This window comes from Streptomyces sp. NPDC012510, assembly GCF_042955065.1.
Taxonomy (GTDB): Bacteria; Actinomycetota; Actinomycetes; order Streptomycetales; family Streptomycetaceae; genus Streptomyces.
In genome coordinates this window covers 1-57,671 of record NZ_JBIBEN010000023.1, presented here as the reverse complement: position 1 = coordinate 57,671, position 57,671 = coordinate 1, and the positions used below count along the sequence as shown (strand labels likewise).

The window sequence follows — 57,671 nt, the reverse complement described above, 5'->3', positions numbered from 1 at the left end:
GCTGAACCTCGTCCTCCACGCCGCAGCTCCTCTCGTACAACCGCCCGGTCGGCCAACTCGGGGCCCAGGAACCGGTCACGCCCGACACCACGTACAAGCGCACCACCCCCGTGTACAGCCCGTACTCGTCAGCGCATCACTCCTGGTCAAAGCTACGCAGAGTCCGCGACTGTTTACCCCATGAAGTCAGCAACTCCCCCGAACGGGCATATGCCACGGCGCCTCGCACCCGAACGCGAGTTCACCATGCGCTTCACCTCAACCCCACGCGGTGCCCGTCTCGCCCGCCGACTCGTCTCGCACCGCCTGGACGACTGGGGTCACCCCTACACCAGCCACGTCAACGAAACGCTCACCCTCATCACGGCGGAACTCGCCGCCAACGCCGTACGCCACGGGCATGTCCCCGGCCGGGACTTCCACCTTCACCTCGTCCTGGGCGAGGGCATCGTCCGGGTCGAGGTGACCGACACCCGCGCCGAGAAGGAGCCTCCGTCCAGCCCTGCGGTGACCGACTCGCTGTCCGAGTCGGGCCGGGGCCTGCTCCTCATCGCCGCCCTTTCGGACGACTGGGGCGTCGCCCCTCGCCATGCCGCCCCGGGAAAAACCGTTTGGGCGGAGCTGCGCGTGCAGCAACAGGGCCACCCGCGCACGCAACGGGTGGCCCCTGAACCGACGGACGTCGAACTACTCCTGGCTACGGCTTCGCTGCTGCGCGACGACCTCGGGTCGCAGCCGCAGGACGCCAGGCACGGAGGTCGTCGTCGGTGAGTCCGTGTTCGCCCTGCTTCTGCTGGCGGTAACCGGCGAAGAAGTCCGCCGGGGAGCCGCTGTAGTTCATGTCGAACTCGTTGTGCCACTGGGACAGCCACGGCTGGAGTTCCAGCAGGCCGGCGAGGAAGGGCGTGATCTCCTCGGTGGACAGCGCGGTGTTGGTGAAGTACGTGGGGAGGGCCTGCGCCTGCTCCCGGTGGTCCCAGCCGGCCCAGCCGTACAGCTCGGGAGTGGCGGCGTTGGTCTGCCCGCAGGAGATGAATCGCTCCTTGGGCACGTCGAGCTTGCCGCGCGCCCTCCAGTAGGAGGGGCGGAGGAAGTCGGCCGAGCTGTACTTCGGCGGCACGGGGATGGAGTCCCGGATCTTCCGCTTGGCGGGCTCGTCGGGCGCGGCGTCCTCCTTGCGCTGGAGGTCCCACACCTCTTCCCAGTCGGCGCGCTTCTTCAGCCCGGAGGGCTTATAGCGCAGGGCGGACAGGAACGGCACGTGCTCGTCGCTGATCAGCTCGGCGACGACCTTCGCGAGTTCCTTGCGGGGCGCGTAGAGCTTGGCGACGGAGACGAAGTCCTCGTCATGCGAGAGGGCGTCGGTGAGGCGAGCCAGGGTGAGGATGGCGGGCTGACCAGTCTCGTCGAATGAGGACGAGTTCGCGGGTGCGGTTGGGGCGGATGCGGATGGCGATGTTGTCGGGCTTGATGTCGCGGTGCCAGACGCCCTCGCCCTCCAGGAAGTCGTGGGAGGAGTCGCCGCTGCGCTGGGTGGCGATCTGCCAGTCGGAGATCTGCAGCTCCGGAGTCAGCCAGGCGGCCTCCTCGCCGACGGCCCGGCCCTTGCGGCCGCGCGGCCGGGGGACGACGTGCGCGGAGCGGGCGGCGAGCGCCCGGTAGTGGATGCAGCTGGCGTGCGCGGAGCGCATCGTCTCGGCGAGCTGGCGGACCGGTGCCATGCGGCCGAGGATGTCCACTTCTCGCCGTACTGGACCAGGTACTCGTCCAGCTTCAGCGTGTCCGGGTGGTAGTCGAAGATCAGCGCGGGACCGGCGGCGTGCCCGGAGGCGAAGTACTGCTTGAGCTGGACGGCGCCCTGGTGCTTGAACCGGCCCAGCACGGCGGCCTCGCGGCGGGCGGCGTTCTCGACGGACTGGCGCAGGGAGGCGTCGGAGCGGCGCTCGCTGAGGTAGATGCGGACGCGGGCGGCCTCGGGCAGGTCGCTGTGGCGGGCAAGGTAGTCGGCCCAGGTGGGCCCGGAGTCGAAGGACTTCCGCTGCAGCTCGTAGGGGCCGACCTTGTACTGCGCGTCGCTCTTGCGGATGCCGATGCTCTTGAGGGCCGCCTCGACCTCGCGCGAGCCGATCGCCGTGACGCGGCGCCGCTCGTCGCGTGGGGGTGCCTTGAGCATCTCGACCAGCTGGTGGACGGTGTAGACGCCGTTCTGGTCGTGGGCGGGCAGCCGTACGCGGAGGCTGTTGTCGGTGAAACAGACGGCCTCGGCGACCCAGACCCGCTTGTTGCCGGGCAGCGCGAGCAGGCCGGCCAGTTCCTTGGCCTTGCGGTTGACCAGGTGCAGCGGGTTGCCATGCGTACGGCGGCGGCCGCCGGGGGTGGTCTGTACCCAGGTGCCGTTCTCGGAGGTGACCGAGCCGTGCCAGTCCTTCAGCTCGATCATGCAGACGCCGCCGGGGGCGCGACGACGAGCAGGTCGACCTCGCGGACGTGTCCGGTGTTCGCGATGAAGGTGAAGTTCGACCAGGCACGCCAGGGGTCGGAGTCCGGCAGCTTCTCCCGGATCGCCTCCAGGCCACGGCGTTCATGATCGAACTCGTAAGCCAGTGCAGCCAAGGAGAGCGCCTGCTTCAGGGCACTTTCGCCATGGATCTGGATGTTCACCCTGTACAGCAAGCGGAAGTTGATCACGCCTGTCGATGCGAAGGCGTACGGCGTGGGCGGAGAGTACCTGGTCCCGTCGAGCGAAGAAGTCGCTCAGCGCGTCGGCAACGCCCCGGACAGCCGCCTCCTCTGCGCGTGGCGGGCCATCAGGGACCAACCACTGCTCGAGAGGACGGTGTTCGGTACCGGCCACGGCGATCACGTCACACAGATGACGTGCTTCCTCGGGGGTGCTGGGATTCGTGCTTTGGCGCGAAGGCTGTTCAACGCGCGCAGGAGGGAAGGACCGGTGGTCTTCTGGGTGACGATTCCGTCGGTGTGGTCGCCCTTCTTGGCGAGGACCACATCGCCGGATCGCAAGCCCTCACCGGCCTCCGGTTCATCGTCCGGGAGCGGCGCGAAGTCCCAGCCGCGTGCCAAGCCCTTGATGAGCTCTTGTGCGGATGGAGTCGAAATCTCCAAAATCGCCGACTAGGTGTGGCGAAAATCGAGCAGCCGGTTACGGCCGCTCAGGTCTACCAGGGAGGTGCGCCACGTCTCAGGCATCTCCTTGAGGCGGTCGAGTTCCTGGCTGCCCCCGAAGTCACCCGAGTTCGTCACGCTGGTCCCTGATGTTGTCGCTTCTGGGCCAACGGAGCACCGGCGTCGATGGCAGTCCCCGCTGCCACCAACGCAAAGCGCGGCCACAGACATCCGTACTGTCCTGGTGGCCGCACAATTCCGCTGATCCCCCCTGGATGCGGAATCCTACGGTCAGTTCACCAATGCGTGATGTGTTCACTACGGAACGGTTTTCTCGGTGGTCACGAAGACCTTGAGCGCCCGGCGGCCTCGACGGTCCGCCATCCACGCGGGCGTCTCTTCGGGTGCTTGCGCGGCGTTCCACCAGCCGGACGACATTCCACCGGGCCCAGACGCGACGACACGGTCCCGTTGGTCTGGGGCAACCGCATACGGCAACTGGCGCGTCCCGAGGAAGTCGCGAACGGCATGGTAAAGCCGCAGGTGGCGGCAGACGAGTCGGGCTGTACGCCGGGTAGAGTCCCACTCAAGAAGCGATCATGCTCTGACCTGCACGTTTGCGGGCATCCGGCGGCTGGTATCGCCCTCTGGGACTTCTCAGGGACTTTTAGCCGAGGTCCGTGAGCCACGCTTCGATGGCGGACAGTCCCCGCGCGCCGGCCTGCGGCATGAAGTGCGTGTACGTCCGGAGCGTGAACGCCGGGTCGGAGTGGCCCAGCCACTTCGCGAGCGAGACGATCGACTCGCCGGCTTCGAGCATCACTGAGGCGTACGTATGGCGCAAGATGTGGAAGCCGTGCTCGCGGCTCGGCTCCCACACACGCGACGGCTTGTCACCCGGCTGTCGCTCGGGCAGCGGCGGAATGACCCCCGCAGTCGCGAGCGCCGGCTTCCACGCCTTGGTGTTCCAGGTGGTGCGATTGATCGCGCCGCGCCGCCCGGTGTAGACGAGCAGAGGGACGGTCACCCTACGCCGGTCCTCGCGTGCGAGGTCGGGCTCCTCGGGATCCAGCCACGGCAGGGTCACGTCGATCGGCTCGAAGTGCTCCTGGTGCGCGAGGAGCCGCTTCGCAAGCACCTTGGGCAAGGGCGCGTCGCGCTCCTTGCCACCCTTGGGCGGGCCGAAGTACAGCTGCGACTTGTACATGAGGATCTGCCGCTCTACGTGCACGGAGTCGCCGCGGATGTCGCCGGGACTGAAGCCGAACACCTCACCCTGCCGGAGTCCACACCCGACCCCGAGGTCGAGCGCGATCTGGTAGCGGTCGGCCAGCGCCTCCCGTACCGCGTCCACACGATCCTGTTGCCAGGCCCGAGCCTTGCGTTCCGGCTTCTTCGGCGGCTTGATCGAGCTGCTGCCCTTGCACGGGTTGCGGTACAGCCGCTTGTCCTCGACCGCGGCTTGCATGATCGCTTTGAGGTACACCCAGGCGACATAGGCAGTGCTCGAAGCCACCGCCCGCTGCACATCGGCCGACCACTTGCGCAGCTCCGCGACGCCGATGTCCTTGAGCGCCAGCTCCCCGAGCTGTGGCAGCACCTGCCCCCAGATCCGGTGCCTCATGCTCTCCAGCGTCTGGGCGGGATGCACCTGGGACGGCCACCAGTGCTTCTCGACGTACTCACGGAGGCTGATCGCACCATCGCGGGCGTCGACGAAGTCCCCTCGACGCGAGTCGGTCTGGGTCTCGGCCAGCCACGCCTTGGCATCCGCGACCGTATCGAAGGACCGGTCACGGACCCCCGGTATCCCCTTGACGCGGTAGCGCGTGCACTTGCCCCACAGTGTGGTGCGCTCGCGCTTGCCCGTTTCCTTGTTCGGCCGCTTCTTGAGCCACCGGTCCTCGATGTAACCCGCCATACTCGTCTTGCCCTAACCTCGCCATGGTTCTCTCGGCGCGATCTGCGTCGCGATCAGACACACAGACGATGTCCGTGTGCATGAAATTCCGAGTACTGCTGAACTCTTCAGAACCGTTTTCCCAGGTCAATCAGCCCGGCGTCGCTCGCGCTGCCGCGGGGCCTTGTTCAGCGGGTTGAGAGCCTGGTTCGACCGCGAGTCCGCCTGCTGCTGTTCGCTGAGCCACGCATCGAGCAGGTCCCGGCGGTACATGACCCTCCCGCCGGGTCCCATCCGGAAGCTGGGCGGCCCTTGCCGGCGGTGCCGCCAGACGTAGAGAGTGTTCACCGAGATACCCATGTACTTCGCAGCGTCCTGAACGTTCAGGAAGGCAGCCTCAACGGCAGGCTTGGACTGGCTACGCATCGTGTGTCTCCGAGGTAGAGGCTGCCGAGGCAGCGGACCTTTAGTCCTCCCGCCTACCGCGTGGCGAAGCCGCGCGGATAACTGCCGGCGAGCAGGACCAGATTCCGGAGAATCCGCGATTTGGTGTGGCTGTCCTGTCGTGATAGCGCAAGGTAAACGGGCATCGTCTGCTGCGTTCAAGGCTGTGGACTGCGCCGACAGATGTACGTGCCCGGCTCGCCACGCGTCGCGCCCTCTCATCGTGGCCGCGCTAATCCTGCTGTTCCCCACGACGGGGCCTCCCAGGACGGGTCCACAGGGATGTTGCGGCCTCGCAGCACCCCCCTCCCCGTAGGCCCCGGACCTGGCGGAGACCACCCGCATCTTCAAGGCCAACGGTCTCGACCCCGTGCCGAAGAAGCCGTGCGCGCCATCCCTGAAGGTCGAGCGTGTCAAGGTGCTGGCCGATGTCGAGACCTCGGTCGCGGTCGCTCCTGCGGCCCTGGCTGCCTAGACCGCCGTCTGGGGCAGGCGGGGAGATCTCCCGGGAGTCACCCCGCCAGCGAAACAGCGCATTCTACGCAGCAGTTACCGCGAAATGCCCCTATTCCAGGCCTGGACCCCTCGAACGGGACAGCGCTCTCGACCCCGTTCGACAGGACGCGTATCACCAAAGAGAGGGCCCCGGCCGGTGGGTTCAACACCGGAGGTGAGGCCATAGCCCGACACCTGCAATGGAGGAGACAGAGCATGAAAAACTTACCAACGGCCGCCGACAACGGCGGTACCGAGGACCACACCACCCAGCCTCCCGGGAGCGCTGGCCAGGCCGCCCGGCTCCAGTCCGTCCCCGCAGCCTCGTCCGACAGTGAGCCCGCCGTGGGAGCGTCGGCTGTCCGGCGGACATTCACCTTCACCAGCGCCGTCACCGGTGAAAAGGTGACCGTGACCTGCATGCCCGGCTGCACGGTCGACCACGAGGCGGACAGCAACACGCCCGAGCACCCGCACGACATCTACTGCAACATCCCCGGCACAGCCGGCGAGCTGCCCCTCTACGGCCCGCTGTGCGACACGGGCAGCCCGGAGGACTTCCGCTTCCTCAGTTGGCAGATCCAGTCCCTCCCTTTCTCGGTTCGGCCGGCGGAGCGTCTGCCCTTCGTTGCCATTGAGGCCATCGACGACCACTACATCGAGTACCTCGACCCGGACACGCTGGAGATGGTCATCCGCCTCCTGCAGAAGCAGGTCGACTCGCTGTGCGAGGCCCACGCCCAGCTCGTCAACGTCCGCACCACGTACCTCAACCCACCGGAGGTGGCGGCATGAAGACCACGGCCATCACCGAACGCGCCATCGCCGAGGTGGAGACGTTCCGCACCAAGATGCGGGAACTCGGCTCGTGCTCCCCGGCCGTGGAGAAGTTCGCCGACGAGGTGATCGTCCACATCATGGTCTGCGGGTCCCCGAAGGCCGCCGTCGAAACAGCGATGCGCAACCTCCTCAGCGCGCCGGCGGAGGTGACGGTATGACGACGTTGACCACGCGCGCCGGCTTCGACGCCTTCCGCGACCGCATGTGCGACCACTTCGGACAGCTGCCCGACGGGCTCGGCAACCAGCGCCTCCACGTCGAACACGCCCCGCTCGGCCCGGATGAGTACTTCACTCACCGGCTCGACAGCGACGGCCACTACATCGTCTACGACCCGCGGCAGACCAGCGGGCTCATGGTGCGCCAGTTCCTCGGCATCTACGCCACCTTCACCGAGGACCCGATCCGCGAGGGCGTCCGCGACGCCTACTACGAGGCGAACGCGGCGGGCGCGCGGGCAATCTGGGGGATCGTCCTCAGCGAGATCGACCGCACCCAGGACTCCGAGGGTGTGATGGACCAGGTGCTGGAGCTGCTGCAACAGGCTCCTGCGAAGACCGAGGGAGCAACCCGCCTGTAGGCGCAGGCGGTTCAGGGCAGAACTGCGGTTCGAGTGGAGTGCCTCGTGGAAAGCCCGACGGGGAGCTGGCCCACGCGCACGGTAATGCCTACAGGATCGTCGTGCTCAGAGGTCTCCGCGCTCGAGCAGATCCTGGATGGCGTCCTCCTGACGGCGCAGCACCACTCGACCGTCACCGTCGCTGTAGGCCATGAGCAGGGCACCGGGATCCAGACCGGCCTCGGCCAGGATCCCCAGCGGGATCTCGACCGTCCCGTCCTCGCCAAGCCGGACCTCCGCAGGTTCCCTGATCATGGTTTCAGGATGCCACGCACCCCGGCCTCGTAGCCCCTAGCCGGTTCACACATGATCCGAACGGGGTCAGATTCGGGCACGAACAAACTGGATCAAGACAGATTTCATCAACTTGGCATAGTCGCTTGTGACTTCAGAGGTTTGCGCCTGATGCTGCTGAGGTTCGAAGAAGCAGAGGACCACCGGCCATGGCGGCGTGCCATGGCGGCTTCTGACTCGCGGACCTTGGAGATCCCCGTGGACGCCCTTGTCCTGCGGGCCGGTTTGGCATGTCCGCCAAGACCGGCACGCCCTTCCGAGCCGTCTGGGCTCGGCCGTCGCTCAGTGTGGTCGAGCGACCAGAACACCTTCCCGAGCAGGCCCTCCCATCCCCTCCCGCCTCTGTCGGCAGGACGTGTCGGTGCCGACCGGGAGGCAAAGTGACCACACCCCCTTTTGAGCCGAGCGTCGTGCAGCAGACCGCGCTCGTCGACCACCTCGTCAGCGCAGTGGTCAGCGACGCCACGGGCGAGGCCCAGGGCGACACCTGCCTGGGCGAACCTCCGAGTGCTCGCTACTTCATGGAGAGTCTCGGCCCTCACACAGTGGAACCGGGCGGTGCCGCGCCGCGGTACGGCCGCACCACCCCGGACAGCCTCGGGTTCGAGTTCGAGGCCGAGAACGCCAGCTCCATCACGGTCACGGCCCGGGCGTCGTTCTACTATGCGGCTCTTCCGAGCCGCGCCCAGCAACTCGAGTGGGCCGGCGAGCGCGAGGAGCCGTACAGGCTCGCGCCGTTGTTCCGGCGTCTCGGCGTGACGGTCGGGCCAGTGGAGATCGTCCTGGAGAACGAGGCCGGGCTACGTAAGACGCTGGAACGTGAGTTCCAGCACGCCTTCGACGAGGCGGTCAAGCTGACCCTCCAGGACCCGCGAATCGACCGTCGTGTCGGGAGCGACCGCAGGGAACGCCTGGTTCCTCCCGCTGCCATGGCGGACGACGAAGCCTTCGAGCGATGGCTGGCCCAGGAGGTCGGCGGGACGCCTGTCGTACCGACCCCAGCTGCTCATGTCGTCGTCACGTCAAGGCCCGTGGCGTCCGGACGGCTGCGGGTGACCGTGACGCTGCAGAATCTTGCGAAAGACCCCGTCGTGACCGTCCAAGGGCGCGGAAGCAACGCCGGCCGTACCCGTCGCGACGAGGCGAGGGACAACGCGCTGTTCCGCGCCGGGCTGGAGGTCGAGGGCGACCACCTCCTGCCCATCGTGATGGACCTCGGTGCCGACGCCTACCGCTACTCCGGTGAACTCGGTGCGTACGCGAACAACTGCGGGGTGGAGCCCCGATGGCACAAGGGCCAGCTCGTCGCGGTGCGCAGTGTGCCGGTTCCACAACACGACACCCACCGCGCCGTGGCCCGGACCGCCGAACGCTGGGGTTACGCGGTGCTCGCCTCCGACCCACTCCCGGTTCTGGACGATCTCGCCGACGAGATGGAGGCGTATCTGGAGACCCCCGCCTGGAGTACGGCGGACCTCCAGGACAGACCTGAACTGGCCTACCGCAAGGAAGCCGACCGGAAGGCCGCCGCACTGGAGATCGCCCGCTTCCGCGACGGCGTTACGTGGCTGCGACGGGACAGGCGTCTGCTGACGGCCTTCCAGCTCGCGAACGAGTCCATGGTGGAGCTCAACCGTCGCCGGAAGCGGCCGAGCCGGGGGTGGCGCCTGTTCCAGCTGGTGGCCATCGTCAGCCAGCTCGGTGCCCTGGCGTGGCGGGAACACCCACAGGACCTCTTCACCCCGGGGCTCTGGGGTGACGACGAGGACGTGGATCCGACCGAGGCGGCAACCGTCGTCTGGTACCCCACCGGAGGCGGCAAGACCGAGGCGTACCTCGGCTTGGTGCTGGTGTGCATGTTCTACGACCGGGCCCGAGGCAAGAAAGTCGGAGTCTCCGCCTGGTGCCGCTTCCCGCTCAGGCTGCTGACGCTCCAGCAGACACAACGGCAGCTCGACGTAGTCGCCGCTGCCGACACCGTCCGCGAACGGAGCGCCGATCTGCTCAGGGAGGTCGGCGGCGAGCCGGGGTGGCCCTTCTTCATCGGCTTCTACGCCGGTGGCGGCAACACGCCCAACTCGCTCACATCCGACCGGATGTTCGACCGCCTCCAGTCAAGCGAGGAGGAGCGGCACGCGTACCGGCTTGTCCACGACTGCCCGTACTGCGGCGAACGGTCGGTCCACATCCCGGCACCCGACCCGCAGCGACTCAGACTGGAACACGTGTGCGGCAATGAGCGGTGCGGCAAGGTCCTGCCGATCGTCGTCGTGGACACCGAGATCTACCGCTACCTGCCGACGGTCGTCGTCGGAACCCTGGACAAGCTAGCCAACATCGGGCTGTCGGACAGGTTCGGGGCCCTTTTCGGCGATGTCGACTGCTGGTGCCCTCCCCACGGCTTCGGCCGTGGCGGAAAGTGCCATGAACGCCACGCGCCGGGCCACCCGAAGTCCCCGCTCAAGCCCCTGGGCGCCCCTCTGTACGACCCCTCCCCCTCTCTGGAGATCATCGACGAACTCCACATGGTCAACGAGGAACTGGGAGCCTTCTCGGGGCACTACGAGGGCCTCCTGGCCGAGGTGCAGCGCACGCTGTCCTCCAAACAGCGACGTGACGGGCGGGGTGTCCGGATGAAGGTGGTCGCCACCACCGCGACCATCCGCGGCGAGGACCGCCAGAGCGAGCACCTCTTCGGTCTGAGGTCGGTGGTGGTACCGCTCCCCGGGCCCAACCTCGACGAGAGCTTCTACTGGCGGCTCGACCGGAGCCTCCCCCTCCGCCGCTTCGTCGGGGTGATGCCGACGCGCGGAACGGCGGAGATGACGCTGGTCAGGATCCTGACGTCCGCACACCGCGCGTTGTGGAAGCTCGACCGGCGACAGGACCTGCCTCCCGCTCTCGCGAGCTGGCCGGAGGAGGAGCTCCGAGCAGTCGTTGACCTGTACCGTACGAGCCTCACGTACGCCACCACGCTCGTCGACTTCGGCCGGATCCGCCGTTCACTGGACACCCAGGTCAACGAGGCCCTGCGGAGGGAGGGTTTCCCCGACCTCAGGGTGGCCGAACTGAAGGGCGAAACGCGCCTGGACGAGGTCCGCGGTGTTCTGGACGACCTGGGCAGCACCAACGGCAGCACGGGCATGGTCGTCGCAACGAGCATGGTCAGCCACGGGGTCGACGTGGACCGGCTGAACCTCATGCTGTTCAACGGGATGCCCAGGTCCATGGCGGAGTACATCCAGGCCTCGTCACGAGTCGGCCGCGCGTATCACGGCCTCGTGTTCATGCTCTTCAACCCCGTGAGGGAACGAGACCGGTCGCACTACCGGTACCACGGCAAGTTCCACGAGTACCTGGACCGGATGGTCGAACCGGTGGCCATCAACCGATGGAGCCGGTTCGCCGTGCGCAAGACCCTCCCGGGGATACTGATGGGTCATCTCCTCCAGATCGCCAACCACGACTGGTGGCAGGCGGGTAACGCCCCGGGCCATCTGCATGACCTCTCGAAGATGCAGGCTGCCATGCGTGATCCCTCGGGCGGCGGGCTCGAAGGGGCCCAACTCACCCGGCTCCTAGAGGTCCTGCACACGGTCTTCCAGTCGGAACGCCCGGAGGGGGAGGAACTTCGCGGCGATCTCGAGGACATGGTGGAGCACGCCCTTGCCAGCCTCCGTTCCGCCGGCGCCTCTGCCGGTCTCGCCGGCGGGAACAACCGCGGATACCGCGCCACCGGGGACTTCCTGGGGCTTGAGTACAGGCCGATGACCAGCCTCCGTGACGTTTCCGAGGGCATCCCGTTCCACATCGTCGCCGACGGCAGGAGGTCGTGATGGCGTTCAACCCCCGGAACGACGACATGGCCCGCGCCCGAGGCCAGGTCCTCTACCGGTACCGACCCGGCCAGACCTTCGACCACAGGGGTGGATACACGGCTCAGGTGGTGCAGTTCGGACGTGACGAGGAGTTCGACGGCCCCTCGCTCGACCGCGAGCATCTAGTCCAGGAGGCCACGCGGTTCGTACGTAGGTGGCGGGCCGCCGGACGCGCGTTCTCCGCCGGGGCCGATCGGGCACCGGAGTTTCCCGGGGACGAGGACCGACTCGCCGATCGTCACTACGAGGTCGTCGTCCCCGGCAAGGTCTTCTGCCGCATCTGGCCTCGGGTGGTGCGGTGCGCCAGCGGCGGGTGCGGCCACGTCTGGGCAGCCAGTGATCCGCGCCCCGGAACCGACGACTGGCCACCGAAGTGCCCCGCCTGCGGTAACGGTGTCGGAAACCGGCAGCTGCAGTTCGTCTTCGCGCACAAATGCGGGGAGATGTCACCCATGTACCCGCCGGGCAAGTGCCCCAGGGGACATGCCCGGTTCAGGCTCGACGACCGCGCCAGTCGGTTCCGTGACTTCCGATGGGAGTGCATGACCTGCGGCTTCCCTCTCTCCGTGCAGTGGAGCTGCAGCAACTCCTCGTGCAGTTACCCCGACAAGTTCATGAGTCCGCTGCTCCACACCGCGGGGACCGCGCACGTGGGCCAGGGCCTGACACTCGTGAACGTGACCACGACCGAGGAGGCCGCCCGGCAGAGCAACCCCCTCTACACCGCCGCGGTGCTCGGCTGGTGGCTCGGTGAGATCACCGAGGACGAGTTCCGGCGACTCACCGACGGACACACGGTCGACGTCCCCGACGAGGTCGTCGAGAGCATCCGTGTGATGGAAGAGGCCGGCCTTCACGACCAGGCACGGGCACTCCGATCACGGTTCATGCCGGTCGCGGTGGATCATCTGCGCGACCAGGTGAGCAAGGCTCTCAGCCTCGATGTCGAGAGCGACGACGCCCGCGGGCTCGCGGCCGAACTCCACACCTACCGCCGGGTCCTCAACCTGGAGCGTCTGGGCGTTCCCCGTCTCCAACGGGAAGCCCGCAACCCCGAGCGCCGAGCCCTCTACGAGCGGTACCCCGGTGTCCTCGCATCTGCCGGACTCGGCCAGGACACCTGTCTGGTGAGCGATCTCCCCATCACCTACCTCGCGATCGGCTACAGCCGGACCGGGTTCAGCCCCGAGGAAGCGGACCTGGTGCCCTACCGGGGACGCGCTGCGCGGGGCACCCCCGAGAAGACCCTCCTCTACGCCCACCCCACCGAGGCTGAGGCTCTTCTCTTCCCTGTGGACCGGGAACGGGTCAGTCGGTGGCTGGTCCGCAACGAGCTCGTGAGCCGCAGCACCCTGGAGGACGCCGGCGGTGTCACCAGATGGCTGGTGCACCAGCTCGGACCGAGCGACGGCAAGGCCCTCTCGCACGAGACCCGGCCGGAACCCGGACACCCCGACCTTCCCGTCCACGAACTGTTCGGCCTGCTTCACTCCCTGTCCCACCAGCTCCTTCGGGCCTTGGCCGTCGACAGTGGCTACAGCGAGACGAGCCTGTCCGAGTACCTCTTCCCGTACGACCTGGCCTTCGCCATCTACCCCAACGGTGGCAGCGACTTCAGCCTCGGCGCCATGCGGACGGTGCTCGAACAGAATCTGGACGCGGTCGTCAGTCGTGCTGTCGACAACGACGCGTGTCTGTACGACCCGAACTGCATGATCACGAACGAGGGCGCGGACCACGGCTGTCTCCAGCTCCCGGAGACAGCCTGCCAGTCCTGGAACCGGAACCTCTCCCGCTGGCACCTGTTCGGTTCTCCGGACGGTTCCAAAGTCGGGTACTGGGATCCGACGCTGTGAATCACCGGTGGGGAGGGGGCTGGACCGGTGCCCTCCCCACCGCCTCGCCCTAGTGGCTGGAGGCCCCAGCCAACCGACGGTCGTGGACCGTGAGGAGTCCCCGTGAAGCCCGAGCTGGATCTTCTGGACACCGTCTCCGATTCGCGTGCCCGTGTCCGTGCACACCCGGCCTGGCAGGCCGGGCCAGAACGGATCTACGACCTGCTCCGGACGGCGACCAAGCTGCGGGCAATGGAGATCACCGCAGGCATGACGTCCGACCTGCCCTGGGAAAGCGTCCTAGCCCAACTCGTCGTCTGGCACCACGAGTTCCCGTTCGGCACGGGGCCGTGCTCGGAAGCCGAAGCTGCCGAGATCACGACACTCGCCGCGGCGGCCCATCACTGGGACCTCCTCGAGACGGGTGTACACGCCGGCGCCTACCAGGTACGCCTGACCGGGGGCGGCTTCCGTGTGCGTCACCGCTGGAACGCGTCGGTCGAGGTCGCCGACGCGTTCCTCGCCGAAGCCGCGGTTCCCGCACGGCTACCGGAGCTGTCCGAGACGGAACGCCGGTGGATCTCCACGAGGCGCGTCGGCTCCAGGACGGGACCGACCCCGGAGGTGCTGCGGGCTGCCGTCGACCGCGCCGCCACGACGATCGACGCGTACCGGAAGGCGGTGCCCGAGGCGCAGGTTCCCGACTCCTTCCCCCTCGGTGAGGGGATGACCGCCGGGGACATGGTCCGCGTCCTGGCAGTGCTCATGGGCGTCGCCTCGCTTTGTGAGGAGACAGCGCACAGGTTGTCGAGGCTGGAGACAACCCTCGCTCACATGCCGGTTTCCCAGCTGATGGCCCTCCTCGCGGAGATGTGCCCGACCGTGTCGGAGGCTCATCGAGCCCTGGCGGTGGAGAGGCTCACCTACCGGGTCGGACGTTCGTGCAGGACGTCCCCGCTCGTTCGGCACGGTGACACCGTGATCATCTGTCCGCCCCTGGTGACTCCCAGAGCCGTGGACCCGATCATGCTTCGTTCTGCTGCCCACGACCCCAGGGGGTTCGGTCGTATCGGCCGTGAACAGGGGGATCGTGCGACCGCGTGGGCCGAGTGGCTGCGCGCGACCCCGGGCACCGTGGTCGCAGAACGGGTCACAACAACCAGGACTGACGGCCGGTCTGCCGGCGACCTCGACGTGGTCGTCGTGGACCCGTCCAGCCGTGTCGGCCTGTGCCTCGAGATCAAGTGGCCGATCGAGGCGCTCTCGCTGCCCGAGGCGATGAAGGTGGAAAACTGGGCCACTTCCGCCGCCCACCAACTGGACCGTCTGAGGGCAGAACTCCGGGCGGGCACGGCGACAGCCCACCTGCCGGGCGACTGGCCGCCGTTCGAGTCGATCGACTGGACCTGGTGCGTCGGCACTCCGCAACAGCTGTGCCTGCGTCCGCTCCCGACGCCGGAGATGCACTCCACGTCCCTTCGGTACGTACAGGCCCTGGAAACGCCTCCCGACCTCAGCGCCCTGGTGGGAGTACTGGTAAAGCCCGACCTGCCGGTCGAAGGCGTGCACTTCGAGGTCGCCAAGAGATCCTTCTCCGTGGGACGTCGCCAAGTGCACCTGGACGTGCTCGGGATATCCGTGGACCGTTGGCGCCCCCGATTCCGGTAGAGGTGGGTTGACGAGGTGGACGAGCACGAGTGGATGAGCGCTACCGGTGGCAGCGATCCGGGGGCTTGGCCGCAGATCCTGGTTCAGCGGGCGGAACCGGACCTCGGGCGCCTGGGGTGCGGTCTCGGGGCACTTCCACCGTTTCGTGACGGCAGCATCGTTGCACCACGAATGGACGCTTCTGCGCACCCTGCAACTATCATCGTCCCGGGGTGGGGCATCCGAGCTCACGGTGATGTGGCATGCAGGGGAAAGGGTCCCGATACGGAGACCGTGCCCGTCACGGTCCTTGGAATACCGGACGGCCGCCCATCGCAACCACTGGCCAACGGGGACATGACGCCGAACATGACTGTGAACTACGAGGACTACGAAGTCGCCGCGCCGGATCCAGCAGGCATGGTCGCTTCGCTGAGTTCGCTCGGCTACTCGCTGGAGGCAGCTGTCGCGGACCTCGTGGACAACAGCATCTCGGCCAAGGCCCGACGCATCGACGTGGAGTTCACCTGGGTCGGAGGGGACTCCTGGATCGCCGTGGTCGACGACGGTGACGGGATGACGAGCGACCAGCTCGTGACCGCCATGACGGTGGCGGCGCGAGGCCCGGGAACCGTGCGTACGAGTACCGATCTCGGCAGGTTCGGCGTCGGCCTCAAGTCCGCCTCTTTCTCACAGGCCCGGCAGCTGACCGTGGCCAGCTCCGCGGGCGGTGAATGGAGCGTCCGGACCTGGGACCTGGACGTCGTCGAGGCCTCGGGCAGGTGGCTGTTGCGCCGTGGTACGGATCCGGAGACAGCCGCCCTCGTCGAGGGACTTCGTGACAGTGCGGACAAGGGCACGATCGTGCTGTGGCGGCGCCTCAAGGGATTCCACTCCGAGGGTGTGGGCGAGGACGACGAGAAGGTGCAGCAGCAGTTCTACGACGAGGCCGAGCGCACCGAGTCCCACCTGGGGATGGTGTTCGCCCGCTTCCTCACCGGATCGGGCAGGCGGACCATCCGCGTCTCCGGAACCCCGGTCGACCCCTGGGATCCCTTCATGGTCACGCATCCGTCCGTGCAGCGTCTGCCGGTTGAGAACCTGCCGCTGGCCGAAGAGCAGGTCAGGGTGGAGGCTTTCGTTCTTCCGAGCGCACAGCGCCTGTCCGAGGACGACTACGCACGTGCAGCAGGCCCTGCCGGGTGGCTGGGGCAGCAGGGGTTCTACGTCTACCGTCGTGACCGGCTGATCCTCGCAGGAGAGTGGTTGGGGCTGGCCGGCATGCGCCGGGAGGAGAGGTACAACCTGGCGCGGATCACGATCGACATCCCAGCCGAGACGGATGCGGACTGGGGCGTCGATGTTCGCAAGGCCAGCGTTGTGCCCCCCGTCGCGCTGCGACGGCACCTGCGCCGGATCGCCGCGAAGACCCGTACCCGTGCCGCAGAGGTCCTCCGGCACCGGGGCCGGGTGTCCGCCCGGACCCATGGCGACCCGCTCCTCTACACCTGGACCGTCAAACGTGAGAACGGGCAGGTCAACTGCCGGATCAACCGGAGTCACCCACTTGTACGAGAACTGCTGCATCGCGGTGGGGACTCGGCACCGGAAGCGCGGGCGCTGATCCGCCTGCTGGAGGAGACGGTGCCCGTCACAGCACTGCGTGCCCTCCATGAGACGGACTCCGAGGACGACCCCGTTCCGTTCGGGGGAGGCTCCATGGCCCCGCCGGAAGCGGTTGAGGTGGCCGAGCAGGTGTTCAAGTCGCTCGTCGCCCAGGGGCGCTCCCCCAGCGCGGCCCGGGATCGGATCCGGGTCATGCCGCCCTTCGACCAGATGCAGGGGTTCTGGAACACCTGACCCCTGTTTTGTCAGTAGGCGCCCCTACCCTTCCTTCAAGCAACTCCAGACCCTGCGGAGGCCGTTCGTGAGCACCACCCCCGACGACACCTTCACGGTGGCCCGTCGCGTCGCCCTGGCCATGTTGCCCGTGGACCGCCAGGCGTCGCCGGAGGAAGTGACCACAGCGGTCAACGCCGTCATGGGCATGATGGCCGCCCAGGGCAAGGTCCTGGACCGCGATCAGTTCACGAAGGACCTCCAGGAGATGGTCGCCGTCTACCAGGAGACCTCGGCCGGGCTGCACGACGACACCGGACACAAGGCGTGGTTGCCGGATGCGAAGAACGACCGGAACTGGGACTTCTGGGATCGCTATCGGCTCTACCTCGAAGACGTGCGCAACATGCCCCGCCGGGTCGTGTGGCGCCTCGACGAGAGCACCGACGAGGTTTTGGGGGAGCTGGAGGATCCGCGGCGCGAAGGCTCGTGGCGCCGCTCCGGCCTCGTGATCGGCCAGGTCCAGTCCGGCAAGACCGGTCACTACATCGGTCTCGCTGCCAAGGCGGTGGACGCCGGCTACAGGCTGATCGTCATTCTCGCCGGCATCCACAACGACCTGCGCAGCCAGACCCAACTGCGTGTGGACGAGGGGCTTCTCGGATTCGACACCCAGCACCTGATGCGCTCCGACGAGGCGGGGGCCAGCCGCCGACGCATCGGTGCGGGGGCCATGTCCCACGCGAAACAGCTTCCGAGCGCGTCGCTGACCAACAGCTCCGAGAAGGGCGACTTCGACCGCAGGACCGCGGCCAAGGCCAACCTGCCCATCGGCAGTTTCCCTGTCATCCTCGTGATCAAGAAACACCGCAAGATCATCGACAACCTGCGCGAGTGGGTGACAAGCACCCATGGCCATCACGATCCCGAGACCGGCCGGGACATCGTCCGCAACGCACCGCTGTTCGTGATCGACGACGAGGCGGACAACGCGTCGATCAACACGTCCAAGGACGCCGACACCGACCCCTCGAAGATCAACGCCGCCGTTCGCAAGCTCCTGAACAGCTTCGACAAGGCCTCGTACGTCGGCTACACGGCAACTCCGTTCGCGAACATCTACATAGACCCGGACGCGAAGCACAACGAGTACGGACAGGACCTCTTCCCCGAGGGCTTCATCCGGACGCTGCGTGCCCCCTCGAACTACCTGGGCCCCGAGAGGGTCTTCGGTCTCCGGACGGACGACGTGGAGGATGACGACGTCGAGCCGTTGCCCCTCGTCCGCGAGGTGAAGGACGCCGACAGCTGGCTGCCGGGCAAGCACAAATCCGGGCACGAGCCGGCCGACGTGCTGCCCGCCTCGTTGAAGCAGGCGATCCAGTCGTTCGTCGTCTCCTGCGCTGCGCGTCGTGCCCGAGGCCAACTGACCGACCACAACTCGATGCTCGTGCACGTCACGCGGTTCACAGCTGTCCAGGGAATCGTGCGCACCCAGATCGACGACTTCCTCCGCCTCATCAAGGACAGCCTCCGCGACCGCCACGGCAGCGCCGCAAGCACACGCATGGAGGAGTTCCGGGACCTCTGGGAGAAGGACCACGTCCCCACCACCAGCTACTTCACGGCGGACGACGCAGCGCGTCTCACCTGGGAGGAGGTTGCCCCGCACGTCCTTCCCGCGCTGCGGAAGATCGAGGTGAAGGCGGTGAACGGGGCGGCCGGGGACGCTCTCGACTACTACGAACACCGCAGGACAGGGCTCTCGGTCATCGCCGTCGGTGGTGAGAAGCTCTCTCGGGGGCTGACTCTCGAAGGGCTCACGGTCAGCTACTACCTCCGTGCCTCGAAGACCTACGACACACTGCTCCAGATGGGCCGGTGGTTCGGGTACCGGCCCGGCTACGAGGACCTCTGCCGCCTGTACACCACTGCATCCCTGAAGAGGGCGTACGTGGAGATCACTGCCGCGACGGACGAACTCCGCAGGGAGGTGGAGGAGATGGCGGCCCTTCGCCTCACTCCTCGTCAGTTCGGACTGAAGGTCAAGGCTTCCTCCCTGGGGCTCGGAGTCACTGCGGCCAACAAGATGAGGAACGGCACGAAGGTCCTGCTCAGCTTCTCTGCCGAAGGCCCTGAGACCGTGCTCTTCAACCTGTCGAAGAGGGCCGTGCGGCAGAACTTCGAGACGCTGGAGGCGTTCGTCAGCAGGTTGGACGTCATCTCGAGCCCCTCGGTGGAGATGCCCGGCAACAGTGTGGTCTGGAAGGACGTTCCGCCGGAGGAGATCGTTTCGGGGTTCTTCGCGGCATACCAGCCCGACCGTGCGGCGCAGCGGGTACGACCGGCGTTCATCGCCGAGTACATCCGCAAGTGCGCTGCGGTGGGGGAACTGGGGAGGTGGACCGTGAGGCTGGTGGGCAAGAACCCTGCGGATCTCCCCGTGGACGTCTCGGGACACCTCGTGGGCATGGTCACGCGCCAGCCGCTGAACGATCCGGAGAGCGAGGGTCGGTACACGATCCGCCGGGTGCTGAGCCCGACCGACGAGAGCCGGGACCTGGACGAGAGCCAGTACGCCACCGCTCTGGCCAGGACCAAGAAGGCCGCCGAGGGAACCACCAACAGCAAGGGCGAGCCACGGGACCCGAGGGTGCCCGCCGGCCCGCAGATCCGGCACCAGAGGCGCGCCGACCAACCTCTGCTCCTGATCTACCCCATCAAGCCGCCCGCCTTCGGTGAGCTCGACCCCGATACGCCGTTGGTCGGCTTCGCGGCGAGCTTCCCCCGCTCGAGTCACCAGGAGAAAACCGAATACGTGGTCAACGACATCTGGATCAAGGAGGACATCGAGACGTACGACGAGGAGGACGACGAGTGACGATCAACGAGAGCGACTGGATCAAGCTGGAAGACGCCCCCGAGGCCGCGTCGGGGCGGTCCATGCGTCGCATCCACGCAAGGTCGCCGCATGACATCTTCCTTTCCGTCTCCCACCCCGGCCGCCGACGGATGCTGGTGTTCCAGGCGGACGCCACCGCCGCCGAGGGTGTGGTGCGTTCCCTGGGACGGCTTCCGCAGACGGCCGGCCTTGAGCTGTCGCTCACCTCCTTGTCGCGCCACCAGTACGAACTGCAGGTGGTGCTCACCGCGGACGACCTACAGGAGGTCTTCACCCCTCTCGTCACGGACATCGCCGCGACTGCGAAGGACGAACTGACCAGTCTCGAGGCACTCACCGCGGTGGTCAGCCGGTTCGGTCACTGGCAGAACCTGCTGCGCTCCGTAGGGCGCGACGGTCTCGGGGCGGAGGCGCGGCGCGGCCTGTTCGGCGAGATCCTGGTGCTCAGGAAACAGCTAGTGACCTCACTGCCACAGTCCGAGGCGGTGGCCGCCTGGACCGGCCCCACCGGCGCCAACCAGGATTTCCAGTGCCCGGATGTGGCCATCGAGGTCAAGACGACCAACGCCAGAAACGTGGGAACCGTACGCATCGCGAGCGAACGGCAGCTTGACGGCACAGGGACGTCCTCGCTCCTGCTGGCACTCGTCACACTCGACGAAAGGCGTGGAGGGCTCGGGCAGAGCCTCAACGTGCTCGTCGACCAGGTGCGGCACCATCTCGCCAACCCAGGTGCACGAGCCCGCTTCGACGGACTGCTGATCCAGGCCGGCTACCTGCCAGGCCAGCGGGACCTGTATGACGAACCACGCTACACAGCTCGTGATGTGCAGTTCTGGGAGGTGCGCGACGGCTTTCCCAGGGTCGTCGAATCCGAACTGCCCGCCGGCGTAAGCGACTGTTCCTACAGTCTGGCGCTTTCAGGGCTCGACCAGTACCGCCTCAGCGACGCCGAGGTGTGCAACCTGATCAGGGGAAAGAATGAGTGAGCTCGACCAGAGCGCGTATGCCCGCCAGCTCGTGGGCGACGTCCTGGCGACCGCGGAGGCCGAACGCACGACCACGCCGGAGGCGTTCACGGCGCGTGTGCTCGAGGAGCTCGAGGAGGCGGGCGTCGTCTCCAACACGTACACCGCCTACCACAGGTCGCACGGTCTGGAGGTGCACGGTTACGGCGCAGGGGAGGACTCCGGCAGGCTTGACCTCTTCATCACCGACTTCCGGCTGTCGCCGCTTGAGGACAGGCTCACGAAAGCGCAGGCCGAGTCCCGTTTCAAGAGGCTTCTGACCTTCCTGCGCCGCTGTCAGAACGGACTGCGTCAGCACATCGACGAGTCGTCGGACGTCTACGACATGTGCGACGCGGTCGAGAAGGCCCTCACCGACGTCACGCAGATCCGCCTCTTCCTGCTCAGCAACGGCGTCAGCACGTCGACTGCCCCGCCCCCCACCGAGTTCGAAAGCATCCCGGTCGTCCACGAGATATGGGATCTGGCCAGGCTGCACCGGCACGCGACGTCCGGCACCCTGAGCGAGCCCATAGTCGTGACGTTCGACCCGCCCCTCCCCTGCCTCTCCGCACCGAGTACTGAGGCGGACCACTCCGTGGCGCTCACCGTGTTGCCCGGGGACAGGCTCGCGGACCTCTACGCGGAGCACGGCACGCGCCTGCTCGAACTCAACGTACGTTCCTTCCTACAGACAAGGGGCGCGGTGAACAAGGGAATCCGGGAGTCGCTGCTGCATTCGCCCGGCCGGTTCCTCGCCTACAACAACGGCATCACGGCCACGGCCTCCCAGGTGGAGTTCGCCGAGGGCGCGGACGGCCAACACCTCGGGATCTCGAGGATTCACGGGCTTCAGATCGTGAACGGTGGCCAGACCACAGCCTCGCTCCACCATGCCAAGAAGCGGGACAAGGCCGACCTGTCGAACGTGTGCGTGCAGATGAAGCTGACGGTGGTCTCACCCGAGAGGTTGATGGAGATCGTCCCGAGGATCTCCGAGTACTCGAACACCCAGAATAAGGTGACCGCCGTCGACTTCAGCTCCAACCACGAGTTCCACGTCGACGTGCAACGGGTCACCCGTTCCCTCTGGGCTCCTGCCGTTGACGGCAGCGGTCATGAGACACGCTGGTTCTACGAAAAGGCCCGTGGACAGTACGCCGACGCACTGGCCGAGTTGAGCGCTGCAGGCCAGAAGCGGTTCAAGACGATCTGGCCCACGAGGCAGAAGTTCACGAAGGCGGACCTGGCGAAATACGCCCACTCCTGGGACCAGTTGCCGTTCCTGGTGAGCCGGGGAGCCCAGAAGAACTTCAACGAGTTCATGATCAACCTCCGCAGGCAGCCTGTTCACGTGGACACGGCGTACTGCCAGCGAATCATCGCGAAGGCCATCCTCTTCAGAACAGCCGACAACATCGCCCGTGATCACGACGCAGGCAGTTACAAGAGCGCCATCACGACGTACACGGTGGCACGTCTCTCCCTGGCTGTGGGAAAGCGCATCGACCTCGACGAGATCTGGCGTCGGCAGCAGGCGTCCGAGGCCCTCACCGATGCTCTTGACGACCTCTGCCCTAGGGTCATGGCCGCTGTGACCAACCCGCTCCGAGGCACACACGTCGGCGAGTGGGCCAAGCAGCCGGCCTGCTGGGAGGCCGTGTCCCGGGTCAGGTGGTCGATGCCCCGGGCTCTGGAGGCCGAACTGTTGGATCTTCCTCTGGAGGATCGCCCTGCCGACGACGCAAACGAGGTCGGCACCGCCGTGGCCCGAGAAGCCGTCACCCGGGTCCCGCCGCAGGAGTGGGCCGACATCGAGCAGTGGGCGAGGGCGACGCGTAGCCTGGAACCCTGGCAGCGTCAGCTGCTTCAGGTTGTGGGGCGGCGACTGAACGTGAACGAGTCGGTTTCGGAAACCCAGGCGGCACAGCTGTTGCACGTGCGCAGCGAGGCGGTGCGTCTGGGATTCGCCCCTGCAGGAAGCGCGAGTGTTCAGTGACCTCCCCGTCCAAGACGCCCGGGCCGTCACTAGCCCCCCTCTGCAATCCGGCCACAGATGGTGACGACGGGGAGCAGCGGGGCGGGAGCCAGCTGTCGTCCCGTGGTGTGGAAGCCGACGGAAGCTGGGTGAAGACGGAGAAGAGCGAACACCTGAAGGGTCGGCGGGTGCGTGACACGGCACCAGAGGTAGCGCTCCGCCGCGCTCTGCACCGGCTCGGCTTCCGGTTCCGCCTGCAGCGACGCGTGGCGCCTCGGTGCACCGCGGACTTCGTCCTCCCGAAGCACCACGTGGCCGTGTTCGTCGACGGGTGCTTCTGGCACGGCTGTCCGGAGCACGGGGCTCGTGAGTTCCGCGGCCCGAACGCGTCACGCTGGACCGAGAAGATCCAGACGAACCAGGCCCGCGACCGGCGCAACGACCAGGCAACCCGGGAGTCCGGCTGGGAGGTGGTCCGGGTCTGGGAGTGCGAGATCCGGAAGGACTCCGAGGCTGCGGCACAGCGGGTGGCAGAGGTCGCCCGTGCAGGAAGCGCCGCCACACGCCCGCTGCCCTCCGACTCCGTCTGACTGCACGATGTCAGAAGATCGTCGGCGTCTCTTCCTGGCGAGGACAGAGCGTGGCGAGCGGGCACTCCGCACAGAGTGTCTGCCGCTCCCGGCAAAGCTCTGAGCCGATCAGCCGGATCGCAGCCATGCGAAGCGGAGCATGCTCCCCCGCGCCCAGAAGCTTCACCAGGTTGACCCTGCCCTCACTGAGACGGTTCTCGTGATCCGTCCTGACGCCGTTCATCCGAGCCGCAACGCGGATCGTGCCCTGTCCCACCAACATGATGTCATCGCCGATCAGCAACCTGTACAGCGATTCTTCGGCGGGCTTCATGGCGAGCTTGCCTGGGATGTCGAACTGGTTGCCCGTCTTCCAGGCCGCGGGTTGGTCCACCAGCGGTTCCAGGCGGTCGATGCGAGCTCGTACGACAGCGTTGGGAGCCGCGTCGATCAGCTTCTGGAAGCCCGTCGCAGTGAGCTGCTTGGACCGCCGCACCGTCGCCATCAGGGCGGCCCGCTCCTCCGGCTTCATCCTCGTTCCGGAGATCACAGCCGCCACAGCAGCATGGAACGGCACGGGCTCCGCGCCGGGGAACTCGTACCAGTCGCTCACTTCGCGTCGCTCAAGCGCCCACTTGGTGAGTGCCTGGCGGACCTGCTGCCAGTGAGGGTTGAGCCCACCGTCCGCATGAGGCTCGGCCCCCTTGAGCGGCTTGAGGACCTCTGCCGCTGCCTTGCCCAGCATGGGCGGCACCGCGTTCCCGATCTGGCGAAACGCATCGCTTCGGGTACCCGCAAAACGGAAGCCGTCAGGGAAGGTCTGGATACGGGCTGCCTCGCGCACCGTGAGCGTACGCAGTTGCTCGGGATGGATGTACCAGTAACCGTCCTTGGCGATGTGAGCAGTGATCGTCCGGCTGAGTTCGTCCCAGGACAGCTTGTTGTACTTGTCGGTGTACTGGTCGGCCTTGTACCGCTGGAACTGCCGTTCCTCGGGCTTGAGCTTCGTGTGCAGCTCCGAGTACAGCGTGGTCGAGTCCATCACGGCGAAGATCCGGTGATCGTCTTGCCGCACCCTCCGGGTCATGTGGTCCCAGACCAGCCCCTCCGGGGCGCCCTTACGCATCTTCTTGGCGAAGGACGAGATGTCGGAGGGCTCGCTGTAGGCCATCTCGCGCTCCCCGACCCGCTGCAGCGGCTCGACCTCGAGTTCGGGGAGGTCACCGATGGCGTCTCGGAGCGTGGTCCGGCCAGGCTGAGCGGCGCGCCACTCGAACCGGTCAACGTCTTTCCTCGCCAGCAGTATGAGCCGCTTGCGGTGCTGGGGAACCCCGTAACTCCATGCGTCGACGAGCCGGACCTGGGTTGCGTAGTGAAGCTCCTCCAGCTCCTCCTCGATCGTGCGGATCACGGAGAAGTCATCGCCGAGGCCCATGTCCGGGACGTTCTCCATGAGAACGACCCTGGGCCCGATCTCCTTGACGACGTCCAGGTAGGACCGCCACAACTTCTTACGGTGGTCCTCCGGGTCCCGGTTGTGGTTGGCCACGAGATCCCGGATCTTGTTACGGCCGGCCCTGCTGAAGGGCTGGCACGGAGGCCCTCCGGCAACCAGATCGATGTCCGCCGGCTCGAGGAGCTTGAGGAGCTCCCTGCGGTTGGCCGGGTCCCCGAGGTCCATGTGAAGGCTCAGACCCGGGAAGTTCGCGCGATGGGTTTCCAGCGCTCGCTCGTCAAAGTCGACTGCAGCGGCTAGCGTCCACCCGGCCTGCTGAAGGCCGGAACTCAGCCCGCCCGCTCCCGAGAAGAGATCAACAGCAAGCCTCTTGCCCCTGCCGAAGGTTTTCAGCCACTTCCCGAAGCCTTCTGGGGTGCAGCTGTTCTCGTGCGGGTCAAGCTTTAGTTGATCGCTCCGCTCGAGAGGCACACCGTAGTGGCCACCCACAGTCCGACCTCCGTCACAACGACATAAACGAGCACCAGGACATCACACAAGGGCTGGTCAAAGCAAGATTCGGAGGTCGCTGACCTCGATGTTCTGCCTGCCCTGCATTCATCTGTCGGTGCTCGTACGAGCTGTGGAGGTGTACGGAGCCCCCTGACTTCGCGTGAACGGCCTGGTGCACTCTTCGGTCTCAAGCATAGGGGACGCGTGTGGCACGAGGAGCGGGGACTACGTAACTACTACTGACGGGTTACTGCGCATCTGGACACTACGGCCGCGAGCTGGGAAGAACGCAGCCTGTGCCCTGACCGAGGCACGCACCCTGACCGGAATACCTGCATGCCGAGATCGATTGTTCGATCAAGACCAGCAGCGAACGGGGGAGTCGTGAACGATCTGAAGCTGTTCCGCATCGCGGACGGACAGGCGTCCGAGATCCCGGGCGCGGTCGTGACTCTGGAGCGGCGGCTGCAGACGCTGATCGAACGGAACATGGAGACGATGCTCGGGATTCGGTTCCTTGCGTCGGAGTATGCGACTGGTGCGCGGCACCGCGGCCGGATCGACTCGCTCGGCTTGGACGAGGACGGCAATCCGGTGATCGTCGAGTACAAGAGGTCGACCGGCAAGGCGGTGATCACGCAGGCCCTGTCATACCTGTCGTGGCTGCGGGACCATCGGCACGAGTTCGAGAGTCTTGTGAAGGACCGGCTGGGGGACCAAGCCGTCGGCTTGGTCGACTGGAGCAACCCACGGCTGGTTTGCGTTGCTGGCGACTTCACCCTACACGATGCGCATGCCCTGGAGGAGATCGGGCGCCGCATCGATCTTGTGACCTACCGAGACTTCGGTGGCGGATTTGCTGGCTCTGCAGCTTGTCGCGTCCGCGGCCGGCTCCACGCCAACGCCTCAAGTTCCAACGACGGCCGCGAACGTCACAAGCGGTGGTGCGAGGGTCAGGTCGGTCCGTCAGATCTACGACGAATCGCCGGAGTCGTTGAAGGATCTGTACGCCGATCTCGATGCCCTGCTGATCGCCTCTGGCGAGGTGCAGAAGGAGTTCCAGCTGCACTACATCGCCTACCGTCGAATCAGGAACGTGGCCACCGTCCGGTTCCAGCCTCGCAGCCATACTCTCGTGCTCACACTCACGGTTGATCCGGACACGGTCGAGCTGAGCGACGGCTTCGTGCGCGACCTCCGGGGAATCGGCTGTCTGGGGACGGGCCCTCTGGAGGTGCGGATCCGGTCCCAGGAGGATCTCGCGAGGGCCACCAGCCTCGTCCAGCGATGCGTCGAAGGCTGCTGAACAGCGTTCGGGGATGAGGTATCAGGATCCCCGCGCCACGACGACCACACTCCAGAAGACGAACCGGCCCGCCGTTGCGGTGGCGTGACACAACATCAGGAGACCTACGCCTGAAAGAAACACCCTTCTGGCCATGAGAGACTTACACACCCCCCACTGCACTGATTGGCCGTCCGTGAACGACTCAACACGGTCGGCTCTTAGTTGGTCCAGGGAGACAGTGTTCGGTGGAAGCCTTCGGCCAGTTGAGCGAGCAGGACCGCTCCCAGGCGATCCAAGTACTGCGTCGGCGCCTCGCCCCGCGGGATCTGCGAACGGTAATCGAGGATCTCGAGAGCGGAGGGAGATCTCGCTCCAGGAAGTCGGTGGAGTGGATCATCGCGGCGGTCGAGAACGGATCCGGAAGGCTGCGGTCAAAGCTTCCCGAGGACGAGCTTGCTGAGTTCCTGGTCGACAGGTCGGGCTTCGGTCTTCTTGAGTCCCGGACGCTACGGGAACGGCTTGCACTTTCTGCGTCGGAGGACGAGCTGGAGACGCTGCACGACTACCGAGGTGCCGAACGCAGCCGTGGTGGGAGCAGAGCCAAAGCCAAGAAGATCGCGGAGCGCACGTGGAAGCCCGGTAAGAGCTGGCCTCGCCACTTCGCACGAGTCCTCGATATCCCGCCTGCCTTTGCCGGCCTGCCGGGGAGCACACGGGAGCCGGACACGCTGGAAGTCGCCCCCTTCGTGCCTCTCCGAGACCTGGAGGACTTCCAACAGGACCTCAAGGAGCAGGTGATCGAGGTACTCTCCGGGGCACCGGGCGCCAACCGTGGTGTTCTGACGCTACCCACAGGAGCCGGCAAGACCAGGACCGCGGTGGAGAGCCTCATCGAGTGGCGCCTCTCCCAGCCACGCCGTCAGACCGTTCTCTGGATCGCCCAGAGCGAGGAGCTGTGCGAGCAGGCGGTCCAGGCGTTCCGTGAGGTGTGGACCGACCTGGGGCACCGCAATGACCAGGTACGGCGCACCATGGAGATTGCCCGACTTTGGGGAAGCGCCTCGGTCCCGAGCGACCCCGACATCGTGGTGGCCAGCATCCAGAAGCTTGACGCGGTTCTTCGAGGCACCAATGACGACACACAACAGGAACTCGAGCTGCTGCGCGAGAACCTGGGTGCGGTGGTTGTGGACGAGGCGCACCGGATGCTGGCCCCCAGCTACAGCAGAGTCCTGCGGTTCCTGGGAATCGAACTCGGACAGAAAGCCCCGGTTCCCGTCATCGGGCTGACAGCCACCCCCTTTCGGAGGGTCGACACCGAGACTCGCCAGCTGGCGGAGAGGTTCCACAGCAGGCTTCTCAGCTCCCGCTCCTTGGGGGACGACATCGTGTCCGAGCTCCGTCGGAGGGATGTCCTGTCACGGCCTGAGCACAAGGTGCTCTCCTATGCCGGTTCTGGGTTCCCGATGGACGACGTCGAAAGCTACCGTGAGTACTTCGACCAGTTCGAGGACTTCCACCCTGCCTTCCTCCGTGAGATCGGTGAATCGGACGCGAGGAACCGTGCTCTGCTCAAGCAACTGCTCGAACTACCGCCGGACTGGCCGACGCTGTTCTTCGGCTGCACCGTGGAACACTCCATAGCAATGGCTGTTCTGCTGCGACGCGCCGGCCGAGCCGCGGAGGTCGTCACCTCCAATACGCGCAGTGCGACGCGGCGCGCACTCATTGAACAGTTCCGCGGCGAACGCCTGTCCGTTCTCTGCAACTACGGCGTCCTCACGACTGGTTTCGACGCTCCGGCGGTACGAGCCTTGGTAGTCGGTCGTCCCACCACCAGCCCGGTCCTGTACGAGCAGATGATCGGTCGCGGCATGCGGGGACCACGATTCGGTGGGACAGAGAGCTGCCTGGTTGTGGACCTCGAGGACAACATCCGTTTCAGCGGACAACTGGCCTACAAGCGGTACTCCAGCTACTGGTCAAGCAACCAGAGCCGCCCGTAGTCCGACAGCACACCGCCTCTGCGTCGGCTGCCCCTCAGCCCACGCAGACCGATCGGTGACACCGACCCCACCCGATCAGCGGGTCACGGGAGGTTCTCAGCGAGAAGAAGGCGGTCCAACCCCTGATTACGGTGCTCACACGAGGTCTCCGACGCCAGGAGACACGAGTAGCAGGCGACTCCCTCTGCCCCCACCGACGGCGCTTCCTGACACAACGGGTCGTTCGAACAGCTCTCGACGTCTCGTAGAGCGTGCGAAAGAACGTGCTCGAACCGGTTGACGAGGGCGACCAGCCCCCCAAGGGTGCCATCTCCTCCGGGCTGGACCGTGTAGAGGAGGAGTCCACTGCCCGTGACCCTGCCGTCCTGCACGCTGAGATAGACCCGCTCACGGATCGCTGCGGACGAGTAGCCGGAGTCCACTGAGAGCGACCTGAGGAGACGGTGGGAGAGGGTATGCCACCAGACGTGTGCGGGGTGGAGCGACGGATCACCGTGGGGATCACCCCTGAACTGATCGTTCCACTGGTTGGCCCGGCTGCCTGCAAGGATGAAAGAGTCGCCAGCAAGATCGATGAAGACGCCCTCGCCGAAGAGCTCGATGCCCGGGTACCAGGTGGTGCCGTTCCAGTCGAAAGCGGTGGACATCTTCTGGGCCTTCTGCGGGTCCAGCCGCTGGTAACCGGTCTGGACCATGACCATGCGAAGACGGCTGACAGGTGCGACGCGTAGCCTGTGTCGGCGGGCGGGTCCCTGTACGAGGCGCACATCATCCTGGCGAACCTCGAACAGCGGAGGAGAGCCGGGATGCGGGTGGGGAACTGCCGGAACGCCACAGGTCGCCGCCTGGCGAAGGCGGTCGAGTTCGTCGTCACGTAGTGACGACGAACCTGTGTTACCAGCCCCCAGTAGTTCGTCGAACGCCTTGCTGATCTCGGACCAGTTCGTCTGTTTCAGGTACTCGATCGCACCCCGGGCAAGCCCGACCTGCTCGGCCTCTTCCATAAGAGCGACCTGGTCCAGGAGACCGCGGCGATGGAGTGCACCGACTGCTCCCAAAAGGGACGGGTCGTTCAGGATGTCGTGAAGCCGGGTCGGCATATCCATGATCGTCAGTGCGCTCTGGAGCAGGTTGAGCCGTAGGTTGGCAGCTCCTCGCTGGATGATGCGCGCCTTCTGAACGCACCGCGCCGTTGTCGGCGCCGGACGCCCCCCGTGCTCCACGATGCGACCGCTACAGCGCCAGGACTTCGCGTACGCCTGGCCGAAGTTCGCGGTCGCGTGGCAACGGGGGCACTCGATGCGGACGAGCCGGAGGGCGCGGCCACCTCCGTGCCACAGGTAGTGCTTCGTGCCACAGCCTCCCCCCTCGTGTACGAGTCCGTGCCAATGGACCTCGTCCAGGTGACCGTTCTCGCATGCCTGCACGAAGCGGATCGCCTCACGCCCCGCCTTCTCCTGACGCTGCGGAGCCGACACCGATGGGCACTCCGGGCATCCGTTTTTCGTCTCGTACAGAACCTGGTGCGGTCGGTGCTGTGTGCACAGGGACCAGAACGGAAACGCGTGCGTGGGGTAGATCGTTCTGTCCGAGGGAAGTCCCAGTTCGGCGTTGGTTGGCACACGAGCGATGCGTGCATTGTCCAGCTCGAGTCGTGAGAGCCGCTTGTCGACGATCTCGAAGTCCTGGGGGTTACGGCCGATCTCGTTGAAGAGCGTGTCCACCGACTTGAGTACGACCGGCCCGGATCCTGTCTCGAGAATGCTTCCAGGGCCGAGGGTGATGACGAACTGGGAGGGGCGGACCTCCTGGTAGGGACGGCTCACGGTTCATCCCCTTCCCTTGATCGTGGTGGTGGCCTCCACCTCTCGTAGGGAGTTTGGCGCGTTTCCATAAGCCTCATCCATGTTCGCGACAAGATGCGCGAGGTCGCCTAGGACGACCGGGCGAGAGGCCGGACGTGTGACCGTCGACTCGTGGTACAGCAAGGCATCACCAACACGGTCAGCGACCTCCCGCCAATGCTCCAACTCCGAGCGAGCATGGTTCTCCGTCTCCGATGACGGTGGACGACGGAGGGGCGGCTGCTGGGCGGCACGTTCCTCAAGGATGCCGGGGAGCAGGTCCACCTCTGGGTCCGTGTGGGCGTCGCTCATCTCGTGGGCACGGCAGAACCAGCCCCCGTTACTGAGCCGCTGTTGGATCCGCCACCGCTCGTCGACCTCCACCGAGCCCGTCGCGGTCGGGATCCTCGCCGCCTGGCGGAGGACACTGACCATCACCGGTCCAAGGGCCCTGTCCCTTGCCCGGGGTGCGAAGGGGTTGACGGTGACCGGCTCGACGTGGCGGTAGAGCGTGGTGTGGTAGCCGGTGAAGTACTCGTAGTGGCTGAGATCCCGCGGACGCGAGGCCCGGTAGAAGGTGACGACGAGCCCGCCGACGCCCCGGCCCACACGACCGGTGGCCTGGATGTAGGAGGATGTGGTCTTCGGCTGCCCGTGTACGACCATGAGTCCGAGTCTGTCCACGTCGACACCCGTGCCGAACATGGACGTGGCGACGACCGCGTTCGCCGGTTCCCGGCCGGGCCCCAGCCGGACTCCCAGCTCCTCGAGCATGCCCGGGAGCCTCAGGGAGCTGGTGCGGCTCGACAGCTCCATCGGTTCCTGCTCGTCCAGAGTGCGCGGCGACGCGGCGACGCTCCCGAGACGTTGGGGGATGTCCTGACGGGCCAGCGCTACGGCTCCGGCGAGTTCGCGGATAGCGTTGAAGTAGCCCACGAGCGTCCAGAACGGGTCCAACTCCGCTTGTGCGACGCCGGCCTCGAGTCGGTCGCGGGGTGTCTGGAGTAGACGCGACCACATCCGGACGATGGGTGTCTGTGCTCCTCGTCCGGGGGCGATCACTCCGACGTACAGACGACCCGCCTGCTGCGCGTCGAGCGGGTGCGAGGAACCGGTCGAGGAGAAGAACGTCTCCTCGGCACGGAGGCCCTGAGGAGGGAAGACCTGCAGGCTCCGGTCGAACAGCGAACGGACCTGCTCCTCCGCCCTCCGGACGGTCGCGGTGGAGGCAACGTACTTCGGCCTGACAGTGTTCTCGCCGTCATGCACCGTGGAGAGGAGGTCGATGCCAGCCTCGTAGAGACCGACCATGCTGCCCAGAGGGCCTTCGATGAGATGCAGTTCGTCCTGCAACACGAGGTCGGGTGGGCGGAATCCACGGACGGGAACGTCGTTCCCCGACGTCACCTCCTCGCGGGCGTTTCGTGGGAGTGTCGCCGGCCCTGCCGGAGGTGCCCAGCCCCGGTAGTAGCCCAGGTGTTCGTTGAGCCTGTCGACGTTGCCGAACAACGCACCTGCTCTCGGTTCGAACGCCAAGCGGGCGAACTTGTCCACCGTCGCCACGACCATCGACGGGCACCTGGCATAGACCTGGTCGTCCACTGTCCACGCCGGGACAGGGCAGTGCGTCGAAGAACCGTCACCCCGGTCGAAGGCCGGCGGCACAGGCCAGGCACCGACCTCGGTCGCTTCGGACCAGGCCAGGTCGGAGTTGAGCGGGCACTTCGGGTTCGGGCAGAAGATCTCGAACTCGACGGGCTTCTCGCTTCGTTGCCTGCCCCACTCGACTGTCCGCACGAAGTACCCAGGTCGGCTCGCGCGGGCGGAGACGAGCCAGGACCTGGAACCGAGCAGACGACGTGCATGCCCGTTGAACCATTTGTCGACACTCTGGTCGGACACGTCCGCAGTGACACGGAACCGAACGGAAACGGTCGCGAACGACGGGTCCGGATGACGGGTGACCGTGATCGCGGTCACGTCGAACGGCTCTTCCGACAGCTGCGACGCACCGTCCGGGCCCAGAGCCGGATCCGGGTCGCCCACCACGAAGTGCAGCACACCCGTGTCGCCCTCGCGCAGGCCTTCCGGGGGAATCGCCAGTGTCGACCTGCAGGCCGGACAGTTCAGGATCTGCGCCGGGTCACCTTCGCCTTCTTTCCCCTCCAGGATCGAGATGGCGCCGTGGGCCGTGATGATCCTGTTGTTCGCGTCACGGTATTGGAGGTCCTGCAGGTTGTTCGGGGTCACGTTGCCGCCCACCCACAGCCCGACCGAAAACCTGGTGGAGCCCCACGGCACGTCACCGAGGTCCTCCCACCCGGACGGCCGCCAACCACGCTGTCCGGGCGAGCCGCTGACCCTGAGGAACTCGCACGCCGTCACCATCGCGAGCGCCCTCCTGTACTGCTGAATGGTGAGGAGCCGAAGTGTGTACCGGGAAAGGACGGTCACTCCTGCTCCTCCCCCGGGCTCCTGCCCTCGCTGGGCACGAAGCCTCCGAAGCGCGAGGGTGAAGGCAGCGAGTCCGAGGTAAGCCTCGGTCTTGCCTCCACCGGTCGGGAACCAGAGCAGGTCACACACGTCCCGGTCCTCGTGGGCGTCGTCGACGATTCCCCGTAGGTTGACCAGCTGGAACGCGAGTTGGAACGGCCACCAGCGGTTGACCCTCCCCTTGGTCCACTGCGACTGGACGGCGATCGCCCGGTTGGCGAAGCAGAACGCGAGGAGTGCGTCGCGGTCCCCTGCCAACAGCTCGATCCCCTCGCGGATCCGGTCCAGCGCGCGTCGGCACCCGGAGAGGTGCCGTTGGGCCGGTGTACCTGGCGCATGGCCTTCAACACCGCGGGCCTGGCCCTCGATCCAGCGTTCGTAGGCGTCCGCAAGCGGCTCCAGCCTCAGGCGGAGTACGGCACCATCCGTGATCTGGGCCAGTTCCATCGGGTCCAGCTCAGGTGGATCTCCCGCGTCGGTCGGCCAGCCCTTGTCCGGAGCGTTGACGGGAACCACAGGAACGAACTCGGACCGGACGTCGGCCGGCTCGAACTCGGCCACTGTCCCGTCGTCGAACAGGTGACGTCCATCGGACCACCTGAACGGGGGCCTGGTTCCTTCCAACCCTCCCGGATGAGGGCGCTCTGGATCGACCTGACGCCAGACGGCGGAGCAGAGGTGCCCTCGGGCAAGGACGGGACGGTCCTCGTAGAGAAGCGCCAGACTCTCGTCCTCCTCGTCCTGTGCCAGGTGCTGGTGTTCCAGTGGAACCAACTCGGCTCCGCCCTGACAGCGCAGACGTACCTGGGGCTGGAACACGTGGTCCGACAGGGAGGGGTGGTCTGATTCCACAGAGCTCAGGTTGACCACGAACACCGAGATCTTCCAGATACCGCGGGAGTCCCTTCGGCTACGGACCCTCACCACGACTCCTGGGTCCGTGGGGTCACTCAGCGGGTTGTCGGCGGAACAGTCCACGTCGCGCCAGACAGCCCCGTGTGGCTCCCGGCTCCATTCCCCGTTGGCCTCCTTGCGGTACCTGGCCCACGTACAGCAGATGTCGAGGCGTGGCCTGTCAGGGGCACTGACCGCCAGGGACACGCCCATCGACGACGGCCTGGCGCGAGGGTCGAGTACCAGCGACGGAAGGCTGGCGTCGGCAGGCTGGTGTCCTGACACGGACTCGCCTGGATCGAGGTCGTCATCACCGCCCGATAGCTCGTCGCCGACGAGCTCCTGGTCCGAGTCGACCTCGACCGAAGGGGATGAGAACGGAGCCAGGACACCGACGATGTACTCGTCAAGCGGGTCCTCGTCGCCCCCCAACCTCTCCCGCGGCCCTCCCCGGGGACCGAGGATCTCAGCTACGAGGTCCTCGACAAGATGGTCTCGTTCACTCATCGGGGTGCTCCTTCTCGCTTTGTTCCTCGTGGGGGAACCCGAGAACGAACGCGGCGCCGCCGACTTCGTCCGGTTGCTCGGTCTGGTCCGCAAGACGCAACGTGCATCCGAGACTCCGGGCCAGCTCAGCCGATATGAAAAGGCCGAGCCCAGTGCCCCCGACCTTCAGGGTGCTGAAGGGTTGGAAGAGCTGGTCAACTATCTCCGGATGGACACCCGGACCCGAGTCGACGACGAGGACCTGCCGCTCCCCCGACCTCAGGTTCACCACGATCCGTCGGTCGGCAGCTTCGTCCACCGACGCCCAGTAGCTCGCGTTGTGTACCAGATTGTCGAGGATCTGAACGACTGCTGCGGGACGGCTGCGAACCTCGAAGTCGTCGCCCTCGACCGATACGTCGATCCCCTCCGCATCCAGGTTGTGCTGGTTCAGGAGGAGGGCCAGACGAACTGCGTCGGCCACACTGGCCGACCGCACACGGTCGGCCCGCCCGACGGACTCGTACGGAGCGAGCACGCGGAACTCGTTGCGCAGTGTTCGCAGGCTGACCGCAACAGCTCTGAGCATGTCACTTGCTCTGTCGTCGCCCCGCGCGAAGCCCTCCAACTGCTGCACATGCGTCGTGGCGGCGGCGACCTGGCGCCCGAACTCGTGGACAACCCTCTCGGCAGCCAGCCCCGTTGCAGCAAGCTGGCGCATGATGTCCCGCCGCCGCTGCCGCTCCTGAAGGTCTGCGCTGACTCCGTCGAGTTCGTTGACCAGTTCGGACAACGCCTGTCGCTGCGTCAACACAGCTGCCCGCTCGGGGCCGTGCTTCTCCACCGCGGTCTGTGCCTCAGAGGGATGAGCGGGCCGGGGGGACCAACGTACCGGCACGTCATCGCGCGCCGTCTTCTCGATAGCCGAGGCGAGCGCCTTGGCCGTCCGTATGCCGTCAGTTGCGGTCACCGGCCGTCGCCCCGCCCCACCTGTCGGCCGGTCCCGACGCCAGTGCGAGGTGAACAGTCTGACAACCGACCGCACCAGGGTCCGCAGGTCCTGGAAGGCCTGGTTCTCGATCAACCCCTCCCGGTTCGTCTTGTCCCGCAACTGGAGGTTCGTCGTCTGGTCGACGAGTACCAACCCGATCACCTGGTTGTTCCCGACCCGCTCGGCCGGGGCTTGGATCCGCTCCTGGTCCAGGAACAGCCAGTCGTCACCTGGCTCACCGTAGGGCAGCGCCCTCAGACCGTCCCGGAACAGCGACACCCCGCAGTGCGCGTCGAGCTCGCGACGGGACACACCGCTCGTCTGAAGGAAGTTGCTCGACCGGTCCCACACGTAGAGGTTCACCCAGAACGGACCGCAGTCAGGGACTCGGCCGGCCAGTTCGTCACCGCCCAGAGCGAGCAGGGATTCGGTTCCGGATCGGGATCTCGATGCCACTGCAGGGTGCCGACAGGTGTACTCGTAGTCGCACCCACCGTCAGCGTCCACAAGCACCCGGAACTCGTAGTGGGCGCGATCCAGGATGTCGGTCGGGTCGATGTCCTGGAGTTCGGGGTAGTCCGGGCACACGAGTCCCACCCGGAAGTCCGCCACCTCGCTGACCGGGTTCTGCAGCCGCTTCAGTGTCCGGTGTACTTTGCGAACGAGCTTTTCGTTCCACGGGCCACGGCTGGTGCGGATCTCGAGTCGCGTGCCGGTCGACTCCCCCACGAACACCTCAGGGGAACGTTCCACGGCCGTCAGCCTGAGCCCGTCGAGGAACGTGTCGGTGGCATCGAACCGGTCCCAGTCGATGTCAAGACAGATCTCTTCGCTGTCGGCCGCCCGCGTGACGAGTCTCAGGCGTCGGCCGAGATGATGGACGGCGAACCGCCCGACGCCCTTCTCCCCGATCGGCAACCGTCCCCGCGGGGTTCGTTCCGCCCTTTGCTTCTTCCGTTCCTTGTGGTCGACCGCGGGACTGAGCCACTTCCCGACGAGGTCGTCGAGTGTCATCCCCGAACCGTTGTCCTCGACGACAACGAGTGCGGTCGCCGGATGGGCAAGATCCAACAGTTCGACAGTCACCTCGGTCGCGTCGGCGTCGTAGGCGTTCTTCACCAACTCCACGAGACCGACGGCTTGGTCGCTGATCAGGTGTTCACCCAGAACACTGACCAGGCGGGCGCGCGGCCTGAACGCCACGGAGTGAGTTCGTGCGGCCATGTCAGCCGTCTTTGCGGGAACGACGAAGCGCTGCGAGGATCCCCGAGCGTTTGCCTCTCCACCCCCCGGCCTCGTCAACATCCCGCTGACTCCTCACACGACCATCGCATCGTGTGCTGTTCTCTCTGAACAACTTCCCCCCTGACCAACCGGATCCGCCCACCGACTTCGGACCTCACACGAGAGTCGCTCTCGCCCGTTCCCCAGCCGGCCAGCGCTGACAGACGTTCCATCACCCGGTGGATTGGAGTCAGACCGGATCAAGAACTCGTTCACCCCCAGGACGGGACACGATACTCCTGGCACCACCAGTGCATCCTGCATCCCGCGGGTCACGCAGAAGGTACTCAGCGCTGGGGCCGCTCAGCGAGAAGCGGGCCTCAGGCCTGCAGCTTGTTCATCAGGCGTACACGACCGGTGTCCGCCTATCAGGCGCCTACACGGGGTTGTTGACAGGGCAGCAAGTCCTCCACATTTATCGAGACCGTTGCAGGAGCGGGGTTCCCAGAGCCGTCCGGCTATCCGACAGCCGTCTCTTCCAGAACTCTGGAGGGAAACACCACACGCCCCACGCGGGTGGTGATGGCAGGCGGATCGCCCGCGCCAGCGCGAACAGCCCCGAGGTGTTGCCACGTTTGCCAGGTCAGCTCCCAGAGACCGGGGAGCATGGGCGCATGGACAGCACCGCGCGACCGGCTTCGCACATGGTCTCGAGGGCGCCATTCTCCATTGCGACGGCGCTGCCGGCCGTTCAAGGGCGGCAGCGTCGTGCGTTGCAGGAGATGCTCCAGCGCGAGCCCGCACACCGACGGCCCCAGGTCAGCAGCCGCCTGCTGGTCGGCGCTCGGAGCCTGCTCCAACAGGTCCGGCCAACGCACGACGATCACCCGCTCCCAGAGTTCGGGCGGTACCGTGTTTGCCAAGTGGTGGCTTTCTCCAACGGGAAGGTCCCTCAGCCGTCGTTCGGCCTCCTGCGTCTGCCCCACATAGCACAGCCCCGTACCAGGAAGTGAAACGCCGTAGAGCACAGGGCCAGTCATTTCAGGGCAGGTCTCAGTGCGTTGTGGCAAAGGGAGTGCCTGTTCGATGAGCAGGGGCTTCGTCGTGTGCGGGGCATGATCGCGGCGGGGTAGGGGCAGGCAGCGGACGGCTTGTTGTGGATCGAGGAGGGTGCGATGCCGTCGGTGCTGGGGTTGATGGAACAGCGTGAGGCGCGGGCGAGGCAGGATCTGCCGCCACGGTTGAGCCGACGCGAGGCCGGAAGTCCGGCCCCCACTCCGCTCAGGGCAGCGGCGGGCCTCAGTGCCGCTGGGCCGGGATGCCAAGTGCCCGGAAGATCTCCAGGCTCTCTCGCCAGTACGGCGCAGGGTCCTCTTCGCCCATCGCGTCGACGGCCTGGCCGAGAAGGTCCAGGGCCTGGGCCTGACCCTTGCGGTGGCCGGAGTGGCGGTGCATGGCCAGGGCCTGGCGGGCGTAGTCGGCTGCGACGGCGGGTTCGCCGTGTTCCAGGCCGCCGCGGGCCAGGACGGTCAGTGCCTCGCCTTGCACCAGGACGTACTCCGTGCGGCGGGCGATGCTCAGCGCTGTGGCCGCCTGTTCGCGGTCCAGGGGGCGCCAGCAGGACGCCAGCCCGATCAGGGAGCGCGACTCCAGGTCGTGCGCGCCGCGCTCGCGGGCCAGCTTCAGTGCTTCCCGCCATGCATCGGAGGCTTCGCCGGGCCGGTCGAGGGCGAGCAGCACACTGCCGAGGGTGAGGCGGGCGGCGGCCCGGAAATATCCGTCGACGTCCTGGTCGCTGAGGGCGGTGGCGGTCCGTGCCAGTTCCAGGGCGCGGACGAGGTCGCCCGCGTCCCTGCGGGCGGAGGCGGTCAGCCGCAGCACATACGCCTCGCCCCCCAGGTCGCCGCACTCCCTGGCCGTCGTCAGGGCCGCTCGAAGGTGGCGCGTCGCATCCGCCGTGTCGCCGAGCAGGTGCCGGACACGGCCGAGGTCGGCCAGCCTCCGTATCTGATTGTGCTGATTGTCCAGGGCCGCCGGAAGGCGTTCCGCCCGAACGAGGCAGTCGAGTGACTCGGACAGGCGGCCCAGGTCACGCAGTACGTGGGCGAGGTTGCCGAGGACGACGGGGTGCCCGTCCGACAGGCCGCCATGCCGGTCGAGTTCCATGGCTCGCTCCAGGTGCTCCGCGCTGCGCCGCAGCCGGCCGCTGAGCCGGGTGATCATGCTGAGATTGGTATGCGCGATGGCGGCGCCCTCCGGCCAGCCGACGGCCTCGGCGAGGGCGAGCAGCTGCTCGAAGTGGGTGGTCGCGGTGTCGGCGCGGCCCTGCTGCACGTGCGCGTGGCCGAGAACATGGTGCATGGCGGCCTCGGCGAGAGGCTCCCCGGCGGCGCCGGCAGCTGCCAGAGCGGCCTGGCCGAGGGCCGTCCAGTCCACCGTGTGCTTGCGTATCCAGGCGTAGCCGCGCAGGGCGTTGGCGAGCAGCCAGGCCGTGGGACGGCCCTCGGCGGCGGCCTGGTGAACGGCCGCCGCCAGGTTGGGCAGTTCAGCGTCCAGCCAGCGCATCGCCGCCGCGGCGTCGGTGATCTCCGGCAGCTCCGCATCGCCGCGGGCAGCGTTCTCGTCACCGGGCAGGCGCTGTTTCATCCCGGGATAGAGCAGGAGCGCGCAGCGATCCACGGTGGCCAGCAGCCAGGCGTAGAGGGCGTCGGAGGCAGCTCGGCGGGAGGCACCGGTCTCCTCCAGGCGGAGCCGTTCGGCGGCGTACAGCGCCACGAGGTCATGGAAGCGGTAGCGTCCGGGCCGGTGCTCGCGGAGCAGGTGGGCGGCGGTGAGCCGCTCCACCAGCCGGGCGGCGTCCTTGATGGTGGTGCCCGTGACGACGGCGGCGGCCTGGAGGCCGGTTTCCGGGCCGGGCAGGAGGGCCAGCAGGCGGAACATCCGCCGGACCGGGGCGTCGAGGGCGTGGTAGGAGAGATCGAAGGCGGTCCGTACGGCAGTGGTCCGGTCGCCGGTGACGGACAGGGCGGTCAGCCGGTCGCCCTCGCGCAACTCGTCGACCTGGTCGCGCAGGGTGCGCCAGGGGGTGTGGTCGACGTTGGCGGCCGAGATCCGCAGGGCCAGCGGGAGGTGGCCGCAGGCGTGAGCGAGGTCCGCCGCGGCCTGCGGGTCCGCGTCGACCCGGCTCTCGCCGAGGGTGCGGCGCAGCAGCAGCCGGGACTCCTCCGGAGCGAACATGTCCACCCCGATACGGCGGGCCCCGTCGCGGGCGGCCAGACCGGCCAGCCGGTCTCGACTGGTGACCAGTACCGCGCAGCCGGGGCCGCCGGGCAGCAACGGCCGGACCTGCTCCGGGTCCACGGCGTTGTCCAGCACGACGAGCATCCGCCGTCCGTCGGTGAGTGTGCGGTACAGGTCGGCGGCGGTCTCGGGCGTCCCGGGAATCCGCTCCGCCGCCACGCCCAGCGCCAGCAGGAACCGGGCCAACGCCTCGACCGAACGCACCGGAGCCTGCGCCGAGTGACCTCGCAGGTCCACGAACAGCTGACCGTCCGGGAAGTGATGGCGTACCCGGTGCGCCCAGTGCACCGCCAGGGCGGTCTTGCCCACGCCCGCGGCGCCGGTCAGGGCACAGACCACGCTCCCGCTCGCGGGGTTGTCCCCGGCAGCGGCGAGCAGGGCGTCCAGACGTGCCAGGTGATCGTCGCGTCCGGTGAAGAACGCCGCGTCGTACGGCAGCAGCGCGGGGGCTGTCGACGGGGTGAGAGGCGCCGGTGACGCGGTCGCCCGGGCGGCGGAGGGGGACGGGACGTCCATGCGCAGGACGCGCAGGTGGGCGTCGGTCAGTTCGGGGCCGGGGCGGACGCCGAGCTGTTCGTCCAGGCGGTCGCGCAGTGCCGAGTACAGGCTCAGGGCCGCGCCCTGTTCGCCCGAGGCGGCGAGCGCCAGCATCAGCCAGGCGTGGACTCCTTCGTGCAGTGGCTCCAGGTCGGCCGCCTTGCGCAGTTCACGGACGGCGTTCCGCGGCGTGCCCTCGCTCAGGGCGCCGTCCGCGTACGCCTGGACCACCGAGAGCCGCAGCCGGGTCAGCGTGACGGCCGAGGGGTGCTCACGTACCCGGGAGGGCATGCCGTTCAGGACCGCGCCGCGCCACAGCCGTAGCGCCGACTCCGCCTGGGCGGAGGCGTCGTCCGCGCCTTCGGCGAGGGAGGGCAGGACGCGGGAGGCCAGGGCGGTGAACCGGGCCGCGTCCGAGCCCTGTTCGTCCAGGTCCAGCAGGTAGCCGGCCCGGGTGAGGCGCAGCACGCCGCCGGGCGGGTCTTCGGGGCGGGGCACCGGGGTGAGCAGTCGGCGCAGTCTGGCCACGTACGTCTGGACCATGTTGAGGGCGCTGGCGGGCGGGTGACCGTCCCACAGGGTGTCGACGATCTCGTCCGGGGACACGGGCGTGCCGGGATGCAGGCCGAGCAGGGCCAGCAGGCTGCTCTGTTTCGGTCCGCCTGGTTCCGTGGGCCGTCCCGCCACTTGGAGCCTGAGCGGGCCGAGGACGTCGAGTCCGAGCTGCCGTGTGTCGGGGGACTCCGGTTCGGTGTCCGGTCCCAGCGCCGCGATCAGTCTGAGCACCGAGGGGCTGTGCGGCGACCGGGCCCGGCCGCGCTCTATCTCACGGATGCTGCGGGTACTGACTCCGGCGAGTTCGGCGAGCTGAGCCTGGCTCAGCCCCAACCGCGCCCGGTGGCTTCGAAGCCAGGCCCCCAACTGCTCAGGCATGCGGCCCAACGTGTCCCAATCTCCCGGCCAGGCAGTGGCCGTACGGTCGCGTGGAGAGATCAACCTCTGCCGGCAACCGACTGAGAATCCCTGGGCGGCAGGCCCTCCGCGGCTCACTGGAGCCGGACATGACAGTACGTCAAGCAGTCCTGGCCGCACGCCTCTTGCCGCACATGGTTGCCGATTGCCGTTCAACCGGCAACAGTTTGCCGCCCCAGGGCCGGCCCCGACGCCGGAAGCCGCCCATTTCCGCAGGTCGGAACGGGTTGTGCCACGTCGAACGAGAGTGGTTCCGCGATCCAGCAGCGGTCCAGTGTTTCGTCGTGCGCCTTTCCTAGAGTCGAGCCGTCGGGCCCGCCAGGTGTTCCGGTGACGAGTGGAGCGCGTCGGGCACCTGGCTCGGCAGGCCTCGGTCCGGATGGTCGAGAGCGCCTCGATCCCGCATTTTCCGTCCGCGTCACTCACCAGCTGGAGGTCCTGTGCCAACACCGTCACCCGCCGATGTGCCCTCCCCGGGCCGGGCGGATCGATCTCCGACGGCGGGAGACCGATGAGCGTCGGCAGGCCGTTGATCGTGCCGGTCCATCTGGACGCGCTGTGCCTGGCCCACGATCTTGACGTCAGGGGACCGGCCGACGACTTCACCCGGCTCCCCTACCGCGACGCCGCGACGGGTCTGGATCAGAACGAGGATCTCCCGTACGTCAGCGAGATCATGACGCGGACACCCTTCCAGGACGAGGACTTCCGGCTCAAGGCCGGCGTCCATCTCCACTGGGCGCTGCCGGACGGTCTGACCCGGATGACCCAGGGCGCAGACGGCACCACCGCCGTCGCCGCGGTGCCCAACCGCTGGCTGGTGACAAGAAGCAGGAACGGGCAGGTGGAGAAGGACTGGATAGTCGAGAGCGACTACCTCTCCGACGACAATCCCGCCGCGATCTGCTACCCGGTACCCGGAGCGGGCCGACCGTACAAGCGGCTCGGCCGGAAGATGCCGCTCGACGTCTGGCGCCGCTCCACCGACCGCTCGCGGTATCTCCCCGAGTTGACCGCGGTCGGATACGGGGAGCCCACCTTCGCGGCGCAGTACGCCAATTGCCACAGCGTCTTCGGTTTCCATGACCCGGACCACCCGGGCGTCCCGCCGAAGGGCCTGCGATATGAGGTGCTCGGCTGGTTCGACGACCCCGCTCAAGATCCCGCCGCCGCGCTGGGTGCCGGATCGGCGGCACGGGACGGGCAGAGCTGGCAGGAGGTGGCCCGACAGCGTTTCGGCTGGACGGCGTCCTCGGCCGGCCCCGAGGCTCCGCCGCCGGGCCGGGTGGTCTGCTACGCACAGCTGACCTTCGCGGCCACCGGCATCGAGCCGAGTCCGCTGCTGTCCGACACGGACGACGAGACCGGTGTGTGCGTGGGGAACACCGCCACCGAGGCGCTGGCCGCGCACCTCGGCGGCGTCCTGCCCGCCATGTCGGCCGACCAGGTGGAAGAGCTCCTGGAGGCGCTGGCCTTCGCCGACGAACTGGAGTCGAAGCCGCTCGACCTCGGCTTCGGCTTGAGCGAGTCCCGGCACTCCGCCACCTTCCGCGACGTTCCCTCAGGCATCCTGTGGACACTCCGGCGGCAGGACGACACCGACGGGGTCAGCGCCGAGGACAAGCAGGCACGCGAACGGCTCACCGTGCCCCACGCGTTGAGCGATCTGCTGAACCTGCTGAACGTCGCCCAGACCGACGTGGACCGGGCGCGCCACCAACTGACCTCGGCGCGCGAGCAGTTGTTCGCCGACTGGTACAAGTACCAGCTCTGCGCCTACCCCTACGACGCCCTGCTGGACTCCTATCCCGGCCAGGACGAGGTGCAGTTCTTCCTCCGGCGCTCGATGGGTCGGCTCTCCGAGGACTCCGGCCGGGCGGAACTCCTGGACCAGCGGCTGCGGGACGCGCGGGTGGCCGTCGAGGTCTCGTTGAAGGACTTCAACGCCCTGGCCAGGTCCGCCCGCAGCACCTTCGTCCTGCACGAGATCCCCGCGCCGCCGTACCAGCTTCCCAATGATCCCGTGGTGCTGTTCACCGGGAAGGCGGCCACTCCCAGCGACCGCCACGGCCAGGACGGCGCGCTGCATCCGCAAGGGCTGCTGGAGTGTGCCCTGGTCGCCGAGGGTCCCGCGGACCTGAGCGATCCGACGTCCGTGCGGGCTCTGCGGGCGGCTGCCGTCGCCTCGGTGGCGAAGCTGCCGGTGCCGAACGTCGCGGTCACCGAGTGGACCGACGCGCCCTGGCATCCCACGGTGCTGGAATGGGAAGTGGAGTTCTTCCCCGCGACGATCGGCAACAACAACGACCCGCGTGACCGCGGCTACAGCGAGGACTTCGTCACCGGCAACTACGTCCTGCCGCCCCGTGACGTGGAACTTCAGCCGGTCCGGCAGATACCGGACAAGGGCGCCAACGTCTACACCGGTACGACGATCCTGTCACCGAGCGCCCGGCCCCTGCTGTCCTCCCGGGTGCTGCGCTACCTGCAGGGCGCCCTGCTGCCGCTGTACAACGCGTCGGGGCGGCCGAAGGTGACCCGCGAGGCGTTCCTGTCCGACCCGGTCCCCGTGCTCGACTGGTCCGACTCCCACGGCGTGGACGAGCGGCTGGTCCTGCTTGTCCGTATCTACCGGCATCTCGCGGAGCACGAGGACAGCAACCTGTCGGCCGCCCTGAGCGGATTCAACGACGCCCTGCTGATGCGCAAGCTCACCCGGCAGCTCCCGATAGCCGATCCGCTCGGCTTCCCCGACCACCAGCGGTTCGCCGCCGACCTCGCGGGGGCGGTGGGAGCGGAGACCCGGCACGCGCCACAGCCGCTCAGCGACTTCAACCCGATCCGGGCGGGTGCGCTGCGGGTGCTGCGGATGCGGGTCCTGGACAACTTCGGCACCGCCCTGGACGTCGATGTCAGCCGGCTGCGGACGACGACACAGCTGCGGATGCCCGAGCACCCGGACTGGGTGGCGATGCCTCCCCGGCTGGCGCAGCCCGCACGGCTGTCGTTCGAGTGGCTCGACGCGGAGGACGACATCCGGCAGACCAAGGGTCTGCCGGACACCTCCCCGATCTGCGGCTGGCTGATACCCGACCACCTCGACGCCGGTCTCGCCGTGTACGGCGCCGACGGTTCGGCCATCGGCAAACTCCTCGCCCTGCCGGACGCCGCCCAGCCGCAGTTCGCCCAGTGGCGGAACCTGCCCGGAGGCACCGCCGCCCCGATCGAGGCGATCGCCAACTCCCGTCTGCGGGCTGTGGTGCGACGTCTGCGTGACACCGGGCCGACGGATCTGGGCACGTTCCTGGAGGATCTGGACACCACCCTCGAATACATCGAGCCGCAGGACTACGCCCAGCACCGGGGCCGGGCCGTGCTGATGGGCCGGCCGCTGGCGGTGGTCCGCGCACGGGTGGCACTGGAGCCGATGGGCCGTCCGGCCAACCACCAGGACTGGAACGTCTTCCGGCAGGACATGGGCCGCACCCACCGGGAGACCAACGGCTTCCCGCTGGTCCGCTTCCCGGTCAGGATCGGCGAGCACCAGCTCCTCGACGACGGGGTCCTCGGCTTCTGGCTGGAGGATGCGGCGCAGCGCCTCGGCCCCCTCTGGCACGACGTCCGCTCCCCCGAGGACCCACTGGTCCAGGCGCTCGACGCGCCGCCGCAGTACCTGACCATGCTGATCGACCCACGGGGCACGGTGCACGCGACGGCGGGCATCCTGCCGACCCGCTCGCTGCGGATTCCGACCGGGATGTTCCGGGACGCCCTGGAGGGCATGGCCGTCAGTTTCCGCACCGCACCAATACTCACCGACGCGGACCACATCGCCGTACCCCTGCCGGACGAGCCCGGTTACGCCTGGTCTTGGCAGGAACAGCGGCAGACCGGCCAGTTCGAGCAGGCCGACCCGCCACAGCCCGACGCCCGCTTCCCGGCCCAAGCGACCCTGCGCGAAGGCTGGCTGACGCTGCGTCCGGTGCGCGACCCACAGACCGACCAAGGAGCACGATGATCACCCTGGAGCTGACGCTCGCCGAGACCAACCTCCTGCTGGAGGCGCTCGGCACCCGTCCGTACGCACAGGTGTACGAACTCATAGCCAAGGTTCACCAGCAGGCCGAGAAGTCTACCGAGGCCCAGGACGGAGCCACGGAATGACGGCCAATCTGGTGCTGCACTGGCACCTGGACGCCCTGACCTCGAACAACCAGGTCACGGACAGCTCCGACAACCATCTGGCCGGTACCGTCTCCGGGCAACCGGGGACGCGCCCCGACGACCGGTTCGGCAGCGTGCTGGCGTTCGACGGCACCACCGTCCAGGTCACCGGCGCCGACACACCACTGCTGCGCCTCGGCTCGTACACGGTCGAGGCATGGGTCAAGCCGTCGGCCAAGAGGGCCACACGGGTGGGCATCGCGGCGAAGACGAAGGGCGACTTCGCCCTCGTACTCGACGCGGACGGCACCCTCAGGCACCGGTTCGACACCACGGCGAAGCCCAGCGACGGGCACACCACCGCGCCCGGGGCCGTACCGGCGGACACGTGGCACCACGTGGCATGCGTCAACGACGGGCACACCGCCCGTATCTACGTCGACGGGGTCAAGGCGAGCGAGTACGCGTTCACCGGCGACCGGGCCACCGCCCAGAGCCCGCTGCTGGTCGGCACGGACGGGACGGGCCGGTACACAGGGCTGCTGGCCCACGTACGGATCTACGACAACGCGCTCAGCCAGGCCGAGATCCGGCGGGACATGGCCGACGACGAGGCGTCGCTGGCCGCGTTCGTGCGGGCGCATCCGCTGGACTTCGCCCTGCTCGACGTGGACCAGCAGCCGGTGCTGTTCATCGACGACACCCCCGCCGGGCAGCCGATGATCCTCCGGCTGACCAACACCTCCCGGCAGGACATCGAGCTGCGGACCCTGGCGGGTCCCGTGTCGGCCACCGAGCACCACGTCGCGCTGCGGCTGCGCCCCGGCACCATCACGGTCCCGCCCGAACCGGCCGTCGCCGCCTCCGGGTGGACGCTGCTGCGGGCCCCGGACCCGGCGACCGGCGGAACGGTGCTGTATCTGGGGGCGCCCAAGACCATGGTCATCGCCCGGGGCAACTCCTTCGACCTGCCGCTGCGAGGGCTGGCGGCCGACGGGAGCCGCGGGACCCGTGGCACCCGGGTGGAGCTGACGCACCAGCGGATGCGGTACGCGGGTGAGCAGAGCGAACTGACCGGGCGGCGGACCGCGTTCCTCGACATCGTCAACCGGCGGGGCCGCCGTGACATCCCGCTCGCGATCGGGTTCGTCGGCGGCAACCGGGTGCTCAGCGACGGGGTCACGAAGAACACCCTGAGTTTCCGGATCGCCAACCGGTCGAGGGACACCGCGCTGTCCCTGGCAGGCGCCTCGTTCACGCTCTCCTGCGACGTGCAGGTGGGCAACGAGGCCCATGAGTGGGCGCTGGTGGCAGCGGGTTCGGTGACCACCGAGTCGCTGGGCGGTCTGAAGGCGGTCCGGGTCGGCTCCGACTGGGCGATCACCTCGGAGAGTCTCGGGCAGCGGGTCGAATGGACGCTGACCCCCCGGACGGCCACGGCGTTCGGGCCGGACGGGTCACTGGTGTTCACCTTGTCCCAGGTGGTCGCGCTGCCCTCCCTTGGGCGGGCCCCGATCGTCATCGGCTACCGCAACGTACCGGGATACCAGGACGGCTCGGTGACCCTGTTCGCCGAGAAGTCGCCGCTGCTGTTCGGCCCGCAGAACACCGGCATCGGTACCACCAACCCCCAGGCCAAGCTGCACATCGTCAACGCCAACCAGGACGCGAACGGAAACACCCTCGTCCTCGGTCCCACCGGGCAGTCGAATCTGCGGCTCGGCTACCACCAGAACTACAGCTGGGTACAGTCGAACGGCTCGAAACCGCTGGCCATCAACCCGCTCGGCAGCAACGTCGGCATCGGCACCACGGCGCCCGGTGCCAGGCTCACGGTCAGTGCCGACTCCTCCCACCTGCAACTGCGCAGAGAACAGAACGCGAGCGGCGGCAAGCAGCTGTACCTCGAACTGTTCCAGGACGACAGCCCGAACCCGACCTTCCCCGCACTGCAGTTCCGTCACGCCAACCGCTTCTCGCACCGCATCGAGGGCAGGCCCGAAGGGCTCATGTTCAAGACCGGCGACCTCAACAACGACATCCTCGGCAACGTGTACGCGAACATGGCCGTGGTGAACGTCCTGCAGACCGGCGATGTCACCATCTTCGCGGGCAGCTTCGAGGGCAGGCCCGAAGGGCTCATGTTCAAGCCCGACGTCTTCAGCGACGACTTCGTCGATGTGTACGCGAACACCGCCGTGGTGAACGGCCTGCGGATCGGCGATGTCACCATCGGCGCCTCCGAACTCCAGATCCTGAAAAGACTGGCGGCCGGGGAGTTGCAGTTCGACCTGCGGAATGTGGCACATAACGAATACGCCTTCGCTGGCAACAACTCCCTCCAGGACAAACACCGATATGTCTTCACCTGGGGCCAGAAGGGTACGCCGCATAACTTTGGACGCTGGCAGATCTCCGAGCCAAGATGACCACATGGCCCAAGGGCCGGATGAGGTGACTGATGCCCCCCGTCAAACGTAAACACCCGTCCAGCACGGATGACGAGAATTACAGGCCCACAACCAGGTCCAGAGCCAAGGAAATCCGGGACCAGAAGGCGGCCGACGTGGAGGCCAGAATTGCGGCGGCTGCCGCCCAGCTTGCGGCACCACGGCGCCTGGCGACGCCAGGCTCACGGTCAGTGCCGGCTCCTCCCACCTGCAACTGCGCAGAGAGTCGAACGCGGGCGGCGGCAAACAGCTCTACCTCGAACTGTTCCAGAACGACAGCCCGAACCCGACCTTCCCCGCACTGCAGTTCCGTCACGCCAACCGCTTCTCGCACCGCGTCGAGGCCAGGCCCGAAGGGCTCATGTTCAAACCGGCGATCTCAACAGCGACGCTCTCATCGACGTGTACGCGAACACCGCGGTGGTGAACGGTCTGCGGATCGGGGGTGTCACCATCGGCGCCGGCGAACTCCAGATCCTGCAGAAACTGGCGGCCGGGCAGCTGCAGTTCGATCTGCGGAACGTGGTGCACGACGAATACGCCTTCGCCGGCACCAACTTCTTCACCGACAACCGGCGCGCTGTCCTCACCTGGGCCACAAAGGGCGAGCGGATAACCCAGGGGCGCTGGCAGATTTCCTTCCCAGGATGACCGGACGAACGTACGGCCGAACGGCCGGGATGAGGTGACCGATGCCCCCAAAAGAACGAAAACGCGTGAAAGACATAGTGAGCGGCCCCAGGACTCGGTCCAAGGAAACGGAAAATCGAAAGGCGGCACTGGTAGCACAGGAGAGGAAGGCAAAAAGGGACGAGAAAATTCTGGAAAAACGGCGGCAGGACGCCCTGCGTAAGCGCCCCAAACCCGTGCCCGGCGGCCGAGGCGATGGAAGTCTGCACATCGCCTTCATCAAGGTCGGTCAGGGTGACTGTGCCGTGATGTCCACTCCGCTGGGCAGGGTCATCATGTTCGACTGCGGTAGCAAACCCAAAGAGGAAGACGATAGCAACGATCAGTTGATCGACCGGGTGCGCGCAGCAGTCGTGGACAACCCCAAGTTCCTCAAGGGCTTGGATGTGCTCGACATTCTGATCCTCACCCACGCCGACGCCGACCACTACAACAAGCTCAAAGCAGTACTCCAGCAGGATTTCACAATCAACAGGTGCTACCACAGTGATGAATTACGCGCATACAGCGCGAACGGCACCAGCGCCTTCCTGCGCGACAATATCGCCGGCCCCTCCGCGATAAAAAAGGTCGTGAAGAACCACGACGAAACCACCCTCAACGGAGTCACAGTGGCGGCGCCGGACTTTGGAAACAAAGTCGACCGTCTGGGCGATGACGGCGGAATTGTGATCGTGGACGAGAGGAATTGCAAGGTGACGATCCTGGCCGCCGGTGTCAACCGCGAACACAACAGCGACCACAGCGACGAGAAAAACCGGGGCAGCATCGTGACGCTAATCGAGGCCAACGGGGAGAAGCTGCTGCTGTGCGGCGACGCCACCAAAAGTACCGAACACTTCCTGATGAGCACGGCCAGTGACCGGCTGCGTGGCCGGCTGAGTAACCTGACCCTCGTGCAGGCCGGTCACCACGGCAGCAACAACACCTCCTCCTCCCAGGATTTCGTCAATCTGGTGAACCCGAAGATCGTCGTGGCGAGCGCTGGAAAGCACATCAAAAAGGACCATCTGCCGAGCGAGGAGGTGATCGAGCGCTATAGGAAGAAGCTCACGCTCAGTAGCCGCACCAAGATCCCGACACACGAGACGTTCTGCTGGAAGCCCGGGGGACTCAAGAGCCGCAACCATGGAAGCGTCTGGCACGAGTACGAGGTGTTCGTTACGGGCTCCGAGGACACCATCGAACGCACGTTCCCGGCCCCTCGCGCATGACCCCCGACGAGATCCGGACCCTGGTGCGGCAGACCGGCACCAGGATCGATGTCGCGATCAGCGCGCTGACCGGCGTGGGCGGTCTCTTCGCGTCGTTCTTCCCCGACGGGCACTTCGTCCTCGACCGTACGGCCCGTACGGAGACCGCCGACGGGGTCAGGGTGACGGGCACCGGAGCGTCCGGACCGTTCACCGGGATGGCGCTGGAGGCAACCTTCGCCGGCGCGCCGGGCTCCGTGCACGTCGTGGTGCGAGCCGCCGGCACCCAGGACTGGACGTTCTCGCAGGCGTTCCCGCCCCTTCGTGACTCCATCTTCGACACCCTGCGGTTCCGGTCGCCGGTACTGATCCTGGACTCGGTTGCCACCGCCATGACCTTCGACGGCGTCCTGGTCATCACCACGCAGATGGCGCCGCTGGACCTGCTGATGCCGGGAGTCACCCACAACCTCACCGGGAAGATCACCATGGTGGGTGGCTCGGCGGAACTCTCCTTCCCGACAACCTCTGTGCCGGACATCCTGCTGTACGGGCCGGAGGGAAGGACCTGCAATCTGGGTCTGTTCACCCTCTCCGATCTTCGCTACGAGATCGCCTCGGACCCGTTCTTCGACTATCACCTCATCGACTGGTCGGTGCGGGGCTCGGTCACGGTGACCGGGGCCGTCCCGGTCACCGTGACCGGAACGCGGCGCGACGTGCTCATCTGCACGCGGATCTTGGGCTGGGGCGACCGCCTGCTGTTCTTCGGGGACTTCAGCGCGCTCGGCAACCTCAGCCTCGCGGACGTGGCCGGATTCGCGGGCCAGTCCGTCCTGCCAGTCCCGTTCGGTCTCTCTGTCCTCAGCCCGGTGGTTCTCACTGACGTCCGGATGCAGGTGACCCCGGCCACCCTGTCGGTCGACTACATCAGCCTGACTCTGGAGACCCAGGTGGAGTGGACGGTCGTCCCGCGCCTGCTGGATCTTCAGGCGATCGACCTGCACTTCCGGATCGACAGCCCGCTGTCGTCTCCGCGGATATCCGGAATCCTCTCGGGGCTGTTCGGCATCGGTGAGAACGGCACCCTGGAGATCAACACCGACTTCGGCGCCGGCACCCTGAGCGGCGCGCTGCGCGCGGACGACGGCCCGCTGAGCATGCGCGAGGTCTACACCGGCCTCACCGGCGCCGGCACCGCCCCGGTGCCGGACCTGTCCGTGGCCAGATTCGACCTCGACCTGACCATTCCCACGGCGAATCGCCCCACCGTCTACCAAGCCTTCCTGGAACTGGACGGTGAGTGGCAGCCGGTGGACTCACTCTCCCTGACCGAAGTCATGTTCTCCGTCGAGCACGATCAGGACACCACGTTCAAGGCGTTGGCGATATTCGTCATTGGCGGAGTCGACGTCAAGATCTCCGCAACGTACGATTCCGTGAACAAGCAATGGCAGTTCACCGGCGAGACCGGCCCCGGCCAGCAGATCCCGATCGGCAGGCTGTTCCAGGATCTCGCCGACCGGTTCGGCGCGATCGCCCTGCCCGCGCCGATCGCCCAGCTCGTCGTCGAGAACCTCGGCATGAAGGTGTCCACCGGTACCAATCGCGACCTCTTCCTCACCGGCGAGGCGCTGTTCCCCCTCGACACCGCCGAGGTGGACGTGACCCTCGCGATCGACACGGGGCAGCGGACCCTCACCGCCGCGCTCGTCGCGACGGTACCGACGGCCCACGGGTCCTTAACTCCCCGGTTCGACCTGAGATTCGCGCAGCAACCGACGGCGAATCTATTCACCGCCGCCTACAGCCATGCGGCCGGTGACCCCGTTCCCGCGCTGAAGGACCTGGTCGCAGCCCTGCTGCCGTCCGCGGCGGCGTTCGTCCCGGACGGGCTGACCGTGGACCTGAAGGACGCCTTCCTCGCCGTGGACGGGCCGAAGTGCCTGTTCGGCGCCGACCTGGCGGTCACGGTCGACCTGTCGCACCTGCCGGTCGTCGGCGATCATCTCGGCGCGGGCGAAATGGGCTTCGATCCGCTCCGGCTCGTCGCGGCCTCCGCCGCCCTGGCCGCAGCCGAGGTCACCGCCGTCAACGGAATGCTGCCGGACCAGGTGGCCAAGCTGCCCGACGGGGACCTCACCGCCGGCTTCCTGATCAGTGGACTGCTGAAGCTCGGCGCCCTCGAACAGGGCCTGACCCTGCCGGTCGCGGGTGCCCAGCCCGCCAAACCGGACGTGCCGGCCACCGACAACCCGCCGCAGAGCACCGACAACGCCCTCTGGTACAAGGTGCAGCGGTCCTTCGGGCCGATCCACATCCAGCGGGTGGGCATGCGGTACGACCATCCGCCCGGCGAGGGCGCCGAACTCGCCGTACTGCTGGACGCCTCGATCTCGGCGGCCGGGCTGACCCTCACCCTGACCGGCCTGGAGGCGGGGGTCGCGCTGTCCGACCCGGCCGCGATGCCGACCTTCGGGCTGGCGGGACTCGATCTCGCGTACACCTCGGGGCCGGTGGAGATCGGCGGCTCGTTCCTGAAGAACACCGTCGAGTTCGAGGGCGCGACCTACCCGGCGTACGGCGGGGCGGCGACCATCCGTACCGCCGACTTCTCCATCGGCGCGATCGGGTCCTACCTCCAACTCCCGCAGGGCCCGTCCCTGTTCGTGTACGCGTTCCTCGACAAGCCGATCGGTGGGCCGGCGTTCTTCTTCGTGCGCGGGCTGGCCGCGGGCTTCGGCTACAACCGCAGGCTGATCCCGCCCGCACTGGACCGGCTCGCCGACTTCCCACTGATCGCCGACGTGGTCGGGGGCAGCTCGCCCGCCACCGACGTGGGCGGGCAGTTGCAGCGGCTGAACGATTCGCTGCCGCCGTCGCCCGGTGACCTCTTCCTGATGTTCGGGATCCGGTTCACCTCGTTCGAGATGGTCGACTCCTTCCTGCTCCTGTCGGCCGGGTTCGGTCACCGGTTCGAGCTGAACATGATGGGGCTGTCGACGCTGGTCCTGCCGGCGTCGGACGCGGGCGCGGCGGGCGTCACACCGGTCGCCGAGGTGCAACTGGCGCTGCGCGGCACCTTCGTACCCGACGACGGGTTCTTCTCGATCGCCGCCCAGCTCACCCCGAACTCCTATCTGCTGTCCCGGGACTGCAAGCTGACCGGCGGCTTCGCGTTCAGCACCTGGTTCGCGGGGCCGAACAGCGGTGACTTCGTCCTGAGCGTCGGCGGCTACCACCCGCACTTCACCGTGCCCGCGCACTACCCGGTGGTGCCTCGGCTCGGCTTCAACTGGCAGGTGAACTCGCAACTTCAGCTCACCGGCAGCGCCTACTTCGCGCTGACCCCCGCGGCGCTGATGGCGGGCGGCAGCCTCAGCGCGACCTGGCACGACGGCTCGCTGCAGGCGTGGTTCGACGCGTCGATGGACTTCCTCATCGCGTGGCAGCCGTATCACTACGAGGCCTCCGCGCACGTCTCGGTCGGCGCCTCGTACACGTTCTCGTTCTTCGGTACCCACACCATCAGCGCGCATGTGGGCGCGGATGTGGAGTTCTGGGGCCCGGACTTCGGCGGTCGTGCGCACATCGACCTGAGCATCATCTCCTTCACCATCTCCTTCGGCGCGTCGGGCTCCGGCGCGCCCGCCCCGATGCCGTGGGACAGGTTCCGGGCGACCCTGCTCCCGCCCAGCGAGGAGATCACCACCGTCGCGCTGGGTGGCGGAGCGCTGGCCCCGGGCGGCGGTACCGACCTCGGCGTGGTCGACCCGCACGGCCTGGTGCTGGTCACCGACTCGGTGATCCCCAGCACCAGCGCGGTGCGCGGCCCGGCCGGGCGGGACAAGGTGCTGCCGACGGGCACCGCCGGTACGACCTTCGGGGTGAGCCCGATGGGCGTGGCGTCCGCGACCTCGACGCACCGGATCGAGATCACCAAAGACGGCAAACCGCTGGACCATCTGTTCGACTTCACGCCGGTCGGCAAGCAACTCCCGTCAGCGCTCTGGGGAAGCGAGTTCGGTACCTCGCTCAACCGGCCGCAGCTGGTGGGAGAGCTGCTCACCGGGTATACGGTACGGCCGTTGCCGCCGAGGGAACCGGCCGTCTCGGCGACCCTGCCGAGCGCCGTACTGCAGAGCCCGACCCCGCTGTTCACCGAACCGGACGCGATCCGCTGGGCGTCCGCCGAGCCGGCCCGCGCCACCGTCCAGGACGCCGACGCGATCACCGCCGCACTGCGGGACCCCGCCGTCGCCGCGGCCCGCGCGGCCCTGGTCGACGCGGTGCTCGGCGGCGTTCCGATCGACCTCGCCGGATTCGGCGCCGACCAGTTCCTGGAGGTCCCGCAGGTGATCGCTCATGGCTGACACCATCACGTTCGTCGATCACTCCCAGCCGGTCCTGCCGCCCGGACAGTACGTGATCACCACCACCCAGACGATCACCGAAAGCCCGGATCCGTTTCCGACGACCCGTCAGTTCACCGTCAGCGCGGACCGGTTCTCCCTTCCAGCGGCCCGGGTGACGGCGGTCTTCCCACCGGACGGCAGCCTCGGCGACCATCACAACGTACTGCCGCACGTCATGCTGGACCGGCCGACGCTGCCCTGGGAACGCTCGTCCCGCGACGGCCCGGTCGGCGACGCCCCCTGGCTGGCGCTGCTGCTGTTCGCCGAGTCGCAGCGGCCCGACCCGAAGGTGGTCAGGCTGGCCGACCTCGGCGCCGGACCGGCGTACTTCCCCGACACCCCACTGGAAGCACACCAGTCGCCCGAGGACCGGGCCACCGTCATCGACGTACCCAGACGAGTGCTGGAAGAGATCCTGCCGTCGGCGGCGGAACTGCCCTATCTGGCGCACCTTCGGCGTACCGAGGGAGCCCCGGACGTCGCGGTGGTCCTGGGGAACAGGCTGCCCCCGTCGGACGAGTCGAGCACCGTGCACCTGGTGTCGGTGGAAGGGCGGTACCGGGACCACGGGTTCGACCTGGGCCCGGGTGAACCCGACTCACTCGTACGTCTGGTGAGCCTGGCCTCCTGGAAGTTCGCCTGCGTGGCCGAGAACCAGAACTTCGCCACCCTCGTCCGGGACCTGGCCCGGCACGGCAGCCCACTGCGGCTGGCCGACAGCGGCAACCCCGCCGCGGACGACCTGCTGCGCCAGGGACAGGTTCCCGTGCGGCACACCCTGCGCCAGGGCGGAAGCACCGTGTCGTGGTACCGGGGCCCGCTGACGACCGGCCCGGTGGCCAACAAGCCCCGTTCCCAGGCGACCCGTAGCTCCGACGGGCTGCTGCTCCTCCACCCGGACCTCGGCATGTTCGAGACCGGTTACGCCGCCGCCTGGGAACTGGGCAGGCTGCTGGCGCTGCGGAGCACCGACTACGCCACCGCGTTGTACGACTGGAAGCGGCGCCGCAGCCAGAAGCGGCTGCGGGCGACCCTGGAACCCGCCACGGGTCACCCGCTCGACGTACCGGACATCGACGACACACTGCCGGACACAGTCCGGACCTGGCTGACGGATCTGGCCGGTCTGGCGGGGGTCCCGTTGATGTACCTCGTCCCCGACGAGCGGCTGCTGCCGGTGGAGAGCATCCGGTTCGTCAGCCTCGACCAGCAGTGGATACGCCATCTGCTGGACGGCGCCTTCAGCATCGGCAGACTGACCGCGGCAGACGCCGAACTCGACCGGGCAGGGCCGCCGGTGCACAGTGCCGCGGTGGTGACCGGAGCGCTGATCAGGTCCGGCGTCGTGTCCGGCTACCCCGGGCTGGTCATCGAGGCGTTCGCCGAGGGGAACAAGGATCCGCTGCCAGAGGTCGGGACGATCCGCCTCACTCCTGACATCATGCTCTGCCTCTTCGCCGGCACACTGACGCGCCTCGACGTCCGACAGCGGCCCGAGGCGGTGCACTTCGCGGTGGAACTCCCAGCCGCCGGACAGTTCGGCAAGTCACTGCGCGCCGCCGACGGGAGCAGCGGCCCGGTTCTGGCGCCGCTGCCCCTTGGACCGGGCGGCCGGCTGCCCATCGGCGAGCTCACCAGGAGCATCGCCGAGACACTGGGCGTCGAGACGCTCCGCCCCGGCGACTTCGCCCGCCAGATGATCGAGACGGCCGAGCGAGTGAGCTTTCTGAGCTCCTGACCGATTCCGCGACCGCGCGCCCTTCACTCCCCCCCTTGCCTTTCCCGTGGGCCCACGGCCCGACGCGTCGTCCTGACAGGCGCCCAGAGCGGGGAACGCGCGTACCTCACGCCCCCCGCCCGAGCGGGAAATCCTCCGCCAGTCCCGAAACCCGGAGCTCCGACATGACCACCTTCCACGTGGCGGTCGACCACACCGACCCCGGCACCCACGACATCACCACCACCTATCTGGGTACCGTCGACCAGGCCCACATCGACCAGGTACGCGCCATCGCCGAGCTTCCGGGCTCCGAGCGCCAGGTCAAGGAACACCCCCGCGTCGAGGGCGTCTTCATGGTCCTGCGCGACGACGGCGACCTGGACGTCTACGTTCCCAGCGACTCGGCCGAGGCGCTCGCGCACGAGCCCGGCCCGCTGCCGGAGACCCGTGACGAAAGCGACGGCCCGGGCGCGGTCGGCGCCCGGTTCGTACAGCCCCTGAGCGGCGACAGCCACACCGAGGCCGCCCTGCTGCTCGACGCCTCGGGGCCGGCGTACATCGACGGCGTGACCCGGTTCGGCTCGCAGCGCATCGGGGGAGCCATGGACACCCCGCACGAGCCGCCGCGGGTTGTGTGGCACACCACCGAGTCCCCGGCCGGCGGCAGTTACTTCACGTCCGTGGCGGCGTATCTGATCCGTGCCGCATCCGAACCCCAGGTGATCTACTGCCCTGTCACCGACCGGCTGGGCCAGTTCGGGCCCCTGAACCAGTCCGCAAGGGCGCTCAAGAACGACGGCACGCGACGCACCAACCGAAGCGGCAAGGTCTGCATCCAGGTCGAGGTGCTGGGACGTGCCCGAGCCCCGTGGACGAAGGGTTTCGACCCGAAGACCAAGCCGAACTACCGGAAGCTGCTCGCCGCGATACGCGCGCACGGCATTCCGGACGTGTGGCCCGTCGGGGCTCCGCCGGCCACCTCGGCGGCCGCGACGGAGCGTCCAAGACTCACGTGGGAGAACAAGGGCGGCCACTACGGGCACTCCCAGATCCCCGGCCAGGACCACTGGGACCCGGGGGCCGTGGACACCGAAATCGTACCGGGCAGGCCCCACTCCGACGGCGGGGGAACCCGTCCGGCCGACGGTTCCGGCACCTACACGGTGAAGGCGGGCGACACCCTGACGTCCATCGCGACCGCGCACCGGACCACCCTGCGCGCTCTGCTGTCCCTCAACAACATCAAGGACCCCGACGAGATCTCCGTGGGGCAGAGACTGAAACTGCCGAAGGCGGGCCCCACGAGCCCGGCGAAGCCGCCCGCACCGCGGTACGAGCCGTTTCCCGGGACAGCGTTCTTCCATGCCGGCCGCCGCAGCCCGATCGTCACCGCCCTCGGCAGACGCCTCGTAGAGCTCGGCTTCGGCAAGCACCACACCTCCGGGCCCGGACCTGCCTGGTCGGACGCGGACAGGCACAACGTCGCCGACTTCCAGCGCTCCCGGCCCGAGCTGGCCGCCGACGCGGATGGGATCCCAGGCCCCAAGACCTGGGCCACGCTGAAGATCCCGAAGCTCTGAGTGCGTTGTGGCTAACCTCGCGCTTTCACGAGGTGGAGTGTCCGAGGCTTGATCAAATAAGCGGAGAGTGCTCCTGACCTGCAACGATGGGACTTGTCTAGGGTCC

General features: G+C 67.5%; 33 protein-coding genes and 2 pseudogenes (1 of these 35 running past the window's edge). 23 read left to right on the top strand and 12 right to left on the bottom strand.

Annotation, left to right across the window (positions count from 1 at the left end; genetic code table 11):
- Positions 1–19: the beginning of a Scr1 family TA system antitoxin-like transcriptional regulator gene (locus ACFY9I_RS33430; RefSeq protein WP_391008416.1), read on the bottom strand. Its footprint begins 809 nt before the window's first position; only the first 19 of its 828 coding nucleotides appear in the window; it begins with the start codon at positions 17–19; the stop codon falls past the left edge of the window.
- Between the two features lie 161 nt (positions 20–180).
- Here ACFY9I_RS33430 and ACFY9I_RS33425 point away from each other — a divergent pair, with 161 nt between their 5' ends.
- Entirely contained in the window at positions 181–771 is a 591-nt protein-coding gene (locus ACFY9I_RS33425) for an ATP-binding protein (protein WP_391008414.1), read from the top strand.
- Here ACFY9I_RS33425 and ACFY9I_RS33420 read toward each other — a convergent pair.
- Together ACFY9I_RS33420 and ACFY9I_RS33415 are read right to left on the bottom strand one after the other, a co-directional pair.
- Positions 698–1,411: pseudogene (locus ACFY9I_RS33420) on the bottom strand (DUF7008 domain-containing protein); the annotation flags it as partial. The gene ACFY9I_RS33425 and the pseudogene ACFY9I_RS33420 sit on opposite strands and share 74 nt — an antisense overlap.
- Positions 1,412–1,484: 73 nt before the next feature.
- Positions 1,485–2,631, bottom strand: a pseudogene (locus ACFY9I_RS33415) (NERD domain-containing protein); the annotation flags it as partial.
- Between the two features lie 22 nt (positions 2,632–2,653).
- Here ACFY9I_RS33415 and ACFY9I_RS33410 point away from each other — a divergent pair.
- Entirely contained in the window at positions 2,654–3,136 is a 483-nt protein-coding gene (locus tag ACFY9I_RS33410; RefSeq protein WP_391008413.1) for a hypothetical protein, read from the top strand.
- On the opposite strand, the gene ACFY9I_RS33405 is transcribed toward ACFY9I_RS33410, so the two are convergent.
- The 3 genes from ACFY9I_RS33405 to ACFY9I_RS33395 form a co-directional block, all read right to left on the bottom strand.
- Positions 3,133–3,261: a hypothetical protein gene (locus ACFY9I_RS33405; protein WP_391008411.1), complete on the bottom strand. Its 129-nt coding sequence runs from the start codon at positions 3,259–3,261 to the stop codon at positions 3,133–3,135. The genes ACFY9I_RS33410 and ACFY9I_RS33405 overlap by 4 nt on opposite strands.
- A gap of 529 nt (positions 3,262–3,790) precedes the next feature.
- The gene (locus ACFY9I_RS33400; protein WP_391008409.1) at positions 3,791–5,044 is read right to left on the bottom strand and encodes a tyrosine-type recombinase/integrase; all 1,254 of its coding nucleotides are present in this window, start codon (positions 5,042–5,044) and stop codon (positions 3,791–3,793) included.
- A 126-nt stretch (positions 5,045–5,170) separates the two neighbouring features.
- On the bottom strand, positions 5,171–5,449 hold the full coding sequence (locus ACFY9I_RS33395) for a helix-turn-helix domain-containing protein (RefSeq protein ID WP_391008407.1): 279 nt from the start codon (positions 5,447–5,449) through the stop codon (positions 5,171–5,173).
- A 729-nt stretch (positions 5,450–6,178) separates the two neighbouring features.
- On the opposite strand from ACFY9I_RS33395, the gene ACFY9I_RS33390 reads away from it, so the two are divergent.
- From ACFY9I_RS33390 to ACFY9I_RS33380, 3 genes are read left to right on the top strand one after another with little or no spacing between them, the layout of a single operon-like run.
- Entirely contained in the window at positions 6,179–6,757 is a 579-nt protein-coding gene (locus tag ACFY9I_RS33390) for a DUF6907 domain-containing protein (RefSeq protein ID WP_391008405.1), read from the top strand.
- Positions 6,754–6,960 carry a hypothetical protein gene (locus ACFY9I_RS33385; RefSeq protein ID WP_391008403.1) on the top strand — a complete coding sequence of 69 codons (207 nt, stop codon included), beginning with the start codon at positions 6,754–6,756 and terminating at the stop codon, positions 6,958–6,960. The genes ACFY9I_RS33390 and ACFY9I_RS33385 overlap by 4 nt, the downstream gene beginning before the upstream one ends.
- Entirely contained in the window at positions 6,957–7,382 is a 426-nt protein-coding gene (locus tag ACFY9I_RS33380; protein ID WP_391008401.1) for a hypothetical protein, read from the top strand. Before ACFY9I_RS33385 ends, ACFY9I_RS33380 begins: the two co-directional genes overlap by 4 nt.
- A gap of 105 nt (positions 7,383–7,487) precedes the next feature.
- Here ACFY9I_RS33380 and ACFY9I_RS33375 read toward each other — a convergent pair whose 3' ends face one another.
- Positions 7,488–7,676 (bottom strand): hypothetical protein, encoded by a 189-nt coding sequence (locus ACFY9I_RS33375; protein WP_355495092.1) that lies wholly within the window; start codon positions 7,674–7,676, stop codon positions 7,488–7,490.
- Between the two features lie 419 nt (positions 7,677–8,095).
- On the opposite strand from ACFY9I_RS33375, the gene ACFY9I_RS33370 reads away from it, so the two are divergent.
- The 8 genes from ACFY9I_RS33370 (at position 8,096) to ACFY9I_RS33335 (ending at position 23,391) form a co-directional block, all read left to right on the top strand.
- On the top strand, positions 8,096–11,551 hold the full coding sequence (locus ACFY9I_RS33370; protein ID WP_391008399.1) for a helicase-related protein: 3,456 nt from the start codon (positions 8,096–8,098) through the stop codon (positions 11,549–11,551).
- Positions 11,551–13,449, top strand: a complete 1,899-nt coding sequence (locus ACFY9I_RS33365) for a hypothetical protein (protein WP_391008397.1) — start codon at positions 11,551–11,553, stop codon at positions 13,447–13,449. Before ACFY9I_RS33370 ends, ACFY9I_RS33365 begins: the two co-directional genes overlap by 1 nt.
- 102 nt (positions 13,450–13,551) lie before the next feature.
- The gene (locus ACFY9I_RS33360; protein ID WP_391008395.1) at positions 13,552–15,096 is read left to right on the top strand and encodes a hypothetical protein; all 1,545 of its coding nucleotides are present in this window, start codon (positions 13,552–13,554) and stop codon (positions 15,094–15,096) included.
- A 348-nt stretch (positions 15,097–15,444) separates the two neighbouring features.
- Positions 15,445–16,935, top strand: coding sequence for an ATP-binding protein (locus ACFY9I_RS33355; protein ID WP_391008393.1), 1,491 nt, complete (start codon positions 15,445–15,447; stop codon positions 16,933–16,935).
- 67 nt (positions 16,936–17,002) lie between these two features.
- Entirely contained in the window at positions 17,003–19,795 is a 2,793-nt protein-coding gene (locus tag ACFY9I_RS33350; protein WP_391008391.1) for a Z1 domain-containing protein, read from the top strand.
- Positions 19,792–20,805, top strand: coding sequence for a PD-(D/E)XK motif protein (locus tag ACFY9I_RS33345; RefSeq protein WP_391008389.1), 1,014 nt, complete (start codon positions 19,792–19,794; stop codon positions 20,803–20,805). The genes ACFY9I_RS33350 and ACFY9I_RS33345 overlap by 4 nt, the downstream gene beginning before the upstream one ends.
- Positions 20,798–22,822, top strand: coding sequence for an AIPR family protein (locus tag ACFY9I_RS33340; RefSeq protein WP_391008387.1), 2,025 nt, complete (start codon positions 20,798–20,800; stop codon positions 22,820–22,822). Before ACFY9I_RS33345 ends, ACFY9I_RS33340 begins: the two co-directional genes overlap by 8 nt.
- A 128-nt stretch (positions 22,823–22,950) precedes the next feature.
- Positions 22,951–23,391, top strand: a complete 441-nt coding sequence (locus ACFY9I_RS33335; RefSeq protein WP_391008386.1) for a DNA mismatch endonuclease Vsr — start codon at positions 22,951–22,953, stop codon at positions 23,389–23,391.
- A gap of 10 nt (positions 23,392–23,401) precedes the next feature.
- Here the strand turns inward: ACFY9I_RS33335 and ACFY9I_RS33330 are convergent, their stop codons facing one another.
- Entirely contained in the window at positions 23,402–25,315 is a 1,914-nt protein-coding gene (locus ACFY9I_RS33330; protein ID WP_391008384.1) for a DNA (cytosine-5-)-methyltransferase, read from the bottom strand.
- A gap of 850 nt (positions 25,316–26,165) precedes the next feature.
- On the opposite strand from ACFY9I_RS33330, the gene ACFY9I_RS33325 reads away from it, so the two are divergent.
- Positions 26,166–26,624 (top strand): hypothetical protein, encoded by a 459-nt coding sequence (locus ACFY9I_RS33325; RefSeq protein WP_391008382.1) that lies wholly within the window; start codon positions 26,166–26,168, stop codon positions 26,622–26,624.
- A 227-nt stretch (positions 26,625–26,851) separates the two neighbouring features.
- Entirely contained in the window at positions 26,852–28,612 is a 1,761-nt protein-coding gene (locus ACFY9I_RS33320; protein ID WP_391008380.1) for a DEAD/DEAH box helicase family protein, read from the top strand.
- Between the two features lie 83 nt (positions 28,613–28,695).
- Here ACFY9I_RS33320 and drmB read toward each other — a convergent pair whose 3' ends face one another.
- The 4 genes from drmB to ACFY9I_RS33300 all read right to left on the bottom strand — a co-directional run bounded on the left by drmB (position 28,696) and on the right by ACFY9I_RS33300 (position 41,314).
- On the bottom strand, positions 28,696–30,438 hold the full coding sequence (drmB, locus tag ACFY9I_RS33315; RefSeq protein WP_391008378.1) for a DrmB family protein: 1,743 nt from the start codon (positions 30,436–30,438) through the stop codon (positions 28,696–28,698).
- 3 nt (positions 30,439–30,441) lie between these two features.
- On the bottom strand, positions 30,442–34,350 hold the full coding sequence (drmA, locus tag ACFY9I_RS33310) for a DISARM system helicase DrmA (RefSeq protein ID WP_391008376.1): 3,909 nt from the start codon (positions 34,348–34,350) through the stop codon (positions 30,442–30,444).
- Positions 34,343–36,544: an ATP-binding protein gene (locus ACFY9I_RS33305; RefSeq protein WP_391008374.1), complete on the bottom strand. Its 2,202-nt coding sequence runs from the start codon at positions 36,542–36,544 to the stop codon at positions 34,343–34,345. Before ACFY9I_RS33305 ends, drmA begins: the two co-directional genes overlap by 8 nt.
- Before the next feature lie 1,299 nt (positions 36,545–37,843).
- Positions 37,844–41,314 (bottom strand): BTAD domain-containing putative transcriptional regulator, encoded by a 3,471-nt coding sequence (locus ACFY9I_RS33300; RefSeq protein ID WP_391008372.1) that lies wholly within the window; start codon positions 41,312–41,314, stop codon positions 37,844–37,846.
- A 550-nt stretch (positions 41,315–41,864) separates the two neighbouring features.
- Between ACFY9I_RS33300 and ACFY9I_RS33295 the strand changes: the two genes are divergently transcribed.
- From ACFY9I_RS33295 to ACFY9I_RS33260, 8 genes are all read left to right on the top strand, one after another.
- On the top strand, positions 41,865–45,371 hold the full coding sequence (locus tag ACFY9I_RS33295) for a hypothetical protein (protein WP_391008370.1): 3,507 nt from the start codon (positions 41,865–41,867) through the stop codon (positions 45,369–45,371).
- Positions 45,368–45,517: a hypothetical protein gene (locus ACFY9I_RS33290; RefSeq protein WP_391008368.1), complete on the top strand. Its 150-nt coding sequence runs from the start codon at positions 45,368–45,370 to the stop codon at positions 45,515–45,517. The genes ACFY9I_RS33295 and ACFY9I_RS33290 overlap by 4 nt, the downstream gene beginning before the upstream one ends.
- Positions 45,514–47,946: a LamG-like jellyroll fold domain-containing protein gene (locus tag ACFY9I_RS33285; protein WP_391008366.1), complete on the top strand. Its 2,433-nt coding sequence runs from the start codon at positions 45,514–45,516 to the stop codon at positions 47,944–47,946. The genes ACFY9I_RS33290 and ACFY9I_RS33285 overlap by 4 nt, the downstream gene beginning before the upstream one ends.
- A gap of 423 nt (positions 47,947–48,369) precedes the next feature.
- A complete protein-coding gene (locus tag ACFY9I_RS33280) occupies positions 48,370–48,618 on the top strand; it encodes a hypothetical protein (protein ID WP_391008364.1) in 249 nt (82 codons plus the stop codon).
- A gap of 65 nt (positions 48,619–48,683) precedes the next feature.
- On the top strand, positions 48,684–49,871 hold the full coding sequence (locus tag ACFY9I_RS33275; protein WP_391008362.1) for an MBL fold metallo-hydrolase: 1,188 nt from the start codon (positions 48,684–48,686) through the stop codon (positions 49,869–49,871).
- Positions 49,868–54,223: a DUF6603 domain-containing protein gene (locus ACFY9I_RS33270; RefSeq protein WP_391008360.1), complete on the top strand. Its 4,356-nt coding sequence runs from the start codon at positions 49,868–49,870 to the stop codon at positions 54,221–54,223. The genes ACFY9I_RS33275 and ACFY9I_RS33270 overlap by 4 nt, the downstream gene beginning before the upstream one ends.
- Entirely contained in the window at positions 54,216–56,003 is a 1,788-nt protein-coding gene (locus tag ACFY9I_RS33265) for a hypothetical protein (protein WP_391008358.1), read from the top strand. The genes ACFY9I_RS33270 and ACFY9I_RS33265 overlap by 8 nt, the downstream gene beginning before the upstream one ends.
- A gap of 164 nt (positions 56,004–56,167) precedes the next feature.
- Positions 56,168–57,565: a peptidoglycan-binding protein gene (locus tag ACFY9I_RS33260; RefSeq protein ID WP_391008356.1), complete on the top strand. Its 1,398-nt coding sequence runs from the start codon at positions 56,168–56,170 to the stop codon at positions 57,563–57,565.
- The last annotated feature ends 106 nt before the right edge of the window (positions 57,566–57,671 follow it).

Coding starts and splice junctions, on each gene's coding strand:
- ACFY9I_RS33410 (WP_391008413.1), top strand. CDS start 2,654: ATGTTCACCCTGTACAGCAAGCGGAAGTTGATCACGCCTGTCGATGCG.
- ACFY9I_RS33365 (WP_391008397.1), top strand. CDS start 11,551: ATGGCGTTCAACCCCCGGAACGACGACATGGCCCGCGCCCGAGGCCAG.
- ACFY9I_RS33375 (WP_355495092.1), bottom strand. CDS start 7,676: ATGATCAGGGAACCTGCGGAGGTCCGGCTTGGCGAGGACGGGACGGTC.
- ACFY9I_RS33400 (WP_391008409.1), bottom strand. CDS start 5,044: ATGGCGGGTTACATCGAGGACCGGTGGCTCAAGAAGCGGCCGAACAAG.
- ACFY9I_RS33355 (WP_391008393.1), top strand. CDS start 15,445: ATGACTGTGAACTACGAGGACTACGAAGTCGCCGCGCCGGATCCAGCA.
- ACFY9I_RS33295 (WP_391008370.1), top strand. CDS start 41,865: ATGAGCGTCGGCAGGCCGTTGATCGTGCCGGTCCATCTGGACGCGCTG.
- ACFY9I_RS33260 (WP_391008356.1), top strand. CDS start 56,168: ATGACCACCTTCCACGTGGCGGTCGACCACACCGACCCCGGCACCCAC.
- ACFY9I_RS33395 (WP_391008407.1), bottom strand. CDS start 5,449: ATGCGTAGCCAGTCCAAGCCTGCCGTTGAGGCTGCCTTCCTGAACGTT.
- ACFY9I_RS33425 (WP_391008414.1), top strand. CDS start 181: ATGAAGTCAGCAACTCCCCCGAACGGGCATATGCCACGGCGCCTCGCA.
- ACFY9I_RS33270 (WP_391008360.1), top strand. CDS start 49,868: ATGACCCCCGACGAGATCCGGACCCTGGTGCGGCAGACCGGCACCAGG.
- drmA (WP_391008376.1), bottom strand. CDS start 34,350: ATGAGTGAACGAGACCATCTTGTCGAGGACCTCGTAGCTGAGATCCTC.
- ACFY9I_RS33380 (WP_391008401.1), top strand. CDS start 6,957: ATGACGACGTTGACCACGCGCGCCGGCTTCGACGCCTTCCGCGACCGC.
- ACFY9I_RS33385 (WP_391008403.1), top strand. CDS start 6,754: ATGAAGACCACGGCCATCACCGAACGCGCCATCGCCGAGGTGGAGACG.
- ACFY9I_RS33390 (WP_391008405.1), top strand. CDS start 6,179: ATGAAAAACTTACCAACGGCCGCCGACAACGGCGGTACCGAGGACCAC.
- ACFY9I_RS33290 (WP_391008368.1), top strand. CDS start 45,368: ATGATCACCCTGGAGCTGACGCTCGCCGAGACCAACCTCCTGCTGGAG.
- ACFY9I_RS33265 (WP_391008358.1), top strand. CDS start 54,216: ATGGCTGACACCATCACGTTCGTCGATCACTCCCAGCCGGTCCTGCCG.
- ACFY9I_RS33300 (WP_391008372.1), bottom strand. CDS start 41,314: ATGCCTGAGCAGTTGGGGGCCTGGCTTCGAAGCCACCGGGCGCGGTTG.
- ACFY9I_RS33285 (WP_391008366.1), top strand. CDS start 45,514: ATGACGGCCAATCTGGTGCTGCACTGGCACCTGGACGCCCTGACCTCG.
- ACFY9I_RS33305 (WP_391008374.1), bottom strand. CDS start 36,544: ATGGCCGCACGAACTCACTCCGTGGCGTTCAGGCCGCGCGCCCGCCTG.
- ACFY9I_RS33340 (WP_391008387.1), top strand. CDS start 20,798: ATGAGTGAGCTCGACCAGAGCGCGTATGCCCGCCAGCTCGTGGGCGAC.